At 45.2% G+C, this 57331-nt stretch carries 56 protein-coding genes, 3 tRNA genes and 2 pseudogenes (1 of these 61 cut by a window edge); 40 read left to right on the top strand and 21 right to left on the bottom strand.

What is annotated here, in order from left to right:
* The 3 genes in view from ytaF to ACIFO6_RS14955 are tightly spaced (at most 11 nt apart) and all read left to right on the top strand, a layout consistent with a single transcriptional unit that may run on beyond the window.
* Positions 1-24: the end of a sporulation membrane protein YtaF gene (gene ytaF, locus ACIFO6_RS14965; protein WP_430041483.1), read on the top strand. Its footprint begins 669 nt before the window's first position; only the last 24 of its 693 coding nucleotides appear in the window; its start codon lies off the left edge, out of view; its stop codon occupies positions 22-24.
* An 11-nt stretch (positions 25-35) separates the two neighbouring features.
* Positions 36-632, top strand: coding sequence for a dephospho-CoA kinase (gene coaE, locus ACIFO6_RS14960; RefSeq protein WP_430041481.1), 597 nt, complete (start codon positions 36-38; stop codon positions 630-632).
* Positions 629-1192 carry a lytic transglycosylase domain-containing protein gene (locus tag ACIFO6_RS14955; protein WP_430041479.1) on the top strand — a complete coding sequence of 188 codons (564 nt, stop codon included), beginning with the start codon at positions 629-631 and terminating at the stop codon, positions 1190-1192. The genes coaE and ACIFO6_RS14955 overlap by 4 nt, the downstream gene beginning before the upstream one ends.
* A gap of 136 nt (positions 1193-1328) precedes the next feature.
* Here ACIFO6_RS14955 and ACIFO6_RS14950 read toward each other — a convergent pair whose 3' ends face one another.
* Entirely contained in the window at positions 1329-1553 is a 225-nt protein-coding gene (locus ACIFO6_RS14950; protein WP_137062459.1) for an alpha/beta-type small acid-soluble spore protein, read from the bottom strand.
* 105 nt (positions 1554-1658) lie between these two features.
* Here ACIFO6_RS14950 and nrdR point away from each other — a divergent pair, with 105 nt between their 5' ends.
* The 3 genes from nrdR to ACIFO6_RS14935 all read left to right on the top strand — a co-directional run bounded on the left by nrdR (position 1659) and on the right by ACIFO6_RS14935 (position 2414).
* The gene (gene nrdR / locus ACIFO6_RS14945; protein WP_013309614.1) at positions 1659-2126 is read left to right on the top strand and encodes a transcriptional regulator NrdR; all 468 of its coding nucleotides are present in this window, start codon (positions 1659-1661) and stop codon (positions 2124-2126) included.
* Between the two features lie 127 nt (positions 2127-2253).
* A tRNA-Ala gene (locus ACIFO6_RS14940) sits at positions 2254-2329 on the top strand.
* A gap of 12 nt (positions 2330-2341) precedes the next feature.
* A tRNA-Lys gene (locus ACIFO6_RS14935) sits at positions 2342-2414 on the top strand.
* Positions 2415-2614: 200 nt separating this feature from the next.
* On the opposite strand, the gene ACIFO6_RS14930 is transcribed toward ACIFO6_RS14935, so the two are convergent.
* Positions 2615-3076, bottom strand: a complete 462-nt coding sequence (locus ACIFO6_RS14930) for a MarR family winged helix-turn-helix transcriptional regulator (protein ID WP_430041477.1) — start codon at positions 3074-3076, stop codon at positions 2615-2617.
* A gap of 202 nt (positions 3077-3278) precedes the next feature.
* Here ACIFO6_RS14930 and ACIFO6_RS14925 point away from each other — a divergent pair, with 202 nt between their 5' ends.
* The 5 genes from ACIFO6_RS14925 (at position 3279) to ACIFO6_RS14905 (ending at position 9313) form a co-directional block, all read left to right on the top strand.
* Positions 3279-4157 carry an SDR family NAD(P)-dependent oxidoreductase gene (locus tag ACIFO6_RS14925; protein WP_430041476.1) on the top strand — a complete coding sequence of 293 codons (879 nt, stop codon included), beginning with the start codon at positions 3279-3281 and terminating at the stop codon, positions 4155-4157.
* Positions 4158-4353: 196 nt separating this feature from the next.
* A complete protein-coding gene (locus ACIFO6_RS14920) occupies positions 4354-6009 on the top strand; it encodes a helix-turn-helix domain-containing protein (protein ID WP_430041474.1) in 1656 nt (551 codons plus the stop codon).
* Between the two features lie 181 nt (positions 6010-6190).
* Entirely contained in the window at positions 6191-7141 is a 951-nt protein-coding gene (locus ACIFO6_RS14915) for an iron-hydroxamate ABC transporter substrate-binding protein (protein ID WP_430041472.1), read from the top strand.
* Positions 7142-7301: 160 nt separating this feature from the next.
* A complete protein-coding gene (locus ACIFO6_RS14910; protein ID WP_430041470.1) occupies positions 7302-8309 on the top strand; it encodes a FecCD family ABC transporter permease in 1008 nt (335 codons plus the stop codon).
* Positions 8306-9313, top strand: coding sequence for a FecCD family ABC transporter permease (locus ACIFO6_RS14905; protein ID WP_430041469.1), 1008 nt, complete (start codon positions 8306-8308; stop codon positions 9311-9313). The genes ACIFO6_RS14910 and ACIFO6_RS14905 overlap by 4 nt, the downstream gene beginning before the upstream one ends.
* 200 nt (positions 9314-9513) lie before the next feature.
* Here the strand turns inward: ACIFO6_RS14905 and ACIFO6_RS14900 are convergent, their stop codons facing one another.
* The 3 genes from ACIFO6_RS14900 to ACIFO6_RS14890 are packed head-to-tail and all read right to left on the bottom strand — an operon-like array spanning position 9514 to position 11948.
* Complete coding sequence (locus ACIFO6_RS14900) at positions 9514-10515, bottom strand: alpha/beta hydrolase family protein (RefSeq protein ID WP_430041468.1); 1002 nt, start codon at positions 10513-10515, stop codon at positions 9514-9516.
* Positions 10512-11165: a GNAT family N-acetyltransferase gene (locus ACIFO6_RS14895; RefSeq protein ID WP_430041466.1), complete on the bottom strand. Its 654-nt coding sequence runs from the start codon at positions 11163-11165 to the stop codon at positions 10512-10514. Before ACIFO6_RS14895 ends, ACIFO6_RS14900 begins: the two co-directional genes overlap by 4 nt.
* Before the next feature lie 27 nt (positions 11166-11192).
* Complete coding sequence (locus tag ACIFO6_RS14890; RefSeq protein ID WP_430041464.1) at positions 11193-11948, bottom strand: MerR family transcriptional regulator; 756 nt, start codon at positions 11946-11948, stop codon at positions 11193-11195.
* Positions 11949-12149: 201 nt separating this feature from the next.
* On the opposite strand from ACIFO6_RS14890, the gene ACIFO6_RS14885 reads away from it, so the two are divergent.
* Positions 12150-13028: a radical SAM/SPASM domain-containing protein gene (locus tag ACIFO6_RS14885; protein WP_044647084.1), complete on the top strand. Its 879-nt coding sequence runs from the start codon at positions 12150-12152 to the stop codon at positions 13026-13028.
* 142 nt (positions 13029-13170) lie between these two features.
* Here ACIFO6_RS14885 and ACIFO6_RS14880 read toward each other — a convergent pair whose 3' ends face one another.
* Positions 13171-13737: a TetR/AcrR family transcriptional regulator gene (locus ACIFO6_RS14880; protein WP_430041462.1), complete on the bottom strand. Its 567-nt coding sequence runs from the start codon at positions 13735-13737 to the stop codon at positions 13171-13173.
* A gap of 196 nt (positions 13738-13933) precedes the next feature.
* Between ACIFO6_RS14880 and lpdA the strand changes: the two genes are divergently transcribed.
* The 3 genes from lpdA (at position 13934) to ACIFO6_RS14865 (ending at position 17354) form a co-directional block, all read left to right on the top strand.
* On the top strand, positions 13934-15319 hold the full coding sequence (gene lpdA, locus ACIFO6_RS14875; protein WP_430041460.1) for a dihydrolipoyl dehydrogenase: 1386 nt from the start codon (positions 13934-13936) through the stop codon (positions 15317-15319).
* Positions 15320-15439: 120 nt separating this feature from the next.
* Positions 15440-15841 (top strand): hypothetical protein, encoded by a 402-nt coding sequence (locus ACIFO6_RS14870; protein WP_430041459.1) that lies wholly within the window; start codon positions 15440-15442, stop codon positions 15839-15841.
* Positions 15783-17354 carry an AraC family transcriptional regulator gene (locus tag ACIFO6_RS14865; RefSeq protein ID WP_430041457.1) on the top strand — a complete coding sequence of 524 codons (1572 nt, stop codon included), beginning with the start codon at positions 15783-15785 and terminating at the stop codon, positions 17352-17354. The genes ACIFO6_RS14870 and ACIFO6_RS14865 overlap by 59 nt, the downstream gene beginning before the upstream one ends.
* 114 nt (positions 17355-17468) lie before the next feature.
* On the opposite strand, the gene ACIFO6_RS14860 is transcribed toward ACIFO6_RS14865, so the two are convergent.
* The 4 genes from ACIFO6_RS14860 to ACIFO6_RS14845 form a co-directional block, all read right to left on the bottom strand.
* Positions 17469-17879, bottom strand: a complete 411-nt coding sequence (locus tag ACIFO6_RS14860; protein ID WP_430041455.1) for a DUF4183 domain-containing protein — start codon at positions 17877-17879, stop codon at positions 17469-17471.
* Positions 17880-17963: 84 nt separating this feature from the next.
* Positions 17964-18779, bottom strand: coding sequence for a DNA alkylation repair protein (locus ACIFO6_RS14855; RefSeq protein WP_430041496.1), 816 nt, complete (start codon positions 18777-18779; stop codon positions 17964-17966).
* Between the two features lie 87 nt (positions 18780-18866).
* Positions 18867-19403, bottom strand: a complete 537-nt coding sequence (locus ACIFO6_RS14850) for a peroxiredoxin-like family protein (RefSeq protein ID WP_430041453.1) — start codon at positions 19401-19403, stop codon at positions 18867-18869.
* 191 nt (positions 19404-19594) lie between these two features.
* Positions 19595-20269, bottom strand: a complete 675-nt coding sequence (locus ACIFO6_RS14845; protein WP_430041451.1) for a Crp/Fnr family transcriptional regulator — start codon at positions 20267-20269, stop codon at positions 19595-19597.
* Positions 20270-20465: 196 nt separating this feature from the next.
* On the opposite strand from ACIFO6_RS14845, the pseudogene ACIFO6_RS14840 reads away from it, so the two are divergent.
* Positions 20466-20676: pseudogene (locus tag ACIFO6_RS14840) on the top strand (ankyrin repeat domain-containing protein); the annotation flags it as partial.
* A 100-nt stretch (positions 20677-20776) separates the two neighbouring features.
* Here ACIFO6_RS14840 and ACIFO6_RS14835 read toward each other — a convergent pair.
* Positions 20777-20938: pseudogene (locus ACIFO6_RS14835) on the bottom strand (LysR family transcriptional regulator); the annotation flags it as partial.
* A 352-nt stretch (positions 20939-21290) separates the two neighbouring features.
* Between ACIFO6_RS14835 and ACIFO6_RS14830 the strand changes: the two are divergent.
* From ACIFO6_RS14830 to ACIFO6_RS14820, 3 genes are all read left to right on the top strand, one after another.
* Positions 21291-22037, top strand: coding sequence for a DeoR/GlpR family DNA-binding transcription regulator (locus ACIFO6_RS14830; RefSeq protein ID WP_044647095.1), 747 nt, complete (start codon positions 21291-21293; stop codon positions 22035-22037).
* A gap of 2 nt (positions 22038-22039) precedes the next feature.
* Positions 22040-22951, top strand: coding sequence for a 1-phosphofructokinase (gene pfkB, locus ACIFO6_RS14825; protein ID WP_430041450.1), 912 nt, complete (start codon positions 22040-22042; stop codon positions 22949-22951).
* A 67-nt stretch (positions 22952-23018) separates the two neighbouring features.
* Entirely contained in the window at positions 23019-24947 is a 1929-nt protein-coding gene (locus tag ACIFO6_RS14820; RefSeq protein ID WP_430041448.1) for a PTS fructose transporter subunit IIABC, read from the top strand.
* 102 nt (positions 24948-25049) lie between these two features.
* Here the strand turns inward: ACIFO6_RS14820 and ACIFO6_RS14815 are convergent, their stop codons facing one another.
* Positions 25050-25925 carry a LysR family transcriptional regulator gene (locus ACIFO6_RS14815; protein ID WP_430041446.1) on the bottom strand — a complete coding sequence of 292 codons (876 nt, stop codon included), beginning with the start codon at positions 25923-25925 and terminating at the stop codon, positions 25050-25052.
* Positions 25926-26036: 111 nt separating this feature from the next.
* Here ACIFO6_RS14815 and ACIFO6_RS14810 point away from each other — a divergent pair, with 111 nt between their 5' ends.
* The 4 genes from ACIFO6_RS14810 to ACIFO6_RS14795 all read left to right on the top strand — a co-directional run bounded on the left by ACIFO6_RS14810 (position 26037) and on the right by ACIFO6_RS14795 (position 29142).
* Positions 26037-26423 carry a tautomerase family protein gene (locus tag ACIFO6_RS14810; RefSeq protein WP_430041445.1) on the top strand — a complete coding sequence of 129 codons (387 nt, stop codon included), beginning with the start codon at positions 26037-26039 and terminating at the stop codon, positions 26421-26423.
* Between the two features lie 68 nt (positions 26424-26491).
* Positions 26492-26818, top strand: coding sequence for a carboxymuconolactone decarboxylase family protein (locus ACIFO6_RS14805; RefSeq protein ID WP_430041443.1), 327 nt, complete (start codon positions 26492-26494; stop codon positions 26816-26818).
* Positions 26819-26976: 158 nt separating this feature from the next.
* Complete coding sequence (locus tag ACIFO6_RS14800; protein WP_430041441.1) at positions 26977-27888, top strand: LysR family transcriptional regulator; 912 nt, start codon at positions 26977-26979, stop codon at positions 27886-27888.
* 114 nt (positions 27889-28002) lie between these two features.
* Positions 28003-29142: a 5-methyltetrahydropteroyltriglutamate--homocysteine S-methyltransferase gene (locus tag ACIFO6_RS14795; protein ID WP_430041439.1), complete on the top strand. Its 1140-nt coding sequence runs from the start codon at positions 28003-28005 to the stop codon at positions 29140-29142.
* A 221-nt stretch (positions 29143-29363) separates the two neighbouring features.
* Here the strand turns inward: ACIFO6_RS14795 and ACIFO6_RS14790 are convergent, their stop codons facing one another.
* From ACIFO6_RS14790 to ACIFO6_RS14780, 3 genes are all read right to left on the bottom strand, one after another.
* Positions 29364-29726, bottom strand: coding sequence for a hypothetical protein (locus tag ACIFO6_RS14790; protein WP_430041437.1), 363 nt, complete (start codon positions 29724-29726; stop codon positions 29364-29366).
* A 146-nt stretch (positions 29727-29872) separates the two neighbouring features.
* Entirely contained in the window at positions 29873-30067 is a 195-nt protein-coding gene (locus ACIFO6_RS14785; RefSeq protein WP_430041435.1) for a hypothetical protein, read from the bottom strand.
* A gap of 245 nt (positions 30068-30312) precedes the next feature.
* Positions 30313-30651 carry a helix-turn-helix domain-containing protein gene (locus ACIFO6_RS14780; RefSeq protein WP_430041433.1) on the bottom strand — a complete coding sequence of 113 codons (339 nt, stop codon included), beginning with the start codon at positions 30649-30651 and terminating at the stop codon, positions 30313-30315.
* Positions 30652-30787: 136 nt separating this feature from the next.
* Here ACIFO6_RS14780 and ACIFO6_RS14775 point away from each other — a divergent pair, with 136 nt between their 5' ends.
* Positions 30788-31261 carry a hypothetical protein gene (locus tag ACIFO6_RS14775; RefSeq protein WP_430041431.1) on the top strand — a complete coding sequence of 158 codons (474 nt, stop codon included), beginning with the start codon at positions 30788-30790 and terminating at the stop codon, positions 31259-31261.
* Positions 31262-31378: 117 nt separating this feature from the next.
* Positions 31379-31483 carry a YjcZ family sporulation protein gene (locus tag ACIFO6_RS14770; RefSeq protein WP_212734478.1) on the top strand — a complete coding sequence of 35 codons (105 nt, stop codon included), beginning with the start codon at positions 31379-31381 and terminating at the stop codon, positions 31481-31483.
* Positions 31484-31695: 212 nt separating this feature from the next.
* On the opposite strand, the gene ACIFO6_RS14765 is transcribed toward ACIFO6_RS14770, so the two are convergent.
* On the bottom strand, positions 31696-32826 hold the full coding sequence (locus tag ACIFO6_RS14765) for a phosphodiester glycosidase family protein (RefSeq protein WP_430041428.1): 1131 nt from the start codon (positions 32824-32826) through the stop codon (positions 31696-31698).
* A 248-nt stretch (positions 32827-33074) separates the two neighbouring features.
* On the opposite strand from ACIFO6_RS14765, the gene ACIFO6_RS14760 reads away from it, so the two are divergent.
* The 4 genes from ACIFO6_RS14760 to nspC all read left to right on the top strand — a co-directional run bounded on the left by ACIFO6_RS14760 (position 33075) and on the right by nspC (position 38520).
* Positions 33075-33698 (top strand): SMI1/KNR4 family protein, encoded by a 624-nt coding sequence (locus ACIFO6_RS14760; protein ID WP_430041426.1) that lies wholly within the window; start codon positions 33075-33077, stop codon positions 33696-33698.
* A 181-nt stretch (positions 33699-33879) separates the two neighbouring features.
* Complete coding sequence (gene htpG / locus ACIFO6_RS14755) at positions 33880-35760, top strand: molecular chaperone HtpG (protein WP_430041424.1); 1881 nt, start codon at positions 33880-33882, stop codon at positions 35758-35760.
* 412 nt (positions 35761-36172) lie between these two features.
* Positions 36173-37372, top strand: a complete 1200-nt coding sequence (locus ACIFO6_RS14750) for a saccharopine dehydrogenase family protein (RefSeq protein WP_430041422.1) — start codon at positions 36173-36175, stop codon at positions 37370-37372.
* Between the two features lie 8 nt (positions 37373-37380).
* Positions 37381-38520, top strand: coding sequence for a carboxynorspermidine decarboxylase (gene nspC, locus ACIFO6_RS14745; RefSeq protein ID WP_430041420.1), 1140 nt, complete (start codon positions 37381-37383; stop codon positions 38518-38520).
* A 200-nt stretch (positions 38521-38720) separates the two neighbouring features.
* On the opposite strand, the gene ACIFO6_RS14740 is transcribed toward nspC, so the two are convergent.
* A complete protein-coding gene (locus ACIFO6_RS14740) occupies positions 38721-39218 on the bottom strand; it encodes a hypothetical protein (RefSeq protein ID WP_430041419.1) in 498 nt (165 codons plus the stop codon).
* 380 nt (positions 39219-39598) lie between these two features.
* On the opposite strand from ACIFO6_RS14740, the gene ACIFO6_RS14735 reads away from it, so the two are divergent.
* Complete coding sequence (locus ACIFO6_RS14735) at positions 39599-40114, top strand: hypothetical protein (protein WP_430041494.1); 516 nt, start codon at positions 39599-39601, stop codon at positions 40112-40114.
* Between the two features lie 35 nt (positions 40115-40149).
* The gene (locus ACIFO6_RS14730; protein WP_430041418.1) at positions 40150-40656 is read left to right on the top strand and encodes a GNAT family N-acetyltransferase; all 507 of its coding nucleotides are present in this window, start codon (positions 40150-40152) and stop codon (positions 40654-40656) included.
* Positions 40657-40758: 102 nt separating this feature from the next.
* Here the strand turns inward: ACIFO6_RS14730 and ACIFO6_RS14725 are convergent, their stop codons facing one another.
* Positions 40759-41076: a GNAT family N-acetyltransferase gene (locus tag ACIFO6_RS14725; RefSeq protein ID WP_430041416.1), complete on the bottom strand. Its 318-nt coding sequence runs from the start codon at positions 41074-41076 to the stop codon at positions 40759-40761.
* Between the two features lie 536 nt (positions 41077-41612).
* Here ACIFO6_RS14725 and ACIFO6_RS14720 point away from each other — a divergent pair.
* A tRNA-Leu gene (locus ACIFO6_RS14720) sits at positions 41613-41696 on the top strand.
* 123 nt (positions 41697-41819) lie between these two features.
* Here ACIFO6_RS14720 and ACIFO6_RS14715 read toward each other — a convergent pair.
* Complete coding sequence (locus ACIFO6_RS14715) at positions 41820-42314, bottom strand: CGNR zinc finger domain-containing protein (RefSeq protein ID WP_430041492.1); 495 nt, start codon at positions 42312-42314, stop codon at positions 41820-41822.
* On the opposite strand from ACIFO6_RS14715, the gene ACIFO6_RS14710 reads away from it, so the two are divergent.
* Together ACIFO6_RS14710 and fabV are read left to right on the top strand one after the other, a co-directional pair.
* On the top strand, positions 42313-42759 hold the full coding sequence (locus tag ACIFO6_RS14710) for an arginase family protein (RefSeq protein WP_430041414.1): 447 nt from the start codon (positions 42313-42315) through the stop codon (positions 42757-42759). The genes ACIFO6_RS14715 and ACIFO6_RS14710 overlap by 2 nt on opposite strands.
* Positions 42760-42852: 93 nt before the next feature.
* The gene (fabV, locus tag ACIFO6_RS14705) at positions 42853-44025 is read left to right on the top strand and encodes an enoyl-ACP reductase FabV (protein ID WP_430041412.1); all 1173 of its coding nucleotides are present in this window, start codon (positions 42853-42855) and stop codon (positions 44023-44025) included.
* Positions 44026-44253: 228 nt separating this feature from the next.
* Here the strand turns inward: fabV and ACIFO6_RS14700 are convergent, their stop codons facing one another.
* Positions 44254-44457, bottom strand: coding sequence for a hypothetical protein (locus ACIFO6_RS14700; RefSeq protein WP_430041410.1), 204 nt, complete (start codon positions 44455-44457; stop codon positions 44254-44256).
* A 168-nt stretch (positions 44458-44625) separates the two neighbouring features.
* Between ACIFO6_RS14700 and ACIFO6_RS14695 the strand changes: the two genes are divergently transcribed.
* The 4 genes from ACIFO6_RS14695 (at position 44626) to ACIFO6_RS14680 (ending at position 49832) form a co-directional block, all read left to right on the top strand.
* Entirely contained in the window at positions 44626-45777 is a 1152-nt protein-coding gene (locus ACIFO6_RS14695; RefSeq protein WP_430041408.1) for a sn-glycerol-1-phosphate dehydrogenase, read from the top strand.
* A 198-nt stretch (positions 45778-45975) separates the two neighbouring features.
* Positions 45976-47073, top strand: coding sequence for a GntR family transcriptional regulator (locus tag ACIFO6_RS14690; protein ID WP_430041407.1), 1098 nt, complete (start codon positions 45976-45978; stop codon positions 47071-47073).
* Between the two features lie 354 nt (positions 47074-47427).
* Positions 47428-48138, top strand: a complete 711-nt coding sequence (gene araD, locus ACIFO6_RS14685; protein ID WP_430041405.1) for an L-ribulose-5-phosphate 4-epimerase — start codon at positions 47428-47430, stop codon at positions 48136-48138.
* Entirely contained in the window at positions 48135-49832 is a 1698-nt protein-coding gene (locus ACIFO6_RS14680; protein WP_430041404.1) for a ribulokinase, read from the top strand. The genes araD and ACIFO6_RS14680 overlap by 4 nt, the downstream gene beginning before the upstream one ends.
* 174 nt (positions 49833-50006) lie before the next feature.
* Here the strand turns inward: ACIFO6_RS14680 and ACIFO6_RS14675 are convergent, their stop codons facing one another.
* Positions 50007-50591 carry a helix-turn-helix domain-containing protein gene (locus tag ACIFO6_RS14675; protein ID WP_430041402.1) on the bottom strand — a complete coding sequence of 195 codons (585 nt, stop codon included), beginning with the start codon at positions 50589-50591 and terminating at the stop codon, positions 50007-50009.
* 340 nt (positions 50592-50931) lie between these two features.
* On the opposite strand from ACIFO6_RS14675, the gene ACIFO6_RS14670 reads away from it, so the two are divergent.
* Positions 50932-54126, top strand: coding sequence for a hypothetical protein (locus tag ACIFO6_RS14670; protein ID WP_430041400.1), 3195 nt, complete (start codon positions 50932-50934; stop codon positions 54124-54126).
* A gap of 71 nt (positions 54127-54197) precedes the next feature.
* Positions 54198-57331: DUF6531 domain-containing protein (locus tag ACIFO6_RS14665; protein WP_430041397.1), on the top strand; the 3134-nt coding region annotated here is incomplete at its 3' end.

The following is a 57331-nucleotide window of genomic DNA, read 5'->3' as shown; positions in this document are numbered from 1 at the left end:
ATGGGTATATTGAAGCTGTTATGAGGTGAAAGAGCATGAATATCGGATTAACCGGAGGTATTGCTACCGGTAAAAGCACCGTGTCGGCTCTACTGGTCGCCAAGGGTGCGCTGCTGATTGACGCAGATGCCATTGCCCGGGAAGTAATGCTTCCGGGGCACCCGGTGCTGACGGCGGTCATACAGCATTTTGGACAAGCTGTGATGAACAGTGATGGAACTTTACACCGCAAAAAGCTGGGCGAGATTGTATTTGGAGACCCTGCTCAAAGGCAGGCGCTTAACGATATTACACATCCTGCGATTCGTGAGGAAATGCGTACGCGCATGGAAACTTACGAGCAGGAACAGCCGGACAAGCTTGTTTTGGCGGATATCCCGTTACTGTATGAGTCCGGGCTGGAGAGCTTGTACGATGAAATTATGGTGGTATACGTACCACGTGATGTGCAGCTCCGGCGTCTGATGCTCAGAGATGGATTGACCGAGGAACAAGCTGGCCTTCGGTTATCCTCGCAAATGGATATTGAACAAAAAAGAAGCCTGGCCGATATCGTCATCGACAATAGTGGAACACAGGCTGAAACAAAACAGCAAATTGATCAATTCTGGCAGCGAAAGGGACTGGCATGAATATTTTGCGCAAAAAAAGAGTCCTGCTGACTTTGTTTGTTGGGTTTGTCTTGATTCTGTTTTTTAATTCAAACTGGATGTCGTGGTTCTATCCGATTCAATATAAGGATGAGATCCGGCAATACTCGCAGACGTATGAAGTGGACCCGTTTTTGGTGGCGTCCATTATCCGTGTTGAGACGAACTTTAAGACCAGCAAGCAGTCGCACAAGGGTGCACTGGGACTCATGCAAATCATGCCCGATACGGCGAATTGGATTATGGACAGCGCCCAGATCCAAAAGGTTCCGCTGGATAGCGTCAAGCACGAGCCAGGCACCAACATTGAGCTGGGAACCTGGTATGTGCATAACCTGTCGATGAAATTTAAGGATAATCCGGTAGCTATCGTTGCGGCTTATAACGCAGGCCCCGGTAAAGTGCAGGAGTGGCTGGATAAGGGCGTATGGGATGGGAAAGAACAATCCATCAAGCAGATCCCTTTTGGCGAGACACGACATTATGTACAGCGGGTTATTTACTACTACAGGCAATACACCAAAATTTATAATCAGTTTTAACGGATGACGAGGCTGCGTGTAAATATGTCATGACAGAATGAGCCTGATGGCATTAAAATGAAAAAAGCGCAGGATAGGCTGCATTTAGCAGCCCGTCCATACACTTTTTCTTGTTGCTTCTGCGTTATTACCGCGATTATTGGTATTGACCTGCCAATTGTTGTTCGGCGATCGTTACGAGGCGTTTTGTGATGTAGCCCCCGATCGAACCGTTCTCATAGGAAGTCATGTTACCTTGGTATCCATCTTGAGGAATGCTGATACCCAGCTCTTGAGCGATTTCATATTTCATTTGCTCCAGAGCGCCGGAGGCTTTGCTGACTACCAGGTTGTTGGAGTTGCCATTGTTTCCTTGTGCCATTGTTGTTCACCTCCTCGCGACGTGGTAAACCTATTATGAACCGTTTTGACAAAATTATTACGAAAAAGTACAGGGGATTTATTGGAAAAAGAAAGTGGTGAATTTATGAAATGTCCTTACTGTGCTTACAATGGAACAAAGGTGCTGGACTCGCGGCCTGCGAATGATAACAAGTCCATCCGCCGCCGCCGCGAATGCGAGCAATGTGCCAGGCGTTTTACCACCTTTGAAATGGTGGAGGAGACTCCACTGATGGTCATTAAAAAGGATGGCAGCCGTGAAGAATTCAGCCGTGATAAAATGCTGCGCGGTCTCATTCGGGCCTGCGAGAAGCGTCCTGTATCTGTCGAGCAACTGGATATGATCGTATCCCAGGTGGAAAACGCTATCCGCAACACAGCCGCTACTGAGGTGGACAGCCAGCAGATCGGCGAGCTGGTCATGGAACAGCTCTATCCTGTTGATGAGGTTGCCTACGTGCGCTTTGCGTCCGTATATCGGCAGTTCAAAGACATCAACATGTTTATGAAGGAACTGAAAACACTTTTATCCAAAGATACAGCCAGCGACTAGATCGCTGACTGTATCTTGGTTGATGGCGGAAGGGTAATTATAATTTTTTTTTATTAAAGTATTGACACAGGGATGAAAATTTTATATGATATAGGAGTCGCTTGAAACGTTTTTAATTACATATAATGGGGCCTTAGCTCAGCTGGGAGAGCGCATCGCTGGCAGCGATGAGGTCAGGGGTTCGATCCCCCTAGGCTCCACCAATTTTATATTATGGACTCTTAGCTCAGTTGGTAGAGCAGTTGACTCTTAATCAATTGGTCCAGGGTTCGAGTCCCTGAGAGTCCATCCTTTAGAAAAACGGCAGAAATGTCGTTTTTTTGTTTTGAATTTAGCTTTGTTATCCTTCGTGGTCACACGTTTGGTCACAGAAGGCCCTACTTTCTTGATGAAAAATAAACGCCATGTTCTCTTTAATGAGGACACGACGTTTATTTTAGTTTTACTCGATGCTTTTAAGAAAGGCAGTCATTCAACCTATGAGCTTGTTACTTATGATCAAATCCGTTAAAATCCCTGAGCATTTCAATAAAATGTTCAAGTTGTTCATCGTCCCATCTTGAAATGTGTTCGTAAAATACAAATTCTTTCTCTTTTAGAGCATCCATCGTCTTTTGTCGCCCAAGCTCAGTGAGGGATAGAAGTATTCCTCGACGATCATCAGGGGAGGCTTCCCTTTTCACATAACCCAAAAGCTCAAGCTGTTTGACGAGACGGCTAACCGAACTGCGATCCATAGCTGTTGATTCCGCCAGCATAGTGGCGCTTGTTGGGCCGTACGAGTAAAGCCAACGGATAATATGGAAGCCCGCAGGTTGTATTGAAGGATTGAAACGTGCTGCAGTTTTGACATTTAGCGCATGTGAGGCGCTTATGAGGGCATTGATTTGTTCGCCGAGCCCCAGCTCCAATTGGCCTCTTGGTGTATTTTTGTGTCGATCAACATTCATCCTATTTCACCTAACCTTAATTGATAAAGTAAATCATTCAAGTAAATTAATTGACATATATCAATTAAAATAATATAGTTGATTTATATCAAGTATATGACTACATCAGCTGCATGTCAAAACTTGAGACGGATATAATGGAGTAAAGCAATGAACGGCCAATTACATTGACAATGACTATTCAGTACAAAGGAGAATCACTATGATGGCTAATCCGATTGTTGTAATAACTGGCGGAACGAGTGGTTTGGGGCAACTCGTTGCGATTGAATTGGCTAAACGTGGTACTCATCTTATCCTGACAGCCAGGAGCAAGGATCGCGCAGAAGCTACTGAAAAAATGATAAAAGAAATGATGCCCTCAACAAAAGTAGACTTTTTTTTCGGTGACCTATCCTTAATGAAGGATGTCAGACGTATAGGAAACGAGATTTCAACTGCATACCCCAAAATAGATGTGCTTTTGAATAATGCAGGACTGCATGCATTCGAACAACGGGTAACCTCCGAGGGATTTGCAGAAATGATGGCTGTGAACTATTTATCACCGTGGTTATTGACGCACGCCTTACAGCATTCCTTGAAAAATGCAGGAAGCGCCAGAATTGTCAATGTTGCCTCGGAAGCTTCACGCAATCATGGCGAGCTTAAGCTCCCTGAGGATTTGACCCATATATCTCCTTTTACTGCCAGAGGCTCTTCTGCAATATATGGAAAAACCAAGCTGTATAACATTATGTTTACGGGTGAATTGGCACGTCAATGGACTGGAACGGGCATCAGTGTGAACGCTCTGAATCCGGGGTTTAATGTTACTGGTCTCGGACGTGAGCTCTGGTTTGCATCAATGCTTGAGCGTTTATTGAATTTTTTTCATATTGGTGATCCACGCAGAGGAGCTGATATTATGACTCGCTTAATGGTGGACCCGCAGTACCAGGCAGTAACAGGAGGGTATTTTAATGTTGGAACCGGACATTCGATTGTACCTGTAGACCCCGGTGGAGATATTGCTATGCAAAATAAACTGTGGAATTGTACGAAAGAATTACTGCAACAAAGAGGTCTTCTTACAATATAACCTGACTTTATGGATTACAGCGGTAAACTGAGGACTGTTTTGTAAAAATCCAAGGTGGGGTAGCATGAAAAAAGTTTGATCATTTATAGTATATATATCGTTTTTATGCTATATAATTGGACTTTTTTGCTTAATAAGATCCAGACACAGAGGACTGAAAGACGTTCCTCAATATTTTGTAATGGAGGCTTTGCTTGTGGATAACGTTGTCTCGGAGTGGGCAGAGTCCCATTTTCCTTTATATACGGCTGACAGTATCCATTCGCTGTACAGCACCTCGAATTTTCCGATGTATAAGATTCATGAGAGTGTAACCGTGCTGATTGCGATTGCCAGCGGCAAAGGTATTCTCAGGATTAATGATCAAATGTACGAGCTCATGGAAGGGAGCGTCATCCTTCTCCCGGCCCATAGCCATGCCGCTTTAATTACGAATCTCCAGCAACCACTTCATGCTTATAAGCTTTTAATCCGTACGCGAGAGCAGGCAAATCCTCTACCCACAGGTGTAATGATGCGGAAAAGCGAGGTGGCCTCTAATGCTAATATTCAGTTTTTTCCTTATGAACCTGCGATTGTGGCCCATGTGGAGGAGCTGTATATCCATCGTTTACCTGCTAGTGAAGCCCGTCATGTGCAGAATCAAATTATATTTCACCAAATCATTCTTCTACTGTTGAAACAGCAGGAGGCCAAGTATGCTGCCAGTGAGCAGCCGTCGATGGAACACAGTATTACTTATTTGGAAAACAACTATAGCGAAAAAATAATGCGTGAGCAGTTGGCCGCGATTGCAGGCGTAAGCCGATCACATTATTCTATCCAGTTTAAGCAGCTTACCGGTTTTTCCCCGAACGAATATTTGTCGCGGCTGCGTGTTCACCGAGCCAAAGAGCTGTTAATAAGCGGATCAGGCACGCTTCGGGAAATTGCAATGAAGGTAGGTTACAAGGATGAATTTTATCTAAGCCGTCGTTTTAAGCAGCATACAGGAGCATCACCTTCAAGCTACAACCGCGGATCATCCCAACGTGTGGCTGTATTGCTCATACCTTACGCCAGCCATCTGTTGCTGCTTGGATTGGAACCTGCTGTCACCATTTCGGAAAGCAGCGAATATGTGAAGACGAATGGTCTGGAGCCGCCGCAAACGATGAAGTTTATAAGCACGAACTGCTCTGCTGAACAGGTGAACTCGGTATTGCTCGATACCCACATTGAGTTGATCATTGCAGCCAAACAGCATTTGCACCAATATGGGCTGAATCCTGAGCATTTGCGAGTTGTAGCGCCTATCGTGGAAATTTCATGGATGGAAATGGGATGGAAAGAGCATCTGCGTCGTATCGCACATGCTGTTCAGCGGAGCGATCGGGCAGAGCAGTGGTTGGCTGCTTTTGAAAAGGAAGAACAGGCAGCCCGCTCTCTGGTACAGCAATGCGGAGTCGCTAATGAAATCATAACGATTTTGGTGATTAAGCCGGATAAGCTGCTCGTTTACGGAGCGAGAAATGTCGGATATATTATCTATCAATCGCTTGGACTACGGCCTCCTGAATTGATCGGGCAGGAGATGAAGAAGCTAGGGGATCAATTTCATTCCATTCCCATTGAGATATCCCAACTCGCAGCTTATGCAGGGTCGCAATTATTGGTTGCAGTGTTTCCGGATGAGAAGGGCTCCACCGCACATAGTGAAATGGTATTCAAGTCCTCCTATTGGAACAGCCTTCCCGCTGTACAGCGGAATAATGTACGTCTGCTTGACCTGGATGAATGGTTGCCCTACAATCCGGTTTCTATTCGTTTGCAGCTTCAACGCGCGGTAGCTTTATTTACAAGTGATCAATAGTCCAAGTCATTTTCCAAACAAAAAGGCATGGTTCGGCGCATAGTGGTTCCATATAATTAGTTCATACAAATGAGAATGAATTTCATAATCAATGAAAAGGGTACGAAGTTCAAGATTAGTATCTTATCTACGATATGATGATTCATTGAACATAGCGTTTTGAAAGGGAGAGAGTTATTTTATGAGAAAGCTGTTTATTCCGCTGGTACTTTTACTTGTGGTTGTATTGAGTGCTTGTGGAGGAAATCAGGCGAACCATGCCGAGAATGGTAAAAGTTCGTCCTCTGAGGCTACTTCGGATTCGAAATCGAAATCTACCACTTTCGTCTATCAATCCGAGAATGGCCCCGTAGAGGTTCCGACTCATCCACAACGCGTCGTTGTGCTTACCAGATTTTTAACGGGTAACGTGATGGCACTCGGTGTGCCTCTGGTTGGCGTGGACGAAATGTCCAAGACCAACCCGAATTTTGAAGAAAAGCTGAAAGGCGCCGAGGCGGTAACAGACGAAAGTCTGGAGAAGATCATCGAGTTGAATCCGGATCTGATTATCGGGCTTTCAGATATTAAAAATGTCGATAAATTTAAGCAAATCGCTCCTACTGTCACTTATACATATGGCAAGGTGGATTTCTTAACCCAGCAACGTGAAATCGGCAAATTGTTGAATAAAGAAAAAGAAGCACAAGCCTGGATTGATGATTTTACAGCCCGTGCCCAAAAAGCCGGAAAAGAAATCAAGGCGAAGATTGGTGCCAATGCGACGGTTTCGGTCATCGAGACATTCAATAAGCAGCTCTATGTCTATGGCGATAACTTTGGCCGTGGAACCGAAATTCTCTATCAGGAGTTCGGACTCGCCATGCCGAAGAAAGTGAAGGAGGCGACCCAGAAAGAAGGATATCTTGCCTTATCGACGGAGGTTATGAAGGATTACCTGGGTGACTATGTCATTTTCAGTAAAAACGCGGATGAGGATAATTCGTTCCAGAATACCGAAACGTACAAGAATATTCCCGCGGTCAAAAATCAACGTGTCTTCGAGGCCGACGCGAAGGCGTTCTACTTTAACGATCCACTGAGTATGGAATACCAATTGAAATTTTTCATTCAACATTTTCTCGGCCAGTAAACGTTGATTCCTATTTCGGGACCGCAACGATTAGGGACGTCTACGATTCAAAGCATGGCAACGATAGGCCTTTCGTTGTAAATCATTTTTATTCGATGCGAAGGAACTGGTTATCTAACAGTTTCTTCGCATATTTCATTAAAGAAGAGATGAGAGTCCGATGAAGATTAAACAACATGCCTTTCCTTTTGCGTATAAGCTCTTTGGCAGTGTGCTGGCGCTCATTGTGTGTTTCATCATTTCAATGATATTCGGTGCAGCGGAAACGACGCTCCACGACCTGTGGCTTGCTCTCACCTCGGGTACCAAGGATGACAAGATTCTCATGCTGCGTGAGATTCGGCTACCCCGCGAGCTGGGGGCGATGCTGGTTGGTGCCGCTTTTGCTGTGTCCGGTGCTATTATGCAGGGAGTTACCCGCAATCCGCTGGCCGATCCGGGCTTGCTGGGCCTGACTTCCGGCGCCAATATGGCGCTCGCATTGGCTTTCGTATTCATCCCGGGCATAAACTACTTCGGCATCATGGTAGCCTGCTTTCTCGGGGCCGCTCTGGGCGCAGTTTTGGTCATCGTCCTTGGCTCAATTCGTCGAGGCAATCTGTCCCCGATCCGAGTCGTTCTAGCGGGAGCGGCTGTATCCGCGTTTCTGTATGCCATCTCGGATGGCGTCAGCATCGCATTCAAAATTTCAAAGGATGTATCCATGTGGACTGCCGGGGGTCTGATCGGAACGACGTGGGGACAAATACAGGCCATTGCACCAGTCATCCTTCTTGGCATCATGGTAGCTCTGATGCTTTCCAACCAACTGAGTATTCTCAGCCTGAGTGACGAGGTGGCGGCTGGATTGGGGCAAAATCTGGTATGGATTAAATCCATCCTGTTCGTCCTTGTCATTGCGATTACGGGTGCATCGGTCGCGCTTGTTGGAAACATGGCATTCGTGGGGCTGATGATTCCTCATATTGTCCGTAAAATGGTTGGCACCGATTATAGGTATATCCTGCCTTTCTCGACTTTTGTAGGAGCTACGTTCATGCTGCTTGCAGATACGCTGGGCCGCACGATTAATACACCTTACGAGACGCCGGTGGCAGCGATCGTGGCGATGCTGGGCTTGCCCTTTTTTCTGCTCGTTGTGCGTAGAGGAGGTAAAGCTTTCTTATGATTCTGTCCGCACTTGTTCGAAAACAACGCCTGATCCTGCTCGTCAGTTTAGGGCTAATTATTCTAACCGCTATAGCCAGCATGGCCTGGGGATACTCGTCTTTGTCGTTTGACAGGCTGCTCCCTGTTTTGTTCGGTCAAGGCACCTTCAAAGAAGAATTTGTTCTGTTCTCTGTCCGGCTGCCACGGATTTTTATTACGTTGCTATCGGGCATGGCGCTTGCGTTATCCGGCTCTATTCTGCAAAGTATCACCCGTAACGACTTGGCCGACCCAGGCATCATCGGCATTAATTCTGGCGCGGGCGTAGCGATTGCGTGCTTCTTTCTGTATTTCCCGATTGATGTCGGATCGTTCGTCTATGTTCTGCCACTTGTCGCTTTTATGGGCGCATTAATAACAGCAGCTTTGATCTATGTTTTCTCGTATAGCCGAGCGAGCGGACTTGATCCCATCCGGCTGGTGTTGGTCGGGGTTGGTTTCTCGCTTGCGCTGTCGGGGATCATGATTGTAATCATCTCCTCGGCGGAACGCTCGAAGGTCGATTTTATCGCGAAATGGATTGCGGGCAATATATGGGGCACGGACTGGCCGTTCATTTGGGCGCTGCTTCCCTGGCTGATCCTGCTTATACCGTTTACCTTGTACAAGTCGCAACGTCTCAATCTTCTTGCTTTGAGCGAGCCGTCGGCGATTGGCGTCGGTCTGAAGCTTGAACGGGAACGCCTCGTTCTCATTCTGACGGCGGTCGCTGCGGCTGCATCTGCGGTATCTGTCACGGGTGGTATCGCGTTTATCGGGTTGATGGCCCCGCACATGGCCAAGGCCCTGGTCGGGCCACGCAATCAGTTGTTCATTCCCGTCGCGGTTCTGCTCGGTGGATGGTTGCTGTTAATCGCGGACACAGTCGGTCGCAATCTCACAGATCCCGACGGTATTCCCGCAGGCATCATGGTGTCGTTAATTGGTGTGCCTTATTTTGCTTATTTACTGCTTAGGAAGTAGCACCGACGCGAAGTCAGGCAGGCTAATTCAAGTAGTCCAGAGCTAGAGAGCTAGAGTCCCGCAATATCAATCCTTAAAAAACGGCAGAGATGTCGTTTTTTATTAGTTTATAAGTTCTGATTTCGAAGTACTACCATGACTGCGATTTCCAAGATAGGATACGTTGTATCTATGAGGAGATTGATTGCAGTATTTTGTATTCAGTAAATTAAATAATCGGCGAGGATTTTCAAGTACTCATCATTCACCAATTTTCTAGGGGAAAATACGGCTGTTAAAAAAGTTAGAGATTTTGAATGTGCGACTTTTTCATTCATCATGGAATGGTTGGCTTCAGGTAAATGGATGACGGACAGCAGCTCTGAAGGCACCTTCTGTCGATATACTCGTTCAGTATCTTTTACATCAACGTTAATATCTTTTCCAGCCAGAACCAAGAGTACAGGAGAATTAAAGTAGCCTAATTCTTCGGTGGAATCAGACCGGAAATTTTTGCCTATAAAGCTCCATCTTTCTTTGGAAATCAAATTGTCTGGGTTGGCTATTTTCAGGTATTCTTCATAAGAAGCTTGTTTTTGTAGTAATTGCAAAATCTGTTGATTGTAGTCCAATCTCTTTGTAATTTTTTGCGGAGTAGCCCCTTCCTGTTCCATCTCTTTTCTGGTGTTAAATTGCCCTTGTGTAATCCAGTTCACGGCGGGCGATACAAGGATGCTGAAAGCAATATTGTGCTCCTTTTTAACGATCTTCGGAATGACCCATCCAGCTTGACTGGCTCCCCATAGGCCGATTTTTTGCTTATCAATCATCGGTAAGGTTCTCGCCCAGTCTATTGCATATCGGATCTCCTGTGCCCGGTCCTCCATGCTTTGATCCAGCCAATTTCCAGGAGCGCCATTAATACCGGGCTTATTTAAGGATAAGGAGGCGTAACCCTTGGAAGCGAACCTTTCCCACAGCGGTTTGTATCCATCATCATATGTGTCATTGATAGGACCATCCCCATGGACAAAAACAACCAGTCCAACCTTTCCCGAGTAGTCCTTAGGCAAAGCTAATGTACCCGTTAATACCCCTTTAGGAGTCGTAATTTGTATTTTTTCTTCCGTCATCTTGTAGGAATCTTGATATAGAATAATCAATATTAAGGCAACAGCTAGACCTGACGCAATACCAAGGATAAGCTTGGATGTTCTTTTCAAAGGTGTTCTCTCCTCGAATGCAGTTTAGTTTCTTTCCAAGTCATCAGATGCCATACAGGCTCCTTGAACCAAAAATGTCGCAATCCATTGCATTTGGATTGTTCTACTTCAAACGCTAGTTTCTGATACAAACGGATGGCCCCCTGGTTCTTATGCTCTACATGAAGCGTCAACACATGAAAACCGGATTCAACCGTAAATTGCTGTGCGAAAGCTAGAAAACGTCGTCCTATTCCCTGATTACGATGACTTGAGCGAATCGCCAAATGATCAATATAGCACTCATCTGAGGCAGGCTTATATTCCAGCGCATGCATACCTGTCAAAAATTTAAATACATTGAAGCAGCCAAACTGTTTTATGAGCGGAGCCCAAGAAATGGGTTTTGTTTTAGGGAGCGAAGAGGAAGGTACTTTCCATTTGAGGGAGAGAATACCGACAACTTCTTGGTTCTCTTTAACTACAAATTGCTTCATAGTTGAAGGATTAGGGTCTTGAACCCAGACCTTCATGAGTAACTGCTGTATATCCTGATCCTCCAGTGTAACAAGAGCTTGAAATTTAGTTTTAAATGATTCCACTAAGAGCTTACATACAGCTTCATAATCTTGCTTTTGATAAGCAACAATGTCAATTGATTCTGGACTCATGTAACGGCCTCCCGCACTCTAAAAAGTTTATTTTACTTGTACTTGAATCTCATATTGCAGCTTGTTGTTGTCGAACATGGATAGGTAGGATTTTTCTACTAAAATAATCTTGCTTTGGCACTTATATTGGTGCTGAGTGACATAGCGCTCTAATTGTTGGATTTCATACTCAATCTCGTCGTCTTCAGTGACGGAAAAATGCTTATAAAGATAGCTACCTTCTTCCAGAATATAGTCAGCTGTTTCTGTCGTTTCATAACATAGCTTCACTTGTCCAGAGTCAGATAGATAATGCAGATCATTTTCAAATAACTGAGGTGGAGCGGGTCGTTGTTCGAATAAATCCCTGGCAGTGAGCTCTTGATCTCTCTCAAATGCAAACCAGAGCTTTAAATGTCGGGGACCTAGCAGCCTAATCTGATACTCATTGTCCTGATGAGTGAGGTTATGATGTTCTTTTAGCACTTTGTGAATAAACTGTTCGAGCAACTTCAAATTAGCTATTTCATCCTGTACCCTCTGCAACGAATCCTCTAAAAGCTGGTTGTAATCATTGGCAGCGTAGGAAGTCATGCATTCTTCAATCTGACCCACAGAGACATTTAATTTACGTAGCAATAAAATATGGGAAAGCTGATAAATTTCATCAAGCCCGTACATTCGATATTGATTTTTTTCTGTGTATGACGGATACAGGATCCCCTTTTCTTCAAAATATCGCAGTTGATGTACAGATACATTCATAAGCTGTGAAAGCTGGCTGATCGTAACGTGCTTTTTCAATGACAAGACTCCTTATGGTGTAGTTGAATAACTTCACTATAAACCTTAGGTCAGACCTAAGGTCAATAGCAAATTGAGGACAGCAAAAGATGAGCAAATGAACGAACATAAATGATTTACCTATCAGTGATAACCCGTTATAATCATAAGATTAGTGAGCATAAACAAGATGCTTAGGATGAAGGTTAGAATGGGGAAATCATGTTGAAGACTTTCAAAAAGGTATATATTGAAATTACAAGTATCTGTAATCTCGCTTGCAGCTTTTGCCCTCAGACGCAGCGTGTTAAAAAATTTATTGATCCTGAAATTTTTCGCGACGTTCTTGACCAGGTCAAGCCGCATACGGATTTCATTTATTTGCATGTAAAAGGAGAGCCGTTGCTCCATCCGAAGATTGATCTTTTGCTGGAGAGCGCTCATGAAAAAGGCTTGAAGGTGAATATTACCACCAACGGCACTTTGCTGCCCAAAACCGGACATAAGCTGTTGGGTCAACCCGCGCTACGGCAGATGAATTTTTCGCTTCACAGCTTTGACGGGCATGAAGGCTCGGTAGATCGGGAAGGGTATTTGGGCAATATTTTTACGTTTGTAAGGGAAGCTGTGAAGCATAATGTCATTATCTCGTTCCGTCTCTGGAACCTGACTCAAGATAATTTGACGAATGTGCAGCGTCAGCGCAACCGGGAGACACTTGAACGACTGGAGCAGGAGTTTGGGCTGGACTACCGGATTGAGGAAAAGGTTATACCTGGGAGTGGGATTAAAATTGCCCCCAACGTTTATTTGAATCAGGATCACGAATTTGAATGGCCTAGCCTGAGTGCCCCTGAGGATGATGGAAAAGGCTTTTGCCATGCGCTTCGCAGCCAGGCGGCGGTATTGGTGGATGGAACAGTTGTCCCTTGCTGTCTGGATGGGGAAGGCGTCATTAATTTAGGTAACGTGCATGAGCAATCTTTTTCCGACATTGTTGAAGGGGAACGTGCAAATCGCTTGTACTTTGGGTTCTCCAAGAGAGAAGCGGTGGAAGAGCTGTGCCGCAAATGCGGGTACCGTAAACGCTTTGGAACATAACTGAGATTTGGCAGGTGGAGACTTCGAATCTCTGACAAATCGCTATCCCCGTTTTGAGCTTAGGTCCATAGGGAAAAGCCGCTAAATACCAAGGATTGATTGGTGTTTAGCGGCTTTTTTCGCACGTAAAACATGCTCACATTCAATTGTTAACCAGCGCTTTGGCGTGCTGTTTGCCTGCTGAGAGAAGGCTGTCGCTCAGTTCAGGATCATTAACTGAACGTGCAAGCACAAGAGAACCGATCATACTGCTGAACAACGCGCTACCTTTGGACAGATCCATTCCTGCCAAACGGGAGATAAACGTAATCATTCGTTCCAGCTCCTGCGTGAATATCTGCCGGATTTCTTCGGAAGAACGGGCTATGTCTACGGAAAGGGCAGGAATAATACATCCAATTTCTGTTCGATCACGGTGATAGGTGCTTAAATAGTAGTCTATGACAACATTAATTTGGGGATCTTGCTTTTCTTGGTCAACGGCCTTCTGAAGGAGTGCGAGGGTATCACTGACTGCATAGCGACAGGCTTCGGCGACTAGCTCTTCTTTGTTGTCAAAGTGTGAATAGAACCCGCCGTGAGTTAATCCGGCGCCTTTCATAATAAAGGGCACACTTACATCGTGGATACCGTTGGCACGAAAAGCCTGGGCAGCACTTTCAACGATCTTGCTCCGCACTTTCATCTTATGGCCTTTTGGGTAAGGCATTGTAATCACTCCACGGCTTCATAATGCTAGCTTCAAAATATTATAATCATCATAATAAAATGTGTCAATTGCTCTTCATGCCACGACAACTTCAGTAGAGCTGATCGCGACTATTGACGTATACAAAATATGATGACTATAATATATTATGATCATCATATTTAAATAGGGCAATTTTAAAGGGAGGCATCAGGTTATGAGCAAGCTTGAATCTGTAGATACACTGGTCATTGGATCAGGACCGGGAGGTTATGTGGCGGCATTGCGTTCTTCTCAGCTTGGAATGAAGACAGCGATTGTCGAACGCAGTCAGCTAGGTGGAGTCTGCACGCATGTAGGCTGCATTCCATCCAAAGCTTTGATTGCCGAAGCACATCGTTATGAGATACTCAGGCAGTTCAATCAGGCCGATACAGCAGCGTCATTCGTGAATGCTCAAGCCTTCAAGCAGGGGATTGTGAATAAGCAGGCAGGCGGAGTCGGATATTTAATGAAAACGGCAGGCGTGAGTATTCTGGAAGGGGAGGCAAGCCTGGTTGACGAGCATACAGCCATCATCAAGCAAAATGGAGCGGAACAAACCATCTCCTTTAAGCATGTCATATTGGCAACTGGTTCCCGCCCAATCGAGTTGAAAGCCTTTCCGTTCGGCGGACGTATTTTGTCTTCTACAGAGGCGCTTTCGCTCCCAGAGGCTCCGACCAGTCTGGTCGTGATAGGCGGTGGATATATCGGCGTCGAGCTTGGACAGATGTATGCCAAATTTGGAACAAAGGTAACGATTCTGGAGGGAGGGGAACGGATATTGCCGGGGTTTGAGGTGGATCTTGTGGCCCCTGTTGTCAAGCAGTTGAAAACAGATGGTGTAAACATCGTAACTGGTGCGACAGCCGAAAAAGCCGTGCAGAATACGGATACCATTACGCTGCATTATTCAAAAGATCAGGAGCAGCATCGTGTTACCGCAGAGTTTGTATTAGTAACTGTAGGCAGAAAACCCAATACAGATGGCAGGTTAGGACTGGAGCACATTGGCTTGCCAGTGACAAGCAGGGGGCTGATCGAGACAGACGAGCAGTGTAGAACAGCTATTCCCCATATTTTTGCCATTGGAGATATTACAGCGGGTCCAGCGCTTGCCCACAAAGCTTCCTATGAAGCGAAGATTGCAGCAGAAGCGATAGCAGGTCAAGCTGCTAAAGTGGATTATAAAGCCATACCGCTGGTTGTTTTTTCTGAACCGGAGCTGGCTAGTGTTGGTCTAAGTGAAACTGAAGCCAAGGAAAAAGCCTTACCGATTGTCATTGGCAGAGCTTCTTTTTCGATTAACGGCAGAGCATTGGCACTAGGGGCAGCAGAGGGGTATATCAAAATCGTAGCAAAGCAGGACTCGGGAATCGTACTGGGGGCGCAAATGGTGGGTGTCGAGGCGTCAACACTCATTTCGGAGCTTGCTCTAGCCATCGAGATGGGCGCAACCGTAGAAGACTTGGCTCTAACCATTCATCCCCATCCTACATTGGGAGAAGTAATTATGGAGGCTGCGGAGAACGCGGTCAGAAAAATGGATAGTACAAAGTAAAGGCTCCGTAAGAATCACTTCATTGCCTGTGAGAATGATTATCAACTATAATGGGTTATAGTTTGAATCTGAATGCGATCAGGTACGTGGATGGTTTGGATCGGGGGCTGGACAAAAGCAATGAAATTAAATGATCACATCTTGCTCTGGAATCATGTTTTTATACAAGTGATGGATGTTCGTCATAAGAAAATGGGTAAAGGGGAGGAGTTGCGAACCTATAGACTTCCGGCCAGTGCGTTCTTGTATACTCTGCGCGGAAGTGCGCGAGTGCGGCTGGACGACAGCATTCATAGGCTGGGGCGTTTCCATGTGCTGCATGGGGGAAAAGGGATGTGCCTGAGTATCATTACGGAAGATGTGCTTGAATATTACATCATTCTGTACAAGGCAACGTTGGCCCTGCCCGGTCGCAAGGAGATTGCACAATTGTTGGAAAAGGAGAATCCTTTTCAGAATCAGTATGCTTTCGCACCTCATTATCCGCTGCGTCAAAGCTTTATTTCATCAATTTGTATATGAGCTGTTGCAGCAGTTGTATCGACAAGGCATTGAACCCCTTAAGCCCGACCTGGTAGCGCAGGCTGTAGCTTATATTCGTGAGCACTCTAGCCGATCTTTGACACTTGAGTCCATTGCAGAGGAACTGGAGTGCAGCGCTGGGCATCTATCGAGGCTGTTCAAGAATAAAATGCACACCAGTCCGATTCATTACTTGGGTCAGGTACGGACAGATCGAGCAGTTCAGCTTTTAATGCAGACGGATGCTACTTTACAGGAAATTGCGGAGAGTGTGGGGTATCCGGATGCTCATTCATTAAGCCGCAGCTTCAAAAAATACAAGGGAGTATCTCCCGTACGATTCAAAAAAGAGCGGCAACATCATTTCGGAAAGCAAGATCAGGATATGCCCCAAACGATGCTAAAATATGCCCTTCAGCAGACACCTTTGACGCGTTATACTGATATCGATTATCAATATCAGTATAACGCGGAGGGAGATTTATTTATGCACGGAAGAGTCAAAATAACGGCCATGATGATTATGCTGTGTTTATCATTGATGCTGGGAGCTTGTTCCGCTCCTACAAATACAAATGGAAGCTCGCAGACAGAGACTAATCATACAACGACATCATCCAATGAGGATGGACAGGCAACGGTACAAGCAAAAACAAGAATAGTATCGACACTAAAAGGGGATGTAGAAGTACCTGCAAACCCGAAACGAGTTGCATCTGATCAGTATATGGGTCATCTTTTGAAACTGGGGATTATTCCGATAGGAGTCAGAAGCTTTATGCTGAATGAGGCTTGGATTGATAAATCGGGATATCCAAAAGAGAAGTTGGCCGGAATCAAGGATCTCGGCGAATTCCCTATGAATCTGGAGAAGCTGACGGTTCTGCAACCGGATTTAATTATAGGTTCGATAGAAAAAAACATCGACAGCTACCAAAAGGTTGGAACAACTGTGTTCCTGCCATATTGGGAGGGCGAATCTACAGCGGGGCCGCTGGATAAATTTCGCAGAATCAGTGAAATCTTTGGCAAGCAGAAAGAAGCGGAGCAGTGGATCACTGAATATGAGAAGAAAGTCGCAGAGGCCAGAAAGAAAATTGACGGTATCGTTAAAGATGGTGAGACGGTTTCCATCGTGCAAGTCGCGAATAAATCAGTATATGTTTTAGCGGCAGAAGGCGGAAATTACGGAAGTCCAACCATTTATCAGATGCTAAAGCTGCCACCTACGAAGAAAGCTTTAAACATGAAAGAAGGATTCGAAAGTATTTCGCTTGAGGTTTTGCCTGAGTATACAGGGGATCATATCTTTGTATATGGTTCTGAAGATGAAGGGGCCAGTCAAGTTCTAAATAGTGAGCTGTGGAAAGGCCTTCCGGCTGTAAAAAAAGGACAGGTTTATATGTATGGCTCATTCAGCGAAAAGGGCGATGAGTTTGTCATGGAAGATCCATATTCGCTGGAGCTTCAACTCGACACTATTGTGAATATCCTATTAGCCCACAAAAAATAAACTTTTATATAACATTTCCGATAAATCATTTGGTTCAAAGAGAAATAAACCGCTAAATACGAGGGGAAACCCTGTGTTTGGCGGTTTTTTATGGTTATTTTATGATGAGTCAGCTCAGTCGCTTATAGTAGTCGTCACTGTGACGTTGTTGACAGAGGTTGAGGAGGCGCTAGTGTTGAAATTGATCACCTCAATGACTACCGTTACGCCAACAATCAATCCTGTATTTATGATTAGATTAGCAGTGGAAAGCGTTGTTAACCCGCCTCGCTGTAACGTTCCATTTATAAATACATTATAGTATCCGCTACTGGTGGGAACGATAAGTCTGTTTGCCGCGACTGAAGTACCACTATCATTTGTAAAACTTTGTGCTGGGATGGTGGTCACTCCTCCTAAAATGTTTCCAAGCACCACAGGAGCTGTGTAACGATTGACGATTGGAGTGATATTAATATTCGTTGTGACAGCTATGTTTCCAGAAACGATGCTGTCAGCTTTCAGATAGATTCGGATAATAGACAAAGGAATTCCTCCATTTCTAATATTCCAGATATATCTGATAGTTTATGTGTATCATCTGGATATGGATTGGATGGGGAAGAGTCTCTAACTACTGTTTTTTTTCAAGCTTCTTGTGGCTCGTGTGACTATTCGTTTCGTTTCTTTTGTATCCGAAGTCTTCAGCCATGTATCACAAACTTGAAGCACCCACTCGGGATTTGTTTTACTGGCATCATTCAGCCAATTGCCCACGGAGTCCTGTACATATTTGACTGTGTCGGATTTGACAGCTTCCAAAAGTGGAAGAGCCAGCTCTGGGTGTTCTTTTAATTCGGGAATATGCTTGGCCCAGACACCTTGTGGCCGTGTTGATTCGATGGCAAAACGACGGATATTAGCATCCTGATCCTGTACCCAACCATTTAGCAGTTGAAGCGCTTCAACCAGTTGCTTGGAAATCGGTTCTCTCACGGCCATCCAGGCAATTTCACGCACCCCAAAATGTGAATCTGCTGCAAAAGGGCGAATGCTCGCCAATTTCTGTTCTACACTTAAAAGGGGATCAACCCCGATGATATAGGCAGCCCAGCAGCGGATACTGTCTGAAAGATGAGAGGCCATCGCATCAAAGATTCGAGAGCGTTCTTCCTGTGCTTGCTGCTCGAACAGGTTCAGCCATGCTCGCGCGATTGCAGGGATCATTTTCATGATCTTCTTTTCCTGCAAATGGTTCAGCTCGGAGAGAAAGACATCGGATTCTCGCTGTAAGCCAAATTCATCAAGAGCATTTCGTAGCAGTACAATATGATCGACAGCCAGCCATTCGGTGAGATTCACCGTCTCAAGCTGCCCCTGCTGTAGCAGTCGAACCACATCATCAGGGATATCTATTCCTTTGCGAGCCCCTTTTCGTTGTAAAATCGTATCTGCAATTGGAATGAGCCTTTTACTATTCATACTTTATTCCCGCCTTTTTAGATAAATCGAACGATCTTCTAAGCGATTAAGCTAGAGAGAATGAAGAACATGTAGTACCTCCGAAGGTTCCATACGCTTTTTGTAATCAGCATCAGCATATCCTGCACGAATGATACCTTCTTTATCAATTACATAGGTAGCGGGTACTGGCAGCTCCCAGACATTGTCACCATTAAATGAATCCAGTGGAATGTCTAATGTTCTGTAAATTCCATGTGCATATTCAGGCAGTTTGAATTTGAGATTGTATTTTTCTGCTATTTGATTATGCAGGTCACTTAACACAGGGAAACTCAATTCGTTCTTTTGCTGTACTATAGTTGAATACTTGGGAGTTTGTGGACTAATCGCGATTAATTGAGCATGGGCGGACGTAATACCATCTATGATTCGCTGATATGCTTGTAGCTCCAGATTGCAGAATGGACACCAGCCCCCTCTGTAAAAAATAAGAACAACAGGGCCTTTTGTTGTTGCTTCAGATAAGGTTATGGTCTGGCCTGTAAGGTCAGGTAAACTAAATTCCGGCGCTTTGGTTCCAATGCTTAATCCATAAGTGGCATTCATATTGCGAATATCCTAGATCGACTTATCAAATATATCCAGTACTTCTGAAGGAAGCATTTTTTCCATGTCTGCTTTGGCTGCATTCAGTTCTCTTTGTAAATTTTGATTGTCCATTTCATCCACTCCATATCGTAGGTTTTCCAAGTAGCTATACGATACTTCTTTTCTCTGGACTATAGATGTAATGTAGCTTACAACTCCAGCAGCTTTTCCCGATGGATGTAAATGGTTTTAAATCCGGTCTTAATGACCTTCTCTTTTACAAGCTCCTGTAAGGCAGCAGTCACCGCTTCTCGGGTTGCTCCGACTAAATGAGCGATTTCTTGATGGGATAGCGGGAAATTGATTTTATAATACTCATCTTCACTTTGGAGAGAGAACTGATCGGACAGTTTTATAAGAACATACAAAATTTTATCCTGTAAATTCCCCAAAGCCAGATGTTGGGCCAAACGGCTCATACCTGAGATTCTATCGCTTAACACTTTGATCAAGCTCATCATGAATCGCGGATGTTGCAATAAAAAATGTTCGAATCGATTTTTATCCATCAAACAGATATCGCATTCTTCTATGGCTTCTATATACATATCCCGTGTTCCTAATGAGATGATGTCCATGTCACCAAATACATTTCCTTCGCTGAGGATGTCCAAAGTAAATTGCTTCCCATCCGCATTCAGCTTGTACAGACGGACCTTTCCCTTTTTCACAAAATAAAGTCCCTCGGAAAAGGTATCCGGGGTTTGAATAAATGTATTTTTCGGTAGGGTCGTAATGGAAGTCATTTGATCCATTTCAACTAAATCTTCTAATGAGAGACTATCAAGCAGATTGAATTGGGATAGGTATTGAATGCTATTCATATGTTCTCCTTATGGTTGCTGGTGACGTACAGAATCATAATACAATTATAGCTTCTCTAAGGAACTTTGGTCTTCTATTACTCACCTTTTTATAAAGGAGAAGGTAATGAGCGCTTGGGAATCAGGCGGTTTTATGTTAAAGAGGGGATGGTATAAAATAGAGATATATACGAGATACATATGAAAGGGAATGACTATGATCAAATTAAAAGATATCGGTAATTTCGAGGTTCTTCCTGAGATCGCAATGCATATCGTTGAAGGGAATATACGTACTCAGCAAATATACAACATTAAGTCCCTTGGACATTACGCTCATTTACGGGCAGTTGGATGTGTTGAAGCTGCTGGTGGAGCAGGGAGTTCAACTCAATGTGAAAGACAACCCCGCATTCCTGATGGCTCTTTGCTGTGTCCAGCACGATAAGGGCTTTACAGATGGCGATTGAATTTTGGAGCTGGAGCATTGTAGGTTCGACATAAGGAGAATAATCGCTCCCGTGTCTAGCTTTCCTTTTCACGCATGACAAAGGGCTCATGCATCATCTCCAATAAAGTGATCTGCTGATTAGCATAGCGGTGGTCCGGTGCGACTACAAACCATAGCTCATCACGAAATAATTCTTTTGTCTCAATCGTATCCGGGTGTTGCTCCGGCAGTCCCCCATAGCAGACCGGTCCAATATAGCGTTGACTCAGTTGGATGGGATGGCCGAAATCTGCTAAGCACAGAGGGGACCAACCCGAGTGTTTAGCTTTTTTTGCTGTGGTAAAATAACATGGATTGGAACGTCAGAACGTTTTTGAACGTTTACTGCTGAATTCCTATGTAAGAAGAATGGATTTACATAAAAATGGATGTCATCCCCTTTCAATGTAAACGCAACCAAGGCGATGGGGCTTGGAATTCACCATTTTGTAAAAAAATAAAGTTAGAATGAAGTTTTTTGAATCTTTTTGAAGAAAATTGATTGTTTTTTGTGAGGTTTATGGTACGATATGAACAGTTGGGGGAATGAAGATGCTGACGGAAGAAAGATACAAGTTAATAATACAGCGCTTACAAGAACGCGGTGTTGTGAAGTTGCAGGAATTGGTCGATCTGTTGGGCGCTTCTGAATCAACGATTCGGCGTGATTTAATCGATCTTGAAGCCCGTCAGTTGCTAAAGCGGATTCATGGTGGGGCATCCTTGCTGAATCAGAAAAGTCAGGAACCCGGCATGGAAGAAAAAGCATTCAAAAACGTTCAACAGAAAAACGCAGTCGCCCGTATGGCCGCCAAAGAAATTTTGGATGGCGAATGTATTTATCTGGATGCGGGAACAACAACGATGGCGATGATTCCTTACATTGAAGCTAAAGACGTGACGGTCGTGACCAATGGTCTATCCCACGTAGAAGCACTGGTAAGCAAACGAATCAGAAGCTATCTACTGGGAGGGATGATGAAAATTCATACCAAGGCCGTAATCGGGAGTATTGCCCTGCAGAATATGGACAATTTTCGGTTCGACAAGTGCTTTTTAGGAACGAACGGGGTAGATGTGGAAATGGGGTATACAACTCCTGATCCCGAAGAGGCGCTGATTAAACGTCGTGCCCATCAGCTATCAGGCAAAACGTATGTGTTGGCCGATTCCAGTAAGATTGGTGAAGTTACCTTTGCCAAGCTGTTCGAACTGAAGGAAGCTATCCTTATTACAGAATCGGTGCCTGAACGCTCACGTCGATCCATTGCTCAGAAAACTAAGATAATCGAGGGATAACGATGATATATACAGTAACACTGAACCCTTCCATTGATTATATCGTGGAAGTTGAAGACTTGAAGCTTGGTGATTTGAACCGGATGAAACGTGATTTGAAACTGCCGGGCGGCAAGGGGATTAATGTATCGCGTGTGTTGAATCAGTTGGGAGCAGACAGCACGGCGATTGGTTTTCTCGGAGGATTCACAGGCAGGTTTATCAACGATACATTGCGGGAGGAATCCATTAAAACTAATTTTGTAACCATCGAAGATGATACACGAATCAACATTAAGCTCAAGCATGGCGATGAGACGGAAATTAATGGTTTGGGACCTGCTATACGTGAGCAAGAGGCAGATGCACTGGTGCAAAAGCTGTCGGGTCTACAGAAAAATGACATTGTCGTCTTGTCTGGAAGCATCCCGCCGTCACTAGGGGGAGACTTCTATGATCGGCTGATTAGCGTATGCCAGCAGACCGGGGCTGAATTCGTCATCGACACCACAGGTGAAGCGCTGATGAAGGCACTGGTCCATAAGCCACTGCTCGTCAAGCCGAATCACCATGAACTGGCTGAGCTGTTTGGCGTAACTATCAACTCCAAGGAGGGGATTGTCACTTACGGCCGTAAGCTGCTGGAGGCAGGTGCTAAGAATGTACTGATTTCCATGGCAGGAGAAGGAGCTTTGTTCATTACGGTAGACGAAGTGTATCACGCTAATGTACCGGCAGGAACGGTTAAAAATTCTGTAGGCGCAGGTGATTCCATGATTGCTGGATTTGTGGGTACGCTGGCCCTTCATGGCGACCCGATCGAAGCATTCCGTGCGGGTGTGGCATCTGGAAGCGCAACCGCGTTCTCCGATGATCTGGCTACAAGAGAGAAAATTGAACAATTACGGTCGCAAGTCGCGATTTCGAATTGGTAATCCCGCTACATCATGATCTTATTAGGCGTGTGTCGACACGCTGATCGAACTTAGGAGAGTGTGAAAAATGAGAATAACAGACCTGATGATTAAAGAAACGATGATCATGGACTTGCAGGCAACGACAAAAGACGGGGCGATTGAGGAACTTATCGCCAGACTCGAAGCCAGCGGACGCATTAATGACCGGGCATTGTTCAAGGAAATGATTTACAAACGCGAAGCAGAATCCAGCACCGGAATTGGCGGCGGCATTGCGATGCCGCATGCCAAGACCAAAGCTGTGAAGGAAGCGACGGTCGTTTTTGCAAAAAGCAGTAAAGGCGTAGATTTCGAATCGTTGGACGGTGAGCCGGCGAAAGTCTTTTTCATGATTGCGGCTCCAGAGGGAGCAGCGAATACGCATCTTCGCACACTGGCGGCGCTTTCGCGGTTATTAATTGATACCGATTTCATCGGTAAGCTTATGAATACGCAAACACCGGATGAAGTATCCGAGCTGTTTGATACCAAGCAGGCTGAAGAAGAAGCTGCTAAAGCAGCAAAAGAAACAAAGAAGGAAGCTGCCAAGGCACAGCAAACACCGGACGTTATCGTTGGCAACCCGGATTCTGATGAATTTGTGGTTGCGGTTACCGCTTGTCCTACAGGTATCGCGCACACGTTTATGGCTGAAGACGCTCTCATTAAGAAAGCGAAGGAGATGGGCGTGAATATCCGTGTAGAAACGAACGGCTCGGAAGGCGCGCAAAACGTACTGACGGTAGATGAAATTCGGCGTGCCAAAGGTGTAATCGTCGCAGCCGACAAGAAGGTGGAAATGGCCCGCTTCGACGGCAAGCCTGTATTGCAAAGACCGGTAAGCGACGGTATCCGTAAATCCGAAGAACTGATCCGCAAAGCGCTGAACGGCGATGCTCCAATCTATCGTAGTGAAGGCAAGGGCAGCGCTGAAGAGGCGAAAGCGGAAAAAACTAGCGTCGGCAGTAAAATTTACAAGGATTTAATGAACGGTATCTCTCATATGCTGCCATTCGTTGTAGGCGGCGGGATTTTGCTGGCGATTTCCTTCCTGTTCGAGCAGGTAGCGGGAGCGGATAATCCGATCTTTAAACTGTTACAAACGATTGGCGGCGGAACGGGTGCGTTTCACTTCCTGATTCCTGTTCTTGCCGGGTTTATCGCGATGAGTATTGGGGATCGTCCGGCACTGATGCCAGGTATGGTCGGCGGTTTGATGGCTGTAAACTCTAATGCCGGTTTCCTGGGCGGTCTGGCAGCAGGTTTCCTGGCTGGTTATGTGGTTATCTTCCTGCGTAAAGCTTTTGCAGGTCTGCCTAAAGCACTGGATGGTTTAAAACCAATCCTGTTATACCCGGTATTTGGACTCCTAATTTCAGGCGCGATTATGTTCTACCTGTTCGATCCGATTTTCGGTGGTATTAATACATGGCTTGTCAATGTTCTGAACAATTTGGGTACAGGAAATGCAGTGATTCTGGGTCTGATTCTGGGCGGAATGATGTCGATTGACATGGGTGGACCTTTCAACAAAGCGGCTTATGCATTTTCAATCGGTGTCTTTACTTCCAGTGGTAACACGAACGGGGCTATGATGGCTGCTGTTATGGCGGGCGGTATGGTACCTCCGCTGGCGATCGCATTGGCTTCGACGTTCTTCAAAAATAAATTTACTGAGCAAGAGCGCAAGTCTGGTTTGACAAATTATGTACTCGGTTTGTCCTTTATTACGGAAGGAGCAATTCCATTCGCAGCTGCTGATCCTCTGCGCGTCTTAACCTCTTGTATTGTAGGTTCAGCGATTGCTGGTGGTCTGACACAGTTTTGGAAAATCAATCTTCCAGCTCCACATGGAGGAATTTTTGTAGCAGCTCTTGCCAATCATGCTTTGCTGTTCTTGCTTGCAGTGGCGATTGGCTCCGTGATTTCCGCGCTCATTCTGGGGTTGTGGAAAAAACCGCTTGAAGCGAAATAACTGGCATTAGCCGCTAAACACCAGATTTCTGAGTGTTTGGCGGCTTTTTGTTTATGCAAAGGTGTCGGCTTGCGAACTAAAACGATTTGCGCCTGGCCTGAGCTATCGCCTACAAAGCTCCTTAACCAGTTGCATAAACAGCTTTCGGGCTGAGGACATATATTGCTGATGCTGGTTGCTCTGTAATAGTCCAATAGGAATATTAGGGTCTGCTAGCTGGAGGGGTAAGGTGACCAGGTCATCCGGCAGAGGGAATGACGATAGAACCACTCCGACCGAAGGAATCGTTTTTACAAATGAAGGTATAGACGAGATTTGGCTTACGGTATAAAAAAACGGCATCGACGGAAAGCGGGAAAGCTCTTTTTCCAGCCGGATATGGTACAGGCAGTTCTTCCCTCCAACGATAAGCGGGTACTCATACAGGTCTTCGAGATGAAGCTCGCTTTTTACAGCGAAGGGATGATCACGGGATACAATAAAGGCGATTTGTTCGTGATACACAGATTCAAAGTGCAGGGCAGGAACCGAGTGAGGTTCCCCGCAAATTGCAAAATCAAGCATGTTGTCCATCAAAGCGTTCGAGAGCGTATCCGTGTTTCCAACTGTAAAATGGCACGACATATTCGGTTTGTGCTCCCGAAACTGAAGCAGAACCGCGGGCAGTACGGAAGCCGCCACTGTTTCGATCACACCGATGTGGAGGGTGCCGATTTCCTCCTTTTTCAGAGAGTTGGCCTGATCCAATACATAATTCCAATGCTGAATAAGCCCATTTACCTCTTCTGCATACACTTTGCCTGAGGCCGTTAATTCTGCATCCCAACCTCGTTTAAAAAGCTGAAATCCCAGCTCCTTCTCCAGCCTCTGGATTTGGCTTGTAACAGTAGACTGCGCGTAGTTTAATTTGGCGGCAGCTTTTGAGAAGGTTCCTTCTTCAATGATAGTACGAAACGTGGTTAGCTCTTTCAGATCCATGAACACTCATCTCCATCGGTAAAAATGAATATATTTATGATTATTTTCAATTATATAGATGAAAATAGATAGAGTACAATTAATGTATCCCAACGGACAGGAGAGATAAACATGCCATTTGTACGCGTAGGTTACATGGAGGATCAATACACAGAGAAGGAGTTGCCTGGGATTAGCTGCAGTATCATGAACGCTTTGATCGAACATTTTCAGGTGCCGGCACAAGATTATTTTCAGGTTTTTCATGCTCATAAGGAGAGCGGGTTTTATTATAGTCCGGATTATTTGGATGTACTCAGAACGGACAAGCTGCTTTATATCCAAATTACGATGGGATCGGGTAGAACTACGGAGCAAAAAAAGAGTTTCTACCAAATGTTAGCTGAACTCTTATCCACCGAATGTAAGATCAGGCCGGAGGATGTATTTGTAACACTGGTGGAAGCTGAATTAGAGGATTGGTCCTTTGGCAACGGGCTTGCCCAGATGATTCTTTAGCTGGAAACTGCACATTTGCATACGATCTGCATAACTGCACAACGGGGACGAAGGGAAGTGCTGAATGAATGAAGCATAAATTAATCATGTCGAGTGTGCGGGAAAAGGTTGGTGATTTTGCACCCGCTTTTGTGAGCTATACAGAGGATGTTCTTTTTGGGGATGTATGGAGAAGAAGCGAGCTATCTCTCAGAGAACGGAGTCTCATAACCGTTTCCGCCTTGGTAGCGGGTGAGCATGGGGGGCAGCTTCCCTATCATCTGAATTTGGCCAAGGATAACGGATTATCGGAAGAAGAACTGGTTGAGGTCATCACTCAGCTTGCCTTTTATGTAGGATGGCCCCGAGCCGCCTCAGCGATTCAAATCGCCAAAGACGTATTTCGGGGAGGGTGATGGAAACCATTCTCGGGCTCAGTGGCACAGTTTATTTAAGAACCACTTTGTTTTCGTGAAGTGGTTTTTGATTTCTCTCGGACGTCTTCATCACATGAATCATGTCGTATCTATGTGTTATATAATAAAAGAAACACAAACGGAAAGGACATCATGCATTGACCTTACAACAATTAAAATATGTCATCGAGGTTGCCAATCGCGGCTCCATGAATGAGGCGGCGAAGCGGTTGTTTATTTCCCAGCCCAGTCTGTCAAACGCGATTCGGGATCTGGAGGAAGAAATTCATATTACGATTTTTGATCGTACCAATAAAGGTATCTCTTTGTCCAAGGAGGGTGTGGAGTTTCTCGGTTATGCGCGTCAGGTCGTCGAACAGGCGGAGCTGCTGGAAAGTCGCTATCTGGATGCCAAGCCTTCACCGCAGCATTTTTCCGTATCCACGCAGCATTATGCTTTTGCCGTAAATGCATTTGTGAATCTGGTGAATCAATATGGACAGGATGAGTATGAGCTGGCTTTGCGGGAGACGAAAACCCATGAAATCATACAGGATGTCAAAAGCTTGCGCAGCGAAATTGGAATTTTATATTTGAACGAATTTAACGCCAAGGTGATTAATAAGCTGCTAAAAGATGCAAATCTGCAATTTAACAGCCTGTTTATCGCCAAGCCGCATATTTTTATCAGCACCAATAATCCGTTATCCCGACAGTCCATTGTGACCATTGATCAGCTTCATCCTTATCCGTATCTGTCCTTTGAGCAAGGGGAGTACAATTCCTTTCACTTCTCCGAGGAGATTCTGAGCACGCTGTCGCATCCCAAAAGCATTCGTGTCAACGACCGGGCAACCCTTTTCAATCTGCTGATTGGCCTGAACGGCTATACTATTTCTACCGGGGTAATTAGCGCCGATTTGAATGGCAACGAGATTATTTCCGTACCCTTGGAATGTGAAGAGTCTATTAATGTGGGATGGATTTGTCATAAAAATGCTTCGCTCTCCAAGCTGGCCTCCGTCTATGTAGAAGCGCTGCATGAGGCGATAAGCGAATTAAAGGTTTGATATAGCTTTAGGCTATAACTAGATATAGTTTATTGGAGTTACCTTATAACTGAAAATGTGTGTTATCTTTCTTACAAGAACTTCACTACAGAAGCGAAAAAGGAGATAACCCTAATGAGCAGCATCCTTGACAATGCATCCCAACGAAAAGTGACCCCTTTCAGACAGGATATGGTTGGCAGCTTTCTGCGTCCGCAAGCGATCAAAGACGCCAGAATTCAATTTCAAAACAACGAAATTTCTGCGGACGAATTGAGAAAGATTGAAGACAACGAAATTATCAAGCTGGTGGAAAGGCAAAAATCCGTAGGACTTAAAGCTGTGACAGATGGTGAATTCAGACGCTCTTGGTGGCATCTTGATTTTATGTGGGGTCTGGCTGGCGTGGAAAAGGTAGAGCTTTCGAACGGTTACCAATTCCAAGGCGTGGAAACAAGAGCAGAAACTGCACGCTTGACTGGTAAAATCGGTCATTCCCTTCACCCTTTCATTGAAGACTTCAAATTCTTGAAGCAAGTAGCAGGTGAGGACGCGATTGCACGTCAAACCATTCCCGCACCAGCACAGTTCCTGTCCGAGCTGCTGCGTGGAGAAAACAAAGAAACAACCGATACCTATTACAGCAATCTGGATGAGCTGGTGACGGATATCGCCCAAGCTTACAAATCCGTGATTCAAGCGTTCTATAATGAGGGCTGCCGCAGCTTGCAATTGGATGATTGCACATGGGGCATGCTCTGTGATAAAAACTATTGGGAAGCCAGACAGCAAGCGGGTGAGAATGTGGAAGATACCAAAAAGCTGTTTGCCCGCGTGAATCAGGAAACCGTGAAGGATCTTCCAGCCGATCTGGTGGTTACGACCCACGTATGCCGTGGTAACTACCACTCCACCTGGGCATCCTCCGGCGGCTACGAGCCTGTTGCCGAAACCCTGTTCGGCATCGACAACATCGACGGCTACTATCTCGAATTCGATACCGACCGTGCAGGCGATTTCACACCGCTGAAGCATCTGAAAGGCCAGCAGCAGATCGTCCTGGGCCTCGTTTCATCCAAAACAGGTGAATTGGAAGACAAGCAGACGGTCATTAACCGTATCAAGGAAGCCACTCAATTCGTCGATATCAACCACATCTGTCTTAGCCCACAATGCGGTTTCGCTTCTACGGAAGAGGGCAATATCCTGACCGAAGAGCAGCAGTGGAAGAAGCTTGCCTTCATTAAAGAGATTGCGGACGAGATTTGGAAGTAAGGGTTGAAGGGTTCATAATTAAAAAACACGCCACTTGTGGGCGTGTTTTTTTGTTTGAATATATACTTCGTTCGGATGGTTACTATTCATCGGCAATCTAAATAGTAGTGTTTCATAGTTTTTACTGATATTGATAACTGATTTATGATGCTTACTATTTTTGCATAATAGAAGTAATTGGAATACGAGAAAAGGAAGAGTGATGGATTGTGGGGAAATCGTCAAAGAAGAAGCGCAACCAAAAGCCTGATCAATATACTTCCTTTGGTCCATTCGAAATGGTCTAATTCGGAAATACAGTTGTGATGAGGAATAACATGAGCGGGGAGGATCAATCGAATCCCGTCTTTAACTCCTTCCATATACATAGATTGTTTGTCCTGACTTAGCTGATAGCCTATTGCTTCTTCCCATTCAGACAGCAGAAGTTGGATATTCTCGTTTTGGCTAATTTTCAGTTGCTCAATTTGCGTAAATAGATTCTTATCCTCTGATGAACATGAAGCGTTTTGTTCACTGGCAAGTTCTAATTCATAAAAACGTTGCCGTAATGCTTCTTGAAACCAATTCGGCCAATCTGACATAACACATTTACCTCCCGTGATTCGTGTGTGGGTATATTAATTCTGATGGGGAGGGATGGCAAGTTATTGTTTTGTGTAGGAAGTAGCTTGCTATGTTATTTAGTTACTGATTTTTACATGCAAAAAGCTTACTCCTACTCATTGGATTAAGTTGGAATAAGCTCTAAAAGTTTATCAAGCGTGTTGTCAAGTTGTTTTGTACGATCCTCCGCCTTTCCTTCTACTATGGCATCATTGAATGATGAAATAATAATAATCATTAATGCGAATTTTTCCTCTTTGTTTAATTCGATATTTTCATAGGCGTATAAGAATTCAGTTATTCTTGAAGAATCCGACATTCCATACTCCTAATCTTAGGGAAATTTATCAGGAGAAGGTAATTTTATTTTCTTTACAAGACCTTCAATAGCACTTTTAGTAACATACTCTGGGTATATGTTCTCCATGGTTATTTCTCCTTTTTATTATTTTCCTATTCCTGAAGGATGAGCGCTGCTATATGGAAAAGCAGATCTAATTCCACCATCCTCTTTTACTATGGTGGGTTTGTTTGACTTTCATAATTCTGAAAGCAAAAATGCTCTTAATTTGTAATCTCCCTTATCACATTTCTCGCCAAGCGTACCTTGTCTGGACTCGACTTTCTAAGCATTGTGATAATCTGCATAATTTCCTCATCAGATTCCGTCATTTTTGGGTCTTCGCTTACATATGAGAAAAGTTGAATCAGATTTACATCTAATGCCTTTGCGATTTTAGCCACGTTTAACAAAGATACGTTCTTTTCTCCTCGTTCGATCTGTCCTATGTATGAAAAATGAAATCCGCCTTTTTCCCCAAGAGCTTCCTGAGAAAGACCTTTTTCTTTCCGCAAAACACGTATTCTGGCACCAACCAGCTTTAATACTTCTTTATCTTGCATCAGCTACACCTCACTAGTTAAAAAGTGTAGACAAGTTTTTGCTCACCAAACATTGTCCGAATATTATCATCGATATCTATTTGTATCAAAACGTCGTATAATAAGACTAATATTGAAATTCTCTGGAGGAATAGATATGAAAAAAGATTCTTCTACCCTTAACCGAAGTCATACCCAGCCATCCAGACGCGCACAACACTTACATCATTCAATAATCGATTTCCACATTCAATCCCAATACCACATGAAACTAGCTAAAATCCTGCAAAAGCACAACCAGCTCCAATGCTGCATTATCCTGTGCGACTGGGCTTTAACTTCCATGCTGAAAGCCCTATATATGAAGGAAAACAATACCCTTTGCCCTCCAGATTTCCTGTCCATGACTGACCTGCTGCACTTATTACATACTGACACCAACCCGGGATTGGATGTTGTCGTATTTATCGGCACCACTCAATTTCTGTCATCCCAGTTAGAAACCCCGCTCCTTCGAAAGATGAAGAACAAGGATGTGAGCAGATTGCTGCGCAGAACCGACGATATTTTGTGCGAGTTGTCTCCCCGAGTAATAACCGATCTATCAGAGACATATCAGTCCATTTTCTAAAAAGTCTTATCCTGTCAAATAACTTGTCTGCCAAATAAACGTTGCCAATGCGCCCTGTCGTAAACCGTTTTTCTTCATACGATAAGAGTATGCTTTAAAGCAAGGAGGGATTCAGATATGGGTGAAGTTGGTTACGGTGGCGGTGGAGCATGGACATCCACAGGCGCGATTCTGGTATTGTTCATTTTGTTGGTTATTATCTCTAAATCTTTTCTAATCTAACAGCAGTTTAGCGTTGTTTAAATCCACAAAACAGCCTTCTTTCACTACAAAGTGAGAGAAGGCTGTTTTAATGCAGAATGGATGTTAGCCCAAGCATGTTGTCTGGTCCTGCAAGCATTGTTATACTCTATATACAGGGAAAATTCCCCTTAGCGATGTAACATACACGAATACGCAGAATACGCGAAAAAAACGGAGATTCGTTGACCCGTCTATTGATATTTTATAATAATCGCATTGCTGATTTGGCGGCCGGGTGTGGTGAGATAGGAGCCGTTGTAATACAGCCCACTGGAAGCACCGCCATCCAAATTCATGGCCTGATAAGCGCCTGCCTGCTTCATGATTTGAGCAAGCTGTGGAATAGTGGCTCCGCCTGTGGTCAGGAGGATTAGCTTATGATCCCGTGTAATCCCGAGTGCACTGCGGGCCCCGCCACCTGTTAATATTTTAGGGTCCTTGAAGCCTTCAGCTTTGACATTCAGGGAAATCTTTCCGTTCGTCACCAGACGAGGTCCAGCTTGAAGGGCTCCTTCGACGTTGCCTTCGCTTAACCGCTGTTCAAAGGCAGGACCCGAAACCAGCTCGGCCAGATGGTTAGTATCGTAAGTAAAGACGGTTCGTTGGTCGCCAGAGCTTTTTTTTAACAAATTCCCGTGGCTGACCAGATAGCCGTAAGGCGTTTTGTATGAGCTTTTGGTATAGGCGTCAAAGTAGGTGCCGTTGATGGCTACAACCGCTCGATTGCGTTTGGCGAGACCGCTTAGGTTCTCCACTTTGCCGATGCTATCGCCTGCCAGCGCCACATCCAGACTCACCTTGGGATGAAGCATGGAGATGGTGACCACCTTAACGGAGAAGGTGCGTGATCCGACCTTGAAGCTTTTGTGAGCCGTCTGGATCGGTGTGGTGCTGCCGGGTAGCTTGCCCGTGAGTACCGGAAGCATGACGGACGTTGTGCCTTGCTTGATATGTACCGATGAGGTTTCCTTTTGCCATGAGACTTGCAGGTTTAGGTATTGGCTGATGAACTGCAAGGGAACGTAAGTGGAACCATTATCGGTAAAAGGAGCCCTTTGCATACGGATTGTTTGATCATTAACTTTAGCCGTAGACTGTCCTGCAAATAAGGTGAGTCGGGTATCGCCTTGGGCAATCTCAATCTTTTTGTCCGTAGCCGTCTTGTTGATGGTGATCCTTTCATAGCTGTTCAGGAGGCGGAGAGGGATGAACGAATGGTTACTTTGATCCACATAGACCAGCATAGGCGCTGGTGCAGCAGCGTAGATCGGGGTTACAAGGATTAACAGGGACAGGATAACAAGTACGGTGATTCTTTTCATGAATAGATCAATCTCCTTATGTAGTCTTGACACTTTACGAGGTGCTTGTACTTATATCGGTTTTTATAGGTTGTAAATGTATGTGCGAGACAGGGCGTTGGATCATCTGGCGTAACCATGAACCACTGCGCTGGTAATACGAATATTTTGAAAATGAGGATAAAAGCAAAATCTGTTAAGCTAACTTGGAAGAATGTGTAATAGCATATGATGCAGTTCTGATATAGAAAGGAAAGAGGTGCGGGGACATGGACAAGAAGGCGGATATTCGCACATCCATGAAGGAGTTATTTGCACATATGGATGAAGCTTTTTTAATGGACTTAGTGGAAAGGGTACCCTTTGAAATGCGCGATGGAGAATCTGATAAGGAGGGCTGGATCAAGTGGAAGCCTCTTCCTTCGCAGATTACAGAACAGGAGGTTCGGGAGCTGGAGAAAACCTACGATTTTGAGCTGCCGCCCTTGCTGAGAAGTTTCATCATGTCCTACCATTATGTGTCTTTACAATTTGATAACGAATGCATTCCGGGGGTGTATTGGAGCGATTGTGGTTTCGTCGAGTTTCCACGAATGCCTGTGGGCCAAGGGCTAAAGGGATTTTATGAGCTGATCGACCAGTGGTCGCCATTGCTGTCGGCAGGATATATTCCCTTCGCAGTGGCAGAGGAGAACGAGGGTCCTGTCTGTTTGAATGCAGGGAGCAGACAGAAGGATGGTGACTATCCCATTGTATGGTTCTATCATCAGGATTTGCAGCATCTGGACGAGGAAGAGTTACGCATCAGAGATAACCTGATTCCCCATGTACAAGGGCTGTTCTCATCCTCTGTCGAGATGTTTAACGTCATGTTTAAGGAGATCAGGCACTAACCCATCTTTGGGGCAGGAATTGTACTCACAGACATCTATCGTATTGACATAAAAAATGAGGAATGTTATAAAAAAAGGTAGGCTGGCACTCGAATGAGGGGAGTGCTAACAGGTTTTCCTGTTTGGACGGTTTCCCATGTGCAGCCTTACATAAGGTTCATATTCGAAAGGAGATATCAGAATGGATAAAAAACAGTTTCAGGCTGAGTCCAAGCGTTTGCTCGAAATGATGATTAACTCGATTTACACGCAAAAGGAAATTTTTCTAAGAGAGCTGATCTCCAACGCAAGTGATGCGATTGACAAAATTTATTACAAAGCGCTGACGGATGATCAACTGGTCTTTGATAAAGAAAATTACTATATCAAAGTAACAGCCGACAAGGAGAACAGAACGCTCACTCTTCGCGATACTGGGATTGGCATGACGAAGGAAGAGCTGGAAAATAACTTGGGTGTCATTGCTAAAAGCGGCTCGCTGTCGTTCAAAAATGAGAATGAATCCAAGGATGGTCATGACATCATTGGGCAGTTCGGGGTAGGCTTCTATTCGGCGTTCATGGTGGCGGATGTCGTTACAGTGACTACAAAGGCACTGGGCAGCGATACCGCATATAAGTGGGAATCTACAGGTGCAGACGGGTATACCATTGAGCCAGCCGAGAAGGATGAAGTCGGTTCTGTGATAGTTTTGAAAATCAAAGCAAACACCGAGGACGAATCCTACGACGAATATTTGGACGAGTATCGTTTAAAAGCCCTGATCAAGAAATACTCCGACTTTATCCGTTATCCGATCAAGATGGATGTTACAGGCAAACGTCTGAAAGAGGGCAGTGACAACGAGTTCGAGGATTACGAGGAAGAACAGCTTATTAATAGCATGGTTCCAATCTGGAGAAAGAACAAAAGCGAGCTGACCGACGAGGATTATCACAATTTCTATGCGGAAAAACGCTATGGCTACGACAAGCCACTCCAGCATATCCACGTCAGTGCGGACGGTGCGGTGGTGTATCAGGCTATTTTGTTCATTCCTGAAAATATTCCGTTTGATTTCTATTCCAAGGAGTATGAAAAAGGGCTGGAGCTGTATGCCAACGGTGTGCTGATTATGGAAAAATCGCCTGACCTGCTGCCGGATTATTTCAGCTTTGTCAAAGGTATGGTGGACTCCGAAAGCTTGTCGCTGAACATTTCCAGAGAAATGTTGCAGCATGACCGCCAGTTGAAGCTGATTGCCAAAAATATCGAAAGCAAAATCAAAGGCCAACTGCTGACCCTGCTCAAAAATGACCGGGAAAAATATGATCAATTCTACAAATCATTTGGCAGACAATTGAAATTTGGTGTCTACAACGATTATGGAACTCATAAGGAGACGCTTCAAGACCTGCTCATGTTCTACTCTTCTACAGAGAAAAAGCAAGTTACACTGGACGAATATATATCGCGTATGCCTGAGGATCAGAAATATATTTACTATGCTTCCGGAGAGTCCAACGAGCGTATCGAGAAGCTGCCGCAGACCGAAATGGTGGCCGACAAGGGCTACGAAATTCTGTACTTCAGCGATGATATTGATGAGTTCGCTATTAAAATGCTCATGAGCTACAAGGAGAAAGAATTCAAATCCGTATCCAGTGGCGATCTGGGCATTGAGGCTGACGAGAACGAGAAGGAAACAGAAGCGGAACAAAACGACAACAAAGAGCTGTTCGAGTACATGAAGGGCTTGCTGGAAGGCAAGGTATCCAGTGTTAAAGCCTCCAAGCGCTTGAAGACGCATCCGGTGTGTCTGTCCGCAGACGGTGAAGTGACGATTGAAATGGAGAAAATCTTGAATGCCATGCCGAACAACGCCGATGTAAAAGCAAACAAAGTGCTGGAGATTAACATCAACCATGCGGTGTTCAACTCTCTGAAAGAGGCTTTTGCCGAGGACAAGGAGAAGGTCAATCTCTATACGGCATTGCTGTATAATCAAGCTCTGTTGATCGAAGGCTTGCCACTGCAAGACCCGGTTGAATTCACCAATGATATTTGCAAAATTATGGTTTAACAAGCTTTAATGCTGTACAGAGCCGTTCCCACATCGGGAGCGGCTTTATTCATGATAAACAAAGGAGGGCGATTCCCCCTCTCTGAATCTTCTTCATAGGAATTGGCGGGGTGGCCTTTTTGTTAGAAATAAGATAATATTAATTCTTTAAGGCTGTTTACTTGGAATGCAAAAAACTTCCTTTAAACGTGTACTGACTTCCCTGGAACGCCTTGGGAGGGGCTTTGTGCTCTTTATTTTATGGTGTTTTCATGCCTGAATTTGGGATTTGTAAAATTTTTGTGACATAGTGGTGTGAATTTTTACACTGCAAATTATCGTTTTTCTTGATTATTTGGTAGGATGTCTTTATAATCATTTTGTTTGCAAGAATGATTAGCGATTAGCGTATGGAATAAGGAGGTTATTTATTTTGGGAAAAGCATTGATTATTGGCGCCGGTGGCGTGGCCAGCGTTGTGGTGCATAAATGTTGCCAAAACCCAGATGTATTTGAAGAAATTTGTATCGCGAGCAGAACTGTTGCGAAATGCGATGCACTTAAAGAAAAGCTGGGTGGAGGCCGTACGAAGATACAAACGGCTCAGCTGGATGCTGACAACACCGACATGGTCATTGACCTGATTCGAAGCTTTCAACCGGATGTAGTTATCAATGTGGCTCTCCCTTATCAGGATTTGACGATTATGGATGCTTGCCTTGAGACAGGCGTTCATTACGTTGATACGGCGAATTATGAACCGCCGGATACGCCGAAGTTTGAATACAGCTGGCAATGGGCCTACAAAGAAAGATTCGAAAAAGCAGGCATTACAGCTCTGCTGGGCAGCGGTTTTGATCCAGGCGTGACTGGAGTATTTACGGCTTATGCTCAAAAGCATTATTTTGATGAAATTCATACGATTGATATTGTAGATGCGAATGCAGGGGACCACGGATATCCTTTTGCCACTAACTTTAATCCGGAAATTAATATTCGGGAAATTACGGCGAAGGGCCGTTACTTTGAAAATGGAGAGTGGATTGAAACTGAGCCGCTTTCCGAGAAAAAGGTATACGACCTTCCTGAAATCGGACCGAAAAACATATATCTTTTGTACCATGAAGAACTGGAATCTCTTGCAGTAAACATTAAAGGCGTGAAAAAAATCCGTTTCTGGATGACTTTCTCGGACAATTACTTGAATCATTTGAACGTGCTTCAAAACGTAGGTATGACTTCCATCGAGCCTATTGATTACGAAGGACAGCAAATCATTCCATTGCAATTCCTGAAAGCCATTTTGCCAGACCCGGCTTCCCTGGGTCCTAGAACCAAGGGTAAAACGAACATTGGATGTATCATCCAGGGTATTAAAGACGGAAAACCGAAAACGTATTATGTATACAATGTGTGTGATCATGAGGAATGTTATGCTGAGGTTGGCTCCCAAGCCATTTCCTACACAACAGGCGTTCCTGCCATGATCGGCGCAATGCTTATCATTAAAGGCATCTGGAAAAAACCAGGCGTATACAACGTTGAGGAATTTGATCCAGATCCATTCATGGAAGCACTGAATAAACACGGATTGCCATGGCAAGAAAGCTTCACGCCAACGTTGCTTGATTGAGGCCTGCGATGAATATTGATATTAGCGGACTTCCATCACCTTGTTATCTTGTTGACGAAAGACTTCTTGTGAAAAACCTTGAGGTTTTAAATTCTGTTCAAGAGCGAACAGGCTGCAATATTTTGCTTGCGCTTAAGGGATTTTCGATGTTTTCGACATTTCCTCTGGTTGGTAAATATTTAAAAGGCGTAACTTCCAGTTCGTTGTTCGAGGCGAGACTGGGTCGCGAAAAAATGGACAAGGAGGTTCACGTATACGCACCCGCTTATGTTGACAGTGAATTTGACGAGCTACTGGAGTATGTTGACCACATCGTTTTCAACTCCTTCGATCAATTGAAACGGTTCAAAAGTAAGGTGCAAGGCGTGACTTCCAAAAAGATAGAAATTGGAATTCGGGTCAATCCGGAATATTCGGAAATCGAAACTCCGCTGTATGATCCTTGCTACAACAACTCCAGAATGGGTGCGACCTTGGCTAACTTTAGACCTGAGGATCTGGATGGCGTGGATGGTATTCATTTTCATACGATGTGTGAACAGAATTCCGACACGCTGGAGCGCACCATTAAAGTCGTGGATGAGAAGTTCGGGCCATACATTAAGCAAATGAAATGGCTTAATTTTGGCGGCGGTCATCATATCACCAGAGAAGACTATGATCTGGACACGCTGGTACGCTGCATCCAATATTTTCAGGATAAATATGGTGTACAGGTTTACCTGGAGCCGGGAGAAGCTATTGCTTTGAATACCGGTTATCTGGTTGCTACAGTCCTGGATACGATGAAAAACGGAATGGATATTGCGATTCTGGATACTTCCGCTGAATGTCATATGCCTGATGTACTGGCTATGCCTTATCGTCCGAATATTATTGATGCAGGCAAGCCTGGTGAGTATGCACACACCTACAGACTCGGTGGCCTTACCTGCCTGGCCGGAGATGTGATTGGCGACTATTCTTTTAAAGAGCCATTGAAGCCGGGAGACAAGCTTGTATTCTGCGACATGGCCCATTATACGATGGTCAAAAACCACATGTTCAACGGAGTCAACCTGCCAGCCATCGCCAGCTACAACGACGAAGAAGGTATCAAGGTGATCCGCCAGTTCTCCTATGAGGATTTTAGCTCCCGTTTGTCATAAGACTTACACAGGGGTAAAAGAACTGAGTGCACCGAATAGAATGACTGAACACCAAGAGCCTCGCCCCTTGAGATAGGGGCGAGGCTCTTGGTGTAGTTAGAGTTTTTTATTTTTGTACGCGCCTTTTGTATGTATCCAACACAACAGCAGGCAGTAAATAATAATTTAACTATTTGGAAAGTTACATAAATTTAATTAGTCTATTTTACAACTTCAGAAGAGATTTTATAGTCAAATATATGTCCTCCAGGCTGAAGTCCAAACGCATTGACGGTAAAGTAGTAGTTCTTACCTTTTTCAAGATTTACATTAAGAAAATATTGACCGTCTCTTGATCGTGTAACATATTTACCGTTACTATCGTAAATTTTTAGTTCTAACCAAGAATCAGAATATCTATCTCCCTGAATTGTAAATTGAACATTGTTTGATTGAAAAGCCTTAAATGTAAATACATCGTAGTTTTCCCAAGTTCCTTGTACTTTTTCCCCGAGGGTTCCAATGACACCATCACCTATAAAATAATAGTTAGCTTGTTCAAAACTATCATTTGGCTCCTGTTCATGATATTCAAGTACAGAGGCAAGAGATGATTCCTTTGCTACTGGTACAGGATTTGCTTCTTCGGCTAAAGCGATTCCGGCAGAAGAACTTAACATAAGTGTCAGACCTAATGAAGCTAACAACGTTTTTTTCATGAATAAGCGACCTCTCTTTTTGGGATTTATATTCATTAATATGAATATATTAGTAATAGAACTCAGTTCAATTGTATATGATTTCCCAGTAAATTGAAACAATAAAATGGTATATTTATCAATAAAATAAATATAATAGAACATTTTGTTACAAAGGTGTATTTTTTCATCCCTCAGAAGTAAAATCTAAGGAAGTTATGTTGAAAGGAAATGAAGTATGTACTAACAGCTCAAAATGGAATACATGATCAGAGCTTTTTTTGCTGGAAATTCGGTGAATTTCTTGGCTGCAAATATTTATGATATACTCATTGGATTGGAAACCTATTTGAATGTAAATGTATGAAACATATGGAATGACAGGCAGAGGTGAAATGAACATGTTTGACCCGACGGTTTTTGATAATTTAAAAGTAGGTATGGAAAATGCAGTATACGATCTGGATAGTCTGGATTCACGTATTGAAATCACGCAACGGATCGACCGATTGGAAATGTCCGTGATGTCGCGTGAATTCGCTATACAGTTCAGGCTGAGGGAACGACCCGGTGTGACGGCAGAAATTCGCTTAAATGCAGATTTAAATAACCTGGCTGCAGAAATTTTGGAGATCGAAGATCAAATCCCCGGATGTGTGCTGCTGCTTAGCTTCTATATGGAGATTCGTGAGATTGAAACACAGTGCAGCCAGATTGAAGATGTATTGACGCAAATTTGGAAGCCGGATCTTAGGCCAGTCCAAACGCTCAGCTTTATTTACGGGGAAAAGGCAGCTACATACCAAAACAAGATTGAGCTTCAATTTTCCAGACAAATTAATGAAGATCAGATGGAGGATATCCCGGAGCTATTGGAGCATATTTTGCTGACGCTTACGGAATTACACAAGGTATGAAATAACATAATCATTAAAGGAGCTGGCAGTATAAAATGAATGAACTTGAATTCTCACAAGTGTATGCGATTATGGAAGCCTCTTTTCCTGAAACGGAATGCAGAATATATGCATCGCAAAAGGCACTGCTTACTCATCCTTGTTATCGCTTAATCACGGAAAAGGATGAGCAAGGGCATACGATCGCTTTTCTGGCAGGCTGGGAATTTACACACTTTCGGTTTGTAGAGCATATTGCGGTAGATCAGGCTATACGTGGTGGCGGTTTAGGTAAAAAGCTCATGAGCAGATTTATTTCACAGTCCGATAAACCAGTAGTGCTGGAGGTTGAGCCACCTGAGGATGAATGGACTCGGAGAAGAATTGGTTTTTATGAACGCTTGGGATTCCATCTCAATGATTTTGAGTATGTACAGCCTCCTTTGAGGGAAGGACAGACCGATCTGAGGCTTCAAATTATGAGCTATCCGTATGTGCTGACAGAACAGGATTTTGCGCCGTTTAAACAAATTTTATATACCGAGGTTTACGGGCTGAAATGAGAGAACGTATATATTAGTGTATGTAAAATATAAAAACTCTGCTTTTACCGTATTTACGGGAGCAGAGCCCTTTGGCTTCATTGAGATAATGTAGCTTTAATGTTAATTGTGCTTTGTCCAAACCATTACAAATTCCTTTTCACGGGTTGCTGGATCAACCGATTCCTCTTGAATGATAAAGCCATTTTTGGTATAAAAGTTTAATGCCTTTGTGTTGGACGGATATACCTTCAATTGGATCTGATCATATTGCTTCTTAACCCAATCTAGTATTAACTTGCCATAGCCTTTTCGCTGGGAACCTACACGTATAAACAAAGCTGCCAAATACCCATCTATCATGGAAACGAAGCCACCAATAGTGTGATCGTCCTGTATAATAACGTAGTTTTGAGCTAGAGGAAGGTATTTATCTTCCATTTCGCCAACCTATGATGTCCAATATTGTGGATCAATAAAATGATGGGCCTCTATGGAAGCTTCCAGCCATATAGCTGATAATTCTTTAAACTCTTCCACATTCCCCGGTCGAATAGACATAGAATGACCTCTTTTCCCAGTATGTAATCTTGTTACGATAATGTGATGTTTAACATAAAAAAGACCGTCCGAAGACGGTCTTTCTACCCGTGGCGCTTATTTAAAGCATTGATCCGTATCCCGCGCCTCCGTCATCTCTGAAAATTAGAGAATGGCGGACCGGGTAAGGGACACGTTCAACATCTGATTACTAATGTTGACGCACCTCCTTTCCTGATGCGTCCATATTACCATATATGGTATGAGAAATCCAGTTGTTTTCACATGTTTTGGGGAATTATCTATAGAAAACATTATATAAAAATGGCTTGCTTTTATTCTCTACGGGCGCTATAATCTTAATTACGGTGATTATATGTATTAGACGTATTTATGGTCCTGCTACATAACTAGACATCGGAATGAATACATATTATGCGGTCGTGGCGGAATTGGCAGACGCGCACGGTTCAGGTCCGTGTGGGCTAACCCCCGTGGAGGTTCGAGTCCTCTCGACCGCATCATTAACAGAAAAGGTTCATCATTGCTCATTGTAGCAATGATGAACCTTTTCTGTTATCTATAATGGGGTGGCAATACCCAAGGGATGAACGTAGCATTAGTCATTTACCTGAGCGTGTATTTCATTGTGATTCCCGGTGTTTCTTGACATGATAACGGGTAGAGCACCGTTTGCTACAGAACCGCTGTAGTCCGTTTTTAGAATGATCAGAAAATATTTCACGACAAGGATCTGAAACGCAGACTTTGAGTCTTGGTCTTCCGTACAGGGTCAGCTCTCTTCCGAGCGTACGCGAACAGACCGCCAGCATACGGTCGGCCAAGCTGCCTGTGTTTTTATCAGATGGACTGTACACATAACGAAAGCTGCCGTCTCCCTGTGCATTTAATCGTGGGCGCAGGGGGGAATGCAATTCACTCTCCGTCAAAAACTCTCCCAGTTGTTCATCACTTCCACTCATAATCAAATCGCGCAGTTTGTCGCGGTAAGCACGCACGGCTGTTAGTTCCTTCAGAGCTACCGTTTCATCGCATAACACTCCATACTTTTGTAGCAAATCATTTAATTGCTCCGGACTGTCAAGCCGTTCCGGTTCTTCATAGTAGGGATCATATATGGACGCACATCCAGATTATTATCATAAAGGAAATAGAGATAAAGCCGTTGTGGCTGGTATGGACCTGGCTATTGTTACGGGTAAAGGAACAGATATGTTAACCAATCTGGAAAATCGAAAACCTTATATTCAAAGTTCCAATGCCCTGACCTTCGGCTATCGCGAATCAGATCCGGAGCAGAGCATTATAGAAGAGGCAAAGACGGAAGGCATTACCTGCTTCAGTGCGGAACGCTCTCTTCGGGAAGGGGGTACCAGACCTGCGGAAATTTTGAATGATTTCATTTATCAGCGAGAGGTTGACGGTTTTTGGCTTCACCTGGATGCAGATGTACTTGACAAAACGCTCATGCCCTGTGTGGATTGCCCGGAATCTCACGGCTTGCAGTGGAAGGAACTCACAGATGTTCTTAGAGTCTTGTTGACTGCTGTATTACGCCCGTAAAAGGTTGAGCCTAAAGCTGATTTGCTATATAGTTAGGACTGGACAACCATTCCATCTATATTAAATGAATGCCAAAGTAGGGGGACCCTTGAAATGATAATTAAACCGAAAATCCGTGGCTTTATCTGTACTACTGCGCATCCAGGAGGATGTGCGGCTCATGTCAATCGTCAAATCAACTACATCAAAGAAAATCCTTCAATACAAGGGGCCAAAAAGGTGCTTGTGATCGGAGCTTCCACCGGCTATGGACTGGCTTCCCGTATTGCTGCCAGCTTTGGTATGAGAGCCGATACCATAGGTGTATCCTATGAACGCCCCGCTTCAGAAGGACGCACAGCCTCGGCTGGATGGTACAACACTGTAGCCTTTGAGGAATCGGCTAGAGCGGCTGGCTACATAGCAGAAAGCATTAATGGTGACGCTTTTTCCCATGAAATCAAGCAGGAGACGTTGAAGCTGATTAAGGAAAAGCTGGGCAAGGTAGATCTAATTGTGTATAGTGTCGCCTCACCACGACGGACGCATCCTGATACAGGTGAAACCTTCAACTCTGTTCTCAAGCCCATCGGACAGTCTTTTTCTGATAAAACGGTGAATACCAATACAGGTGTCGTATCGGAGATTACGCTGGAGCCGGCTACGGAAGAGGAAATCGAAAATACGATAACGGTAATGGGAGGCGAAGATTGGTCCTTATGGCTAAAAGCGCTGGAAGAAGCTGATCTGCTGGCAGAAGGGGTAACCACACTGGCTTACTCGTATATTGGTCCAGCGATCACGGAGGCCATTTACCGTAAAGGAACCATTGGCCAAGCCAAAAATGACTTGGAGGCCACTGCGCATACCTTAACGAAGCAACTGGAGCGTTACGCTGGAAAAGCCTACGTTTCAGTAAATAAAGCTTTGGTTACACAATCCAGCTCGGCTATTCCAGTTGTACCTCTGTATATTTCCTTGCTGTTTAAGGTTATGAAGGAAAAGGGCTTGCATGAGGGCTGTATCGAGCAAGCGCAGCGTCTGTTCGGGAAGCTATATAGTGGAGCGACAGTGGAAACCGATGATGAAGGGCGCATTCGTCTGGACAACTGGGAAATGAGAGCGGATGTCCAGCAGGCTGTTCAAGAGGCTTGGTCCGGGATTACTACAGAAAATGTGTCTGAACGGGGCGACCTTGACCAATATCGTCTGGATTTCCTTCAGTTGTTTGGATTCGGGTTTGATGAAATTGATTATGAATTGGATGTAAATCCAGATATTCAGTAGCATCATGGCTGATCGGCAATTGTAGCGAATTGTACTACACACACAATAAAAGCGGGCACTTACAAGCGAAATAAATCGCTTGTGAGGCCCGTTTTTTTATATCAGGATTTATGCAAATTCCTCATATGTTAGGCAAATGTATATAAGCTGAACTAAAAAAGGTACATGCAAACGGAGTGGGCGGAATGGTGCCGTACAAGCGAAGTGTTCTTGTTTCAGTAGCTGAGACTATCGGGGATCTGACGTAGAAACCGATTTGTGATGAAGCACACGAAAAACAGCGATGGTAATCATGATCCCGGTAACGCCGAAGACAGCTACGGAGGTCAAAGCCTGATAGGCTTGCCAGCCGAATAAAAAAGCAATACCACTGCCAAAGGTTGTGCCTGCCAGTAAACCGAGTGCGCAAGCGATGTCTGTTCTGAATTTCATAAGCATTTTTCCTTTCGAAATCAGGATTTGCAAAGCAACTTGTACTTTTCATCTGGACTTGTACAGGAACTTGTGCGTACAATTAAATGGAAATCGTTTTCAAAGAGAATCTTTTTAACAGTATGAATCATTCTTGAGCAAATTATTCCTTTTCAGGAGGTAGATGAAATGAATATGAATGAGCAGATCAAGCAGTGGAACCAAGAGGCACAAGCAAACAACACCGATCACCCTTACCGTAAGGTAGAATTGTTCATTGAGGTGCGTGATGGGGCGCTTGAAGCCGTTGTCCCTTATTTGAAGCAACAGAATTACCATCATGTGACGCTGGTAGAGGATGAATACACCTCTGCGGCGGCAGGGGAAAAGGTGGCACAACTCATACGTGACGCAGGCTTGGTGGTCGATGTGGTTCGGCTGCCTCCCAATGCTGTGGGGGATGTGATTGCAGATGAAGGCTATATCGTAAAGGTGTTGTTGGGTGTGGCAGATGAGAGTCAGGCTGTACTGGCTGTAGGCTCCGGCACTATTCATGATCTGGTTCGCTTCGCATGCTATAAAATGAATCGCCCGTTCCTATCGGTGCCGACGGCCGCTTCTGTGGATGGATTCACATCGGCAGGTGCGCCGTTGATTGTGGGCGGCAGCAAGCAGACATTTCAGGCTGTTCCGCCGGAAGCGATCTTTGCTGATCTGTCCGTACTGGCGAATGCGCCACAAGCGATGACTGCCGCAGGTTTTGGCGATATGCTCGGGAAATTCACCTCATTAGCCGATTGGCAGGTGTCCAGGGATTTGGGGGGCGAACCGTATTCGCCTTTGGCTAATCGAATCACGGAGGAGGCGCTGCGGGCCTGTGTAGAGCATGTGGATGAGATTGCGGAGGGTAGCCAGGCAGGTGTGGAAGTGCTGATGAACGCGCTGATCGCATCCGGCATTTCCATGCTGATGATTGATCATTCCCGTCCAGCATCGGGGGGAGAGCACCACATTTCACACCGCATTGAAATGGATTTTATTGCGGAGGGGCGCAAGCAAGTTTTGCATGGTGCCAAAGTGGGTGTAGCTTCTGCTTTACTGGCGGACTTGTACAGGGACCTGGCTGCCAGCCAAGCTGTGGATGCTTTGGAGGTATATCGAACCTTGCCCACGTCAGAGCAGATGCGTGCATGGCTGACTCAGGTCGGTGGTCCGTCTACGATTGCCGAGCTGGGCGTAACCGAGGAGCAGCTTGCGCGCGCACTTCGTACGGCTCATACTCTGCGCAATCGCTATACAGGGCTCAAGTATATGAACGATCATCAATTGCTTCGCTCATAAAATGCACCTGTACACAAGCGGTATTTAGACAGGATAACCAAGCACTTGTAACATGGAAGGGATTAGCGAATGGGTTTACGCCTCCGGCAGCTATACAACGATATCCTGCTCCTGTAACATTTGTATGTACAAATGAACGATATGCTATAATCGTGAAATACAAAAGGGTACACGATATTGCAAGTGACGGAGGAAAATATGGCGCCCAAATATATACAGGTTAAACAGGAAATTTTGTCATGGATTCATTCATCCAGGCTGGAGCCTCAAAGCCAGCTTCCTTCTGAGCATGAAATGTCTGAGCAATTTGCGGTTAGTCGGCAAACCGTGCGTCAGGCGTTAGGTGAGCTGGTACAGGAAGGTTGGCTGTTTCGCATGCAGGGCAAGGGGACCTTTGTCGCCACACGGGATAGCAAGCAGCCCGAGGACCCACGGACCATCGGGGTCGTTACGACCTATATATCGGATTATATTTTTCCGTCGATTGTGCAGGGAATTGAATCCAAATTAAGTCGTCAGGGCTATAAGCTGCTGCTGTCAAGCACAGGCAATGACCCCGATCAGGAACGGCAGTGCTTGGAAATGCTGCTTAGCCAGCCATTAAGCGGGATTATTATTGAGCCGACGAAAAGTGGGGAACGCAACCCCAATCTCAATTATTACCTGACCGTGGAAAACCGCCAAATTCCTTATTTAATGATTAATGCGCGGTATGAGGAAATGGATGCGCCATGTCTGCGTGTAGATGATGAGAAGGGCGGGTTTTTAGCGGCTGAGCATCTGATTAAGCTGGGTCATCGTCGGTTAGCCGGGTTTTTCAAGACAGATGATATGCAGGGAATTTTTCGTATGAAGGGATTTGTGGCCGCCCACCGCAAATATGGGGTTACGCTGCATCCGAATGCAGTGACCACCTACCGGACAGAAGAAAAAAATGAGGTTCCGTTACAGCGTGCGTCAACACTGCTGAGTATGGAGCCGGAAGAGCGTCCTACCGGATGGGTAACCTATAATGACGAGCTGGCTGTGCGTTTGCTGGACATTGTGCGTTCGGCGGGTCTAAGCATTCCGGGCGATTTGTCGCTGGTAGGGTTTGATGACTCTTTTTTGGCAACGGCAACGGAAATCAAGCTAACTACAATCCGCCATCCCAAAGAAGAACTGGGGCTTCGCGCCGCTGATACGATATTGTCGATGATTGAAGAAAAGGGCTTCCGCGAAGAGGATCGCCAGTGGATTATTCCACCTGAGCTGATTATCCGTGAATCTACGGGTCCTGTTGCCAGTGACGTATAAAGAACCTAATAAATAGGGGTAAGTTTTTATTTGGATACATGTAAGGACAAGTTGGATAAAATGTAGTTCTAACACCTCATAGCATATCGGCCCGCTCACTAGCCGTACAGGACAGCCTATTTTCTGGATTGCAGAAAATAGGCTGTTTTTGCTATGTTTTTTCTGAAAACATAGACAGGTATGAAGTGAAAAAACGTATAAAAAAACACTGGCTAAGTTGTACGTACAAGTGTATAATGAAAGCGGAACCAAGGATAAGGGCCATTATGAGCCTCTTGAGGTTTTCCATTTGAAGCTGGGTTTAGCACTTCCATTGCAGATTTCAGAAATGATAGTAAAAGGAGTGTTTTATACATGTTAGAACAGTTGAAACAGGAAGTATGGGAGGCCAATCTGGCTCTTCCCAAGCATGGTCTGGTTACTTTTACGTGGGGAAATGTAAGCGGTATCGACCGTGAGCAGGGACTGGTTGTAATCAAGCCAAGTGGTGTAGCCTATGAGGAGCTGAAAGCAGAGCAATTGGTCGTACTCAATTTGCAAGGCGATATTGTTGAGGGTGACCTTCGTCCTTCATCGGATACACCTACACATCTGGCGCTGTACCGTGCTTTTCCGCAAATCGGCGGTATTGTACACACACATTCCTCTTGGGCCACAAGCTGGGCACAGGCAGGACGCGCGATTCCGGCATTAGGGACAACACAGGGTGATTATTTTTATGGAGCGATTCCGTGTACTCGCGCGATGACTTCAGAGGAAATTGCCGGGGAGTATGAGTGGGAGACGGGACATGTGATTATTGAGACGTTTCAGGATATTAGTCCGGCGGATATTCCAGGTGTACTCGTTAATCAGCATGCACCGTTCGCTTGGGGGAAAAATGCCGATGATGCCGTTCATAATGCGGTGGTGCTGGAGGAAGTAGCCAAGATGGCGTACCGTTCCTTCGCACTGAACCCGGAATTAACCTCTATGGATCAGGCGCTGCTGGATAAGCATTTTCTGCGCAAGCATGGAGCGAATGCTTACTATGGTCAAACGAAAAAGGAGGAGACACACAAATGAGCAAGTATACCATTGGTGTCGATTATGGAACAGAGTCCGGGCGTGCGGTCATTGTTGACCTCTCTAACGGAGCTGAAATTGCTACACACGTAACACCTTATCGCCATGGGGTTATTGATGAAGTGCTGCCTGGCAGCGGACGCAAGCTGGAAATGGACTGGGCGCTGGAGCATCCGGCTGACTATATTGAAGTGCTGACGACTTCTGTACCTGCTGTCATGAAGGAGACGGGGATTTCTCCGGACGACATCATCGGGATCGGCATTGATTTTACAGCATGTACGATGCTGCCAATTGATGCGCAGGGACAACCATTGTGCTTTGACGAGAACCTGAAGGATAACCCGCATAGCTGGGTAAAACTGTGGAAGCACCATGCAGCGCAGGATGAAGCGGATCGTCTGAATGAAATTGCCACACAACGCGGAGAGGCATTTCAGCCTCGTTATGGTGGTAAAATTTCATCCGAATGGATGATCGCAAAAATTTGGCAAATTCTGAACGAGGCGCCGGATATTTATGATCAGACCGATCGCTTTGTAGAAGCGACCGACTGGGTTATTTCCCAGCTTAGTGGAGAGCTGAAACGCAATCAATGTACAGCAGGCTACAAGTCCATTTACCATCATCGTGACGGTTATCCGGATCGCGAATTTTTCAAAGCACTTGATCCTCGGCTGGAAAACCTGACGGATACGAAGCTGCGTGGTGAGATTTATGACTTGGGTAGCCGTGCAGGTGGATTAACAGAGGACATGGCTGCCAAGCTCGGGCTGAACCCGGGAACTGCGGTAGCCGTGGGTAACGTGGATGCACATGCGGCTGTTCCGGCGGTAGGAGTCGTGACACCAGGGAAGCTGGTTATGGCGATGGGCACCTCTATTTGTCATATGCTGCTCGGTGAGGAAGAAAAAGAAGTTGAAGGTATGTGCGGCGTTGTAGAAAACGGAATTATTCCGGGCTATTACGGCTATGAGGCTGGTCAATCGGCCGTAGGAGACATTTTCGCATGGTTCGTTGAGCATGCTGTTCCAGGTGAAGTGAAGGAGCAGGCTGCGGCAGAAGGCGTGAACGTTCATGTGTGGCTGGAGCGCAAAGCGGCTGCGTACAAACCGGGCGAAACCGGATTGCTTGCGCTGGATTGGTGGAACGGCAACCGTTCTGTGCTGGTAGACACGAATCTGACAGGTCTCATTGTTGGCTATACGCTGCTGACGAAGCCGGAGGAAGTGTATCGTACATTGCTGGAAGCCACAGCGTTCGGCACACGTAAAATCGTCGATGCGTTCCATAACAACGGCGTTCCGGTAGATGTATTGTACGCATGCGGTGGATTACCGCAGAAAAACCGTCTTTTGATGCAAATTTATGCGGATGTAACTGGACGGGAGATCAAAGTGGCGGCTTCTACCCAAACCCCTGCGCTAGGCGCAGCGATGTTCGCGGCAGTGGCAGCGGGAGCAGAAGCCGGAGGGTATGATGATATCGTCGAAGCAGCGCGCCATATGGCTCGTGTACGGGACGAGAGCTTCAAGCCGATCCCAGAGAACGCGGCCGTCTATGATAAGCTGTACGAGGAATACAGCCTTCTTCACGACTACTTTGGACGTGGAGGCAATCCGGTGATGAAGAAGCTGAAGGCGATTAAGGAAGAAGCCGGACGTTCTACAGAAGCGGCAAGCACTCATTCTTAAAAGGTGAGGTATCTAAAAAAGCACAGTACGCCGAGAAAACGGCAGACTGTGCTTTTTTTGTTCTTATATTCCGTGATTTGAAATTGGCGAAAGTCTTATGGGATGAAAGATGGTAATGCGTTCCTTTCATAGACTTTCAGGTAAAGTACAGAAGTTTAGGTTTAACGGGCATTCTCACTTTTTCAGCATGGCATCAGCAAACAAAATGGACTTCGGAATACGGAAAAACTGTTCCGCCTGATCCTGGAAGGTTTGAGAAGGAACGGTACCCTGGTGCAACCATTTTCGAAATGTGCCGGGATGAACGCCAATCCAATGACTGACATCGGTCACCGAAATATCATGGACCATACATAGACCCGCCAAAATCCGGTTTTTGACCGGGGAACGAGTCACAGTCCGTTTCATAAAACGGGACGGTGATGGCTGACAGATGAGCGGTGAACGCCGGACAACCTCTTCATTAAACAGAATATGGTGCGGATACCCAAGTGTGTTACAAGCTTTTTCCAGATTAGTGTTGCCGGGAATACGGCCTTCATATACCCACGCGCTGACGCTACGGGAGGAAATGGAAAGCTGCTCGGCAAGCTGAGACAGTTTAATGTCATTAGCCATCAAAACGGCTAGCAGAACACGATTGCGCACTTGACAGCGTGTCGGCTTGCGAAAACGTTTGACGCGCACACCTTTTCCCAAATATTTGCGATTGATCAGAGACCACGCCTGAATGGAATGTTTGTCTTGTTGTTTAGGCATATATCCTCCGATTTTTTTAACCACATACTACTATACCCGAAGGGGGCTTTGCAAGTGACTCCCCTCCTGATTTTCTTTTAATCCCATGGGCTTAACCGCTTTATGGAAAATAAGGTCCATTTGACCTATGAAAAGGGGCGTATAAGGGGCCGATATATTAAGTTGTGTCTATTTTTATGGAATCGGAGGGAATATATTCTTTTTTTATGATTGTAAGGCTTATAAGAAAGAGAAATGGATAGGGAATCGAAGTATACCCAACTATTTCCTGAATGACAAGAGAAGGTTATCCAGTCAGATGTTTTGTAAAAAGATAATGGTATGGTTTCTGACAGCACTTTTGGCAGCAAACACTTTGCTGTGCTTGCCTGGTGTGGCAGGAGCGGAGGAACAAGATTTAAGGGACGGAATGCAACTGGATCAAGCGGATACGGCACAGGAGGAACTTGAGGTTCCTGAAGGAACGGTTTCTTTCACCCCGTCCACTTCTGCAACAAACAGTGTCTATAACGCATTAATGATGAGCTTGGCGGCAAACGTGGAATATACGTCGATCCCTATTGATCCCGGGGAAACGTATGAATTTGAGAATACAGATACGATTAGTAAATCCATATACAGTAACGCGTCTGAATCCAAAGGCATTCTGTATGATAGTGTGAGTTACAAAGAGGACGGAGATATCAGCACTGTCCATATGGATTACGGCATAAGTCCCATTGGTGTTCCTGGGGGAGGTACGGCATTTATTACAAATACAGGAACAACAGTATTAACCGTAAAGATAACGGATGTCTTCACCTACACCACATCTGAGAGCCCGGCATTGGAACGTGTTACGGTCTCTAAGAATGAGAGTTACCGGATCGTAAATGACGGATGGACTGCCCGTTCGATTCAGCATGATGGTTCAAGTAAGGACAATCGCCGTTTTGATTTTGCCAAATACAAGGCAGATGGAACTTTAGCTGCATCTGGTCTTTACAGCATTGCTCATCCCTCTTTGGCTGAAGGAGAGGAACTGATCGTTACAGGTAGCACTTCAAATGCTGTGACCTTTGGTTTACCGTACGGAAAATACAGTACAGAAAGTACCGGAGAACCTGCTTACGCACGGGTTACCTTGAACCAAGGAGAAAGCTACCAGTTTATTAATGTTGGAACCAGATTAGACTCAATTGAAAGCGATGGTACACCCAAGGATAAATTGGACTATGTTGTGTATCTGTCCAATGGAACGGAATCCTCGCGTGGCACTGGCACTTCAGCCAAGCCGCAGGTCGGTGTAGATAAATACGCGGTTATTACCCAGGTTACGGCCAATCCGGTTACATACGGCGCACCTTACCGTAACTTTATCGCCCGTCCTGTGGGCGGGGATGCGATCAGCCGTGTCGAGTTTGAGGCAGGCAAGAGCTACATTTTCCATAATAACGGCACGCTGATGAACCCGATCTACAACAACTCCAGAAAGGCAGGAAGCTTGTTCGATTATGCTATTTACAAGCCGGATGGAACGGTCAATTCCTACGGTTTTAACAGCCAGGCTGGTCCTATGATTCCAGCTTCAGGCTATGCCATTGTGACTGTGATGGGTCCAGGACCGATTATATTTGATTATACGGACGATTTTTCCTGGGAAACGAGCAAGGATCCTGCCTTTTTGCGCGTAACCTTATCGAAGGGTGAAAGTTATGCTTATACGAATATTAGTGATCATTTAAGGAATGTTCACAGCACCGCTTCAACCGTTAAGGGCAAATTTGATGTGGTTCTGTATAAAGCGAACGGCATCGAGGAATCCAGACGCAATACTGGGCACTCAACCTTTCTGGTTGGTGCAGGTAAAAAGGCCAGCGTGACGGTAACCAGTGACACGCCGATTACCTTTGGTGGTATCTATCGGAGCTTTAAGGCCAGCGAAGATGACAATGGTATCGGCCAAACGACTTTGGAACCGGGGGATTCGTATGTTTTCCGGAATCATGATAGCCAATCGAACTCATTGCGGCGTGATAAAAGTAGCGGGAATGCACGCTTTGATTCTGCAAGCTATCGAGGACTTCGTTTACTTACATCAGATCATTTCAACAATATAGTAGACCCGGAGATTGTCGCGGGCGGTGAAGCAATTGTCACCAATGTATCAGATCGGCCAATCACCTTTAGTTATAGCAGTAAAGTAGAGGCTTTGCTCAGCGGGCAGGCGGCATTCCATCGAATTACGCTAAAACGTGGAGAAAGTCGGAGATTTATTAATGTAAGTTCTATAGACAAAGCCCTGGATGTCATTTCTGCCAACGGTATGAAGTGGAGCTATACCAATTACCGTGCAGACGGAACTTTCACTCAAGTGAAGGATACAACGCAATTGCCTCTAGTACAGGCTGGTGGCTACGTGGTGATTACTTCTGTATCGGATATACCGGTTACGTTTGGCGGTCCATTAGGAATATTCGATGTGGATGATGCCCAAGCTCCAGCAGGTCAGGTAACCGTTAATCAAGGAGAGAGTTATGTATTCGTGAATACAGGTACAGAGACTTCTACGCTGACCTCCAATGCTGCAAGTGAAAATCGTCTCTATGACTATGCCATATATGGAGAAGGTACCGGTGTTCATTCCAAGGTGGATGACGCAGGAATGAGTGTTTCGTTGCCTATGATCTTACTTGGAGCTGGAAAAACGCTAGTCGTGACTGTGACTTCACCACAGGCTGTAACTTTTAATTATGGAAATGAGATCAAGGCTGAAGCGGGTACAGAACCGGCGTTGTTAAAAACGTCTTTGTCCGGCGGAAAGCAGGAATTATGGATCAATCGCGGAAGCGAGGCAGCCCCTGTCTTGACGAATGCAAAGACGGCTGGTGGAACGTATCAGTATACCGTTACGGATCAGGCTGGAAAAGTGATTCGTGAACATAAAGAGGCGACAGATAATCTACAGCAAGTGCCAGGTAAAGCAAACATTCATCTTGCCGTAGCAGCAGCTACTCCTGCTGTTAATTTTGGAGCGCCTTATCGTGTGTTTGCTATGAAAAATAAAGATGATAGCAAGCTGGACGAGCTCATTGAGCTCATAGAAAAGGAAGCTGACTTTACGGTAGGTCAGCAAGGGAAATATCGTTTTACGCCCAAAGAAGACGGAATGTACCGTTTTGCGGTGAAGGAAAAATCCAACTATGCTGAACAGCAGCCTATTGTAGCTTTATTTTCGGACTCTGATTTTTCGAATCAGCTTGTCTCCTCAACAGAGCAAGAGCAAATATATGGTTGGAATTTCACTGTTTTAGAGTATGAGTTGAAGGCAGGACAAACCGTTTATGTAAAGCTGACAGAAGCCAATAGCGGCGCATTACAAACCGTAATTAAGGCAGCGCATATGGCTCCTGGCAAGGATACTTCATATGAATACGGCAAAGGGAACCGTCTGAATAAAGTTATTTTTTCCACCGGAGATCAAATCGAGCTGCAGTATGATTTAAACGGAAACGTCAGTTCGCGGCTGAAAAAGGTATTTCCTTTTATATTTTAAATGTATATCCATCCTTCGACAGCAAAACAGATAGCCAGATTTACAGGCAATTATTAAATAGGGGTGAGCATGTGTTTAAACGTTATATTTGTAGTCTATTATGTGTGGTCATGTTGCTGGGTCCATGGAGTACATGGGCATATGGAGAGGGAGGGAAAGGAGAGGCTGCTGCTTCTCAGGCTTCTTCGTCTTCCACTCCACAGATTATTACCAGAGCATGGCTTGCACAGCAAACCGGCAAGGATCAGGCTTGGGTCAATGCACAGTTATCCAAGGGCTATACTTTATATGATATTTATAAAGCATGGCAAAAAGATGGCGGGGAAAACTCATTACCGGAACAAAGTCCTGCCTTGTGGGTACAGCAAAACGGGCTTGAATTGAGCACAAAAGCGAAGACGGAGCCGTCCAAGGAGTCGGCTGAGCTCAAGGCGGGTGAAACGCCCGTTCAGGATGAAGTGGTAAGTCCCAAATCGCTGGATCAGGGTGAGGAACCATCGCTGGTTCCTGAGACGACTAAGGCAGGTATACCATCCGTACCCAGCGTACATGATTCCGTGTATGCACCGATTCCAGAAGAAAACGGCCTGATCGGGCAGGATTTACTTAAACAAAGCTTGCTACAGGTATCTGCTGCAACAGATGTGTATGCTCCTTTGGATCAGGCAGCGCTTGCACAAAGCAGGTTAAGTGATGATACTTCGCGTTATGGGCTGGATTACGGTGACAACAGTGTATCCACCGCTTCTGGACAGCTTGTTGTTCAAAATACCGACCTCGTGCTGCCAGGGTCATTGCCCTTTGCACTGACTCGTGTGTACAACAGTTCATTGGCCAATAACCAGATTGGTGTGCAGCAAAATGAGGGGGGATATACAAACACAAGTGCCATCCGCGAGGAGGAAGCAGCTTCAAGTCTGGGACGAGGCTGGAAATGGGATCTTCCTCATATGCAGAAACAGGGCGGTAAACGGTATTTGTACATGCCGGGAACAGGCTCCTATGAACTGAAAAATGATTTGAAGCTTGAAGGATATGCATACAAAGATCTGAAGATCAGTACAGATCAAAGCGCAAGCGTGCAGGGAATACGAAGTGAATACAAAATATCTGAGCTGAACGGAAACGACTATTATCTCGATCAGGATGGTTATTTGATTTTAATCCAGGATGCGTATAAGAATCGGTTGGAATTTGATTATTCAAGTTCTGGTGGATCTAAGCTCCTTCGTTCGATTCGAAATAATGATGGCAGAGCGCTTGACTTCACTTACAATGCCGGACAACTTGTCGTCAAGGAGCAGGGGACGGACCATCAGTACATCTATCGTCAAAGTGGCGAGGGAAGCAGCAAGGTGCTCACGGAAGTTCTGGATTCCCTGTCAAGAAGCACCAGCTATACGTATACCTTCATGGATGCTCCGTTTAATTTGGTAGCAGATCGTGAAGGGAAAGCTGGGGTCTTACAGCAAAATACAACTGCGCTGCTCACACGAATTGCACGACCTACTTCGTCCATGACTGACATTCGTTATGAAGCCTACAACAAGCGCATAGGCGTATACGGTACACAAGGCGTGTTTAAAGTGATTTCACGCGCAGATGTGTACAGTACAACGGCAGGTAACCGTTTTTTAAATCAAACCGATTTCACCTATTCGGGAGAGGATCTAGCCGGCTATGGCAAAAACGCCGAATGGACGGTGACTGCTACAGGAACACGTACAACGGAAACCTTCCATTTCGGTAAAACCTTTAGAGGAGAGCATGCGCCCGACAAATCGGTTCTTAACCGTTATGATCAAGAGGGAGATTCCACCGGGTATCATGTAGACTACACGTATAAGGACGCCATGGACTGGAATTTGCCTGCGCAAATGCGAGAGTCCTATACGGAGGGGGGTTCTTCATCCGAGCCTGTCACGACCTCCTATGACTACAATGAATATGGTCTCCCTTTGAAAATATCCCAAAGTACGGGGTCGGAGACGGTTCATACGTATAAAACCTCGAGTGAGCCTTTTTTCTGGGTACAACCCGTTCAGACGGTTAGGAAAATCAGTGAAGGAAAAACCGGAACGACCGTTCGAACCTACAAAGCAGAGGGCACATTGAATGAACTAAAAAACTATGAAGGCACAGCGCAGGGGAAGCTTTTATCCCACAGCTATACTTTCTACAATGCAAAAGGGAATGTAAGCAGTCAGAAGGTTCTTATTGACGACAGAAACGATACGGATGTTTCTATAGATTATAAATCTTCCTATGGTTCTCAGCTCCCGACAAGGCAGCTTTTGCCTAAAGGTGTTGAGTATACGTATGACTACTATCCGACCGGAGAAATTAAGTCCCAAACCGATGCCAAGCGCAAAACGGAGTCCTATGTGTATGACGCGTTGGGGCGTGTAACGAAGGTGACTTATCCGAATGGCACTCAAACGGTGGTGGTATACAAGGATGATACGAACGATGTCACCGTCACCGGACCGGATGGCGTGAGCGCGGAAAGATTGTATAATCCATTCGGACAGCTGCTCCAGCAGCAGGTGGATGACGCGATTTACGGATATGGTTATGATGATCACGGAAATAGGGTAGAAAGCACGGATGCGGAACAAGCCACCACTCGCTACGTCTACGATGCTTTTGGACGGCCTGTGAAGGCGACCTATGCGGATGGAACAACAGATACCGTGGCGTACAACGCGGTAGATCGTACGGTCACTTATACGGATGCGGCTGGTTATCGTGTGCGTGAGGTATCGGATGCTTTAGGTCGTGTGACTTCCACTCAAGAAGCTAACAATGGCTCCTTTCAGCCGCTGGAGTCGTTCGCTTACAATCATGCGGGTAGGGTCACCAGCCGGACAGACGGTAACGGCCAACGTATGACCTATGATTACGATGCACTGGGACAAATGACCTCCGTGACAGATCCATCGGGACAAAAGACCAGCTATATGTATGATCTGGCCGGAAATTTGAAGACCGTTCAGTATCCCGATGGGCAAAAGAATCTGTACTCGTATGATGAGCTGGGCAGACGCATGTTGCTGGAGAAATCCAGTGGAGGAACGACGCTCAATATTTACGATACGGATGGCAATATCACCCGTATGCTGACAGGAAAATTGCAAGCGATCACCTTTGAATATAATACGGACGGGTTGGTTACGGAAGCGGCGGGACCGGATTTTAAAACCAA

The organism is Paenibacillus sp. NRS-1781, from assembly GCF_050467745.1.
Lineage (GTDB): Bacteria > Bacillota > Bacilli > Paenibacillales > Paenibacillaceae > Paenibacillus > Paenibacillus terrae_A.
The sequence above is the reverse complement of the archived record's forward strand: the minus strand, read 5'-3'. Positions and strand labels throughout refer to the sequence as shown.

Excerpts from the sequence above, each read along its gene's own strand:
- ACIFO6_RS14880 (WP_430041462.1), bottom strand. The coding sequence starts at position 13,737 with ATGCCTTACCCAAAAGGCCATAAGATGAAAGTGCGGAGCAAGATCGTT.
- ACIFO6_RS14675 (WP_430041402.1), bottom strand. The coding sequence starts at position 50,591 with ATGCCTAAACAACAAGACAAACATTCCATTCAGGCGTGGTCTCTGATC.
- ACIFO6_RS14830 (WP_044647095.1), top strand. The coding sequence starts at position 21,291 with ATGCTGACGGAAGAAAGATACAAGTTAATAATACAGCGCTTACAAGAA.
- pfkB (WP_430041450.1), top strand. The coding sequence starts at position 22,040 with ATGATATATACAGTAACACTGAACCCTTCCATTGATTATATCGTGGAA.
- lpdA (WP_430041460.1), top strand. The coding sequence starts at position 13,934 with ATGAGCAAGCTTGAATCTGTAGATACACTGGTCATTGGATCAGGACCG.
- coaE (WP_430041481.1), top strand. The coding sequence starts at position 36 with ATGAATATCGGATTAACCGGAGGTATTGCTACCGGTAAAAGCACCGTG.
- ACIFO6_RS14850 (WP_430041453.1), bottom strand. The coding sequence starts at position 19,403 with ATGAATGCCACTTATGGATTAAGCATTGGAACCAAAGCGCCGGAATTT.
- ACIFO6_RS14680 (WP_430041404.1), top strand. The coding sequence starts at position 48,135 with ATGAGCAAGTATACCATTGGTGTCGATTATGGAACAGAGTCCGGGCGT.
- ACIFO6_RS14815 (WP_430041446.1), bottom strand. The coding sequence starts at position 25,925 with ATGGATCTGAAAGAGCTAACCACGTTTCGTACTATCATTGAAGAAGGA.
- ACIFO6_RS14790 (WP_430041437.1), bottom strand. The coding sequence starts at position 29,726 with ATGTCAGATTGGCCGAATTGGTTTCAAGAAGCATTACGGCAACGTTTT.
- ACIFO6_RS14910 (WP_430041470.1), top strand. The coding sequence starts at position 7,302 with ATGAAGATTAAACAACATGCCTTTCCTTTTGCGTATAAGCTCTTTGGC.
- ACIFO6_RS14795 (WP_430041439.1), top strand. The coding sequence starts at position 28,003 with ATGAGCAGCATCCTTGACAATGCATCCCAACGAAAAGTGACCCCTTTC.
- ACIFO6_RS14915 (WP_430041472.1), top strand. The coding sequence starts at position 6,191 with ATGAGAAAGCTGTTTATTCCGCTGGTACTTTTACTTGTGGTTGTATTG.
- ACIFO6_RS14950 (WP_137062459.1), bottom strand. The coding sequence starts at position 1,553 with ATGGCACAAGGAAACAATGGCAACTCCAACAACCTGGTAGTCAGCAAA.
- ACIFO6_RS14760 (WP_430041426.1), top strand. The coding sequence starts at position 33,075 with ATGGACAAGAAGGCGGATATTCGCACATCCATGAAGGAGTTATTTGCA.
- ACIFO6_RS14925 (WP_430041476.1), top strand. The coding sequence starts at position 3,279 with ATGATGGCTAATCCGATTGTTGTAATAACTGGCGGAACGAGTGGTTTG.
- fabV (WP_430041412.1), top strand. The coding sequence starts at position 42,853 with ATGATAATTAAACCGAAAATCCGTGGCTTTATCTGTACTACTGCGCAT.
- araD (WP_430041405.1), top strand. The coding sequence starts at position 47,428 with ATGTTAGAACAGTTGAAACAGGAAGTATGGGAGGCCAATCTGGCTCTT.
- ACIFO6_RS14730 (WP_430041418.1), top strand. The coding sequence starts at position 40,150 with ATGAATGAACTTGAATTCTCACAAGTGTATGCGATTATGGAAGCCTCT.
- ACIFO6_RS14930 (WP_430041477.1), bottom strand. The coding sequence starts at position 3,076 with ATGAATGTTGATCGACACAAAAATACACCAAGAGGCCAATTGGAGCTG.
- ACIFO6_RS14820 (WP_430041448.1), top strand. The coding sequence starts at position 23,019 with ATGAGAATAACAGACCTGATGATTAAAGAAACGATGATCATGGACTTG.
- ACIFO6_RS14785 (WP_430041435.1), bottom strand. The coding sequence starts at position 30,067 with ATGTCGGATTCTTCAAGAATAACTGAATTCTTATACGCCTATGAAAAT.
- ACIFO6_RS14700 (WP_430041410.1), bottom strand. The coding sequence starts at position 44,457 with ATGAAATTCAGAACAGACATCGCTTGCGCACTCGGTTTACTGGCAGGC.
- ACIFO6_RS14905 (WP_430041469.1), top strand. The coding sequence starts at position 8,306 with ATGATTCTGTCCGCACTTGTTCGAAAACAACGCCTGATCCTGCTCGTC.
- nrdR (WP_013309614.1), top strand. The coding sequence starts at position 1,659 with ATGAAATGTCCTTACTGTGCTTACAATGGAACAAAGGTGCTGGACTCG.
- ACIFO6_RS14845 (WP_430041451.1), bottom strand. The coding sequence starts at position 20,269 with ATGAATAGCATTCAATACCTATCCCAATTCAATCTGCTTGATAGTCTC.
- ACIFO6_RS14770 (WP_212734478.1), top strand. The coding sequence starts at position 31,379 with ATGGGTGAAGTTGGTTACGGTGGCGGTGGAGCATGGACATCCACAGGC.
- ACIFO6_RS14690 (WP_430041407.1), top strand. The coding sequence starts at position 45,976 with ATGGCGCCCAAATATATACAGGTTAAACAGGAAATTTTGTCATGGATT.
- ACIFO6_RS14870 (WP_430041459.1), top strand. The coding sequence starts at position 15,440 with ATGAAATTAAATGATCACATCTTGCTCTGGAATCATGTTTTTATACAA.
- ACIFO6_RS14725 (WP_430041416.1), bottom strand. The coding sequence starts at position 41,076 with ATGGAAGATAAATACCTTCCTCTAGCTCAAAACTACGTTATTATACAG.
- ACIFO6_RS14775 (WP_430041431.1), top strand. The coding sequence starts at position 30,788 with ATGAAAAAAGATTCTTCTACCCTTAACCGAAGTCATACCCAGCCATCC.
- nspC (WP_430041420.1), top strand. The coding sequence starts at position 37,381 with ATGAATATTGATATTAGCGGACTTCCATCACCTTGTTATCTTGTTGAC.
- ACIFO6_RS14865 (WP_430041457.1), top strand. The coding sequence starts at position 15,783 with ATGCTTTCGCACCTCATTATCCGCTGCGTCAAAGCTTTATTTCATCAA.
- ACIFO6_RS14735 (WP_430041494.1), top strand. The coding sequence starts at position 39,599 with ATGTTTGACCCGACGGTTTTTGATAATTTAAAAGTAGGTATGGAAAAT.
- ACIFO6_RS14805 (WP_430041443.1), top strand. The coding sequence starts at position 26,492 with ATGAAGCATAAATTAATCATGTCGAGTGTGCGGGAAAAGGTTGGTGAT.
- ACIFO6_RS14695 (WP_430041408.1), top strand. The coding sequence starts at position 44,626 with ATGAATATGAATGAGCAGATCAAGCAGTGGAACCAAGAGGCACAAGCA.
- ACIFO6_RS14885 (WP_044647084.1), top strand. The coding sequence starts at position 12,150 with ATGTTGAAGACTTTCAAAAAGGTATATATTGAAATTACAAGTATCTGT.
- htpG (WP_430041424.1), top strand. The coding sequence starts at position 33,880 with ATGGATAAAAAACAGTTTCAGGCTGAGTCCAAGCGTTTGCTCGAAATG.
- ACIFO6_RS14710 (WP_430041414.1), top strand. The coding sequence starts at position 42,313 with ATGGACGCACATCCAGATTATTATCATAAAGGAAATAGAGATAAAGCC.
- ACIFO6_RS14765 (WP_430041428.1), bottom strand. The coding sequence starts at position 32,826 with ATGAAAAGAATCACCGTACTTGTTATCCTGTCCCTGTTAATCCTTGTA.
- ACIFO6_RS14810 (WP_430041445.1), top strand. The coding sequence starts at position 26,037 with ATGCCATTTGTACGCGTAGGTTACATGGAGGATCAATACACAGAGAAG.
- ACIFO6_RS14895 (WP_430041466.1), bottom strand. The coding sequence starts at position 11,165 with ATGAGTCCAGAATCAATTGACATTGTTGCTTATCAAAAGCAAGATTAT.
- ACIFO6_RS14780 (WP_430041433.1), bottom strand. The coding sequence starts at position 30,651 with ATGCAAGATAAAGAAGTATTAAAGCTGGTTGGTGCCAGAATACGTGTT.
- ACIFO6_RS14955 (WP_430041479.1), top strand. The coding sequence starts at position 629 with ATGAATATTTTGCGCAAAAAAAGAGTCCTGCTGACTTTGTTTGTTGGG.
- ACIFO6_RS14740 (WP_430041419.1), bottom strand. The coding sequence starts at position 39,218 with ATGAAAAAAACGTTGTTAGCTTCATTAGGTCTGACACTTATGTTAAGT.